The following is a 57,092-nucleotide window of genomic DNA, read 5'->3' as shown; positions in this document are numbered from 1 at the left end:
TCGCCGAGGAGCGTCGCCGGCCGATCGGGATGGACATCTATTCCACCGTCGACCGCAACGCCGTGTACGTCGATCCGGAATCCTGAAGGAGATCGTATGGCCACAGTCGCCGCCGTGATCGCTTCCACGCATCATCCGTTCTACTACCGGGCCAGCACCGCGACCGGTGCGGACCGGCCGCCGTTCGCCGACGAGTGGGTGGCGAAGATCGAGGCGTTCCGCGAGACGCTGACGAAGGCCCGGCCGGACATCCTGGTGATGGTCGGCAGCGATCACTTCCACCAGTTGTGGCTCGACAACATGCCGCAGTTCCTGGTCGGCAAAGCGCCGTACTTCGACGCGAACTGGTACAACGAGGAGCGCGAGTTCGGGTTGCCGCGGATGCGACTGGCCGGCGACGAGCAGCTCGCCGCGCACATCCTGCGCAACGGGCTCGACGCCGGCTTCGATCTTGCCTTCAGCAACGAACTGCGGATCGACCACAGCATCACCTGCCCGATCATCACGCTGCGCCCGGACGCGGACCTGCCGATCGTGCCGATCTACACGAACATCTTCGCGCCGCCGCTGCCGCGTCCGGGCCGGTTCGTCGAGCTGGGACGGACGATCCGGCAGCTGGTCGAGTCGTGGCCGATCGACAAGCGGGTGGCGATCATCGGCACCGGCCACTTGTCGCTGGAGCTCGGCGGGCCGCGGCAGTTCGGCGAGCACGGGCCCGATCCGGAGTTCGACCGCAGGGCGGTGGACTGGATCGCGAGCGGTGACCTCGACGGGTGCCTGTCCGAGGTAACGCTGGACAGCCTGCATCTACCGGGCAACGCGACCCACGGCTTCATGGACTTCATGCTGATGATGGGCGTCGCGGGTGCGGGCGCGAAGGCGGATCATGTGGACTCGCTCGACCTGTTCCACACCATGGAGGCGTACTTCACCTGGTACCCGAACGGAGTGCCGGAATGAGTAAGTACCTGCTCGACAAGTTCCTCTACACCGTCGATCGCGACCCCGCCCTGGTCGAGCGATACCGGGAAGATCCGGCCGGGACGGTGGCCTGGTGGGAGCGGGAGCGGGCCAACGAGATTCTGAACTGCGCGGTGGCGGAGAAGTCGACCTGGCTCTCGTTCACCGACGAAGAGCGGAAGGCCCTGCGGGAGCATGACCACGTCGCGCTGTTCGGGCTCGGCGCGCATCCGTTCCTGACGCTGACGCTGTTCATCGCGATGTTCGAGCGGGACCACGGACCGCTCGAGTACCAGAAGACGTACGGTCGCGTGCTGCAGGAGCACTACTCTCTGCCCTATCCCGACATCGCCACCTGAGGAGGACGCGTGCGAGCCGCAGTACTGCACACTCATGGCGAACCGCCGAAGCATGTCGAGCATCCGGAACCGGTTGCCCGGGAGGGCATGTCGATCGTGCGCGTGACGGCCGCGCCGGTCGTTCCGCTGGACCTGTTGTGCGCTTCCGGTACGTCGTACTTCGGGCCGCCGGCGTTGCCGTATGTGCCGGGTGTGCAAGGTGTCGGCGTGGTCGAGCAGTCCGAGGCGATGACGCCGGGGACGCGGGTGTTCTTCGCGACGTCGGCCGGGATGGCCGCGGGGGACGGCAGTTTCGCGGAGCGGGCCGCCGTACCCGATGCGGACCTGATTGCGTTGGACACACCGGTAGCTGACGCGGCGGTGGCCGCGATCGGGTTGTCCGGGGTGGCCGGCTGGATGACGTTGACCTGGCGGGCCCGGCTACAGCCGGGGGAGCAGGTCCTCGTGCTCGGCGGCGGTGGTGCCGTGGGCCAGGTCGCGATCGGCGCGGCCCGGGTGCTCGGTGCGTCACGAGTCGTCGCCGTCGCCCGGTCGGACGCGTCGAAACAGCGTGCGCTCGCGGCCGGTGCGGACGAGGTGGTTGCCGCGAGCACCGATGTCGACGAGCTGACGAGCCGGCTCGGCGCCCCGTCGTACGACGTGGTGATCGACTCGGTCTTCGGAGCAGCCGCGACCGCCGCGGCGCGGGTGCTCGCTCCGGACGGCCGGCTCGTCAATCTCGGCGGATCGTCGGGGGACGAGGCGGTATTCTCGTCGGCCGTACTGCGGGGCCGGTCGGCGAGTGTGCTCGGCTACACGAACAACGCGCTGACAGCGGACCAGCGGCGAGAGGCGTTGACCGCTGTACTGCACCATGCGGCTTTCGGCGCCATCACGGTGGCTCACGAGACCGTCACGCTCGACGAGGTCGCGGAGGCGTGGAAACGCCAGGCCGCCGGCGAAACCAGCGGCCGCCTCGTGCTGACGATCACACCAGCCGAGTAACCAGACCGTAGTCCTTCGCTTCGTCCGCGCTCAGGACGCGGCCCGGGTCGAGGTCGGTCGCTACCTCGTCGGCGGATCGGCCGGTGGCGTTGGCGATCAGGTCCCGGAGGCGGGCGACCTGGCGCTCATGCTGGTCCGCCAGGGTGGCGAGCTGGTCGGCGGTGCCTTCGGCGGCGAACCGGGGCGACGACAGGACGAACATGGTGTGGCGGTGAGCCTCGCGCCGTCCGGCCGCCGCGAGTACGGCGATGGCCGGACCGCGAAGGGTGCCGCGGGCAACGGCATGGACCGGTGAACCGACCAGGTCGATCGCGGCGGCGAGCGCGAGCGCGGCTTCGAGCTCGGACTCGGCGGAGGTCAGTTGCAGGGTGACCGGGTCGTTGCTGTAGGCATCAAGCAGCAGGAGCTGCGCGGTCACGTGACTCGCGAGTGCGTCGTCCAGCCGGCCACTGACCAGGATGGTCCGTTGTGCGAGCAGCCGGTCGGCAAGCTCGCGCTCGAGACTGATCGACGTCGGCTCGTACCAAGTGGGCAGGATCGGCTGAGGGGCCGGCTGGGGCGGCCCGGGCCTGGGTGGGGTCGCGGGTCGCGGGCTCGGGATCTCCGGGCCCGGCGGCCAGGTCGCGGCGGGCTTCTCCAGGTGCATGATTTTCCTCCCGGTTGCTTCCTTCCCCACCACCCTGCGCCACCCGAACCGCCGCGAGAAGACTCTTCCGCTGTCAGCAGACGAGTCAGCTGAGGGCAGACACGGCGGCGACGATCCGGTCCCAGAAGGCGGCTTGGTCGAGGGTGACGGCGATTCGCGCGTTGGGTGGGCGGCCGGTGTAGCCGTCGAGGTCGACGACGGTTGCGCCAGAGGTCCACTCACCTTGGGTTTCGATGACGAGGTTTGCTTCGACGCAACCGACGATCGCCGGATCGATCACCCGCGCGACCGCGACCGGATCGTGCAGCGGCGGTGACTCGAAGCCGAACAGCTCCCGGTACGTGGACGCGAAGAACGTCATCCACTCGATGCACACCCGCGCCAACGGCGTCCCGAGCTGCTCGAAGCGCGTGAGGACGTCGGCCGTCACCAGCGCCTGATGCGTCACATTCAGCCCGCACATCGTGAACGGCACCCCGGACCGTACGACGAGATCCGCCGCCTCCGGGTCGACGTACGCGTTGGCCTCGGCGAGCGGGGCGATGTTGCCGCGGTCGGTGGATCCACCCATCCAGACGATCTCGGTGATGTTCGCGGCCAGGGCCGGTTCGTCGGCGAGCAGTCGCGCGATGTTCGTCAGCGCCCCGGTCGCCACGATCGTCGCCGGCGTCGTCCGCAGTACGTCGGCCAACAGCTCGTGGGCGGAGTACGGCGACTCCGGCACGGACGGCTCGTCGTCGAAGAGCGGCCCGTCGAGACCGGTCTTTCCGTGGACGTCGTCCGCGATGCGCAACCGCCGGACCAGCGGCCGATCCGCACCACGCGCGACCGGGATGGCGGACCCGCCCGCGAGCGACAGCACCCGGCGCGCGTTCACCGTGCATTTGTCGACGGTCTGGTTGCCGGCCACGGTCGTCACCGCGAGCAGGTCGACGGCGGGATCGGCTACCGCGAGAAGGATCGCCATCGCGTCGTCGTGGCCGGGATCACAGTCGAGGATGAGAGGTACGGGAGTAGGCACAGCCATGCGCCAGGGTACGACGCTGGAGTTGTTGCTGTTTCCGGGACGGTTCAGGTCCTATGTTGGCTTCATGAGCGAGAAGGATCAGCCGCCGCCGCAGGACCAGTCCACGGCCGACCGCGGGCCCGGCTCCGGTCGGGACTCGGGTCCGGGGGATCGCGGCGACGGATCGCAGCGGCCTCCGCACAAGCCGTGGCGGACCGAGGGTCTGCCGCCCGGGCACGGTGACGGCGACAAGCCGCGCCGCCCGAAGTGGTGGAAGTGGGCCGCGTGGATCGTCGGCGGGTACCTCGTGCTGTTCCTGCTGACGACGATGCAGGACCAGATGTCGGGCGCCCAGCAGACCATCGCGTACACCGACTTCACCGCCCAGGTGCAGAAGCACAACGTCGCCGAGATCTTCGCCCGCGGCGACACCATCCAGGGCCGGCTGAAAGCGGCCGCGCCGGTGCCGGGCAAGACCGACCAGACCTACACGAAGTTCACGACCGAGCGGCCGACGTTCGCCAACGACAACCTGTACGGCGACCTGCAGAAGGGCGGCGCCACGGTCCGGGCGACCCCGGTGGTCGCGCAGCGCGGCGTACTGCTGAACCTGCTGATCTCGCTCAGCCCGTTCCTGCTGATCGCGGCGTTCTACTGGTGGTTGTTCCGGCGCCAGCGCGCCTCCGGCGGTCTCGGTGGTATCGGCGGGTTGTTCGGCGGCAGCGGCCAGCAGAAGAAGCCGGTGGATCCGAGCACGGTGCGGGTGACGTTCGCCGACGTCGCGGGGATCGACGAGGTCGAGGCCGAGATCGAGGAGGTCGTCGACTACCTCAAGGATCCGGACAAGTACCGGCGACTCGGTGCCCGGGCACCGAAGGGCGTCCTGCTCGAGGGCGCACCCGGCACCGGCAAGACGCTGCTGGCCCGCGCGACCGCGGGCGAGGCCGGCGTTCCGTTCTTCTCCGCGAGCGCGTCGGAGTTCATCGAGATGATCGTGGGCGTCGGCGCGAGCCGGGTCCGGGAGCTGTTCGGTGAGGCACGCAAGGTGGCGCCGGCGATCATCTTCATCGACGAGATCGACACCATCGGCCGCGCGCGCGGCGGCGCCCGCTCGATCAGCGGGCACGACGAGGGTGAACAGACGCTGAACCAGATCCTCACCGAGATGGACGGCTTCTCCGGTACCGAGGGTGTCGTCACGCTCGCGGCCACGAACCGCGCCGACGTCCTCGATCCGGCGCTGCTGCGGCCCGGACGGTTCGACCGCACGATCACCGTGAACGCGCCCGACCAGCCGGGTCGCGAGGCGATCCTCAAGGTGCACGCGCGCGGCAAGCCGCTCGCGCCGGACGTCGACCTGAACGCGTTGTCCAGATCCACCCCGGGGATGACCGGCGCCGATCTCGCGAACCTGCTGAACGAGGCAGCCCTCGCGGCGGCGCGGCAGGGCAAGTCGCAGATCACCCAGCGCGATCTCACCGACGCGCTCGAGAAGATCCAGCTCGGTGCGGCGCGGAACGTGGTCATGCCGCAGGAGGAGCGCCGGCGGACGGCGTACCACGAAGGCGGGCACGCCCTGCTCGGGATGATCCAGATGGGCGCGGATCCCGTCCGCAAGGTGTCGATCATCCCGCGCGGCCGTGCGCTCGGCGTGACGCTGTCGACGCCGGACACCGACCGGTACGGGTACGACGTGGAGTATCTGCGCGGCCGGATCATCGGCGCACTCGGCGGGATGGCGGCCGAGCAGGAGGTGCTCGGAGTCGTGACCACGGGCGCCGAGAGTGACCTGGAGACGGCGACCCGGATCGCCCGCTCGATGGTCGGACGCTGGGGTATGTCCGACGCGATCGGGCCGGTGTCGATCCTTCCGCCCGAGGGCGACGCGCGGACGGCGGGTGTGTCGGACGAGCTGCTCAACACCGTCGACGCCGAGGTCCGGAGCCTGATCGAACAGTGCTACGCCGAGGCCCGCCGCCTCCTGCGCGACAACCGCCCCCGCCTCGACTCCATCGCCGAACAACTCCTCCTCCACGAAACCCTCGACGAAGCCGACGCCTACGCCGCCGCCGGCATCCCCCACGAGACCCCCGCAGCCACCACCGCCCAACCACAACCAGCCCCCCGAGACGGCGCCTGATCAGCCTCCTGCCGGCGCTGGTTGGGTGCGGCGCCGGGCAGGAGGTCGCCCTGATCTTGGGTGCTTATCCGACAGTTACCGTTTGCTGTAGATCGTTGTAGCCGGTGGTTGGTTGCCAGGTGCCGTTGTTGGCGAGTTGTACTGCGTAGACGGCGTTGTAGGTCTCGGTGGAGCCGGGTAGGTGGGACTGGGACTGGAGCTTCGGGTCGGCGATGTTGAGCAGGACCTTGTACTTGCCCGCGGGCACCTTGACGCTCCAGTTCAGGCTCACGGTTTGGCCGGCGCCCCAGCGGCGCGGGTCGGCCGGAACGTTGATGCGGTAGGTGTGCTTGGAGTTCTGGAACACCAGTTGCACCTGCCGCGGGTTGTACGGCGCTGCCCAGCCGTCGTTCCGGATCTTCACGCCGACGTCGACCTTGCCGTGTGACTGCGAGACCGTGGACTCAGTCAGCGCGAACCGGTAGCCGAGCTTCTGCTTCGCGATGTTGATGTTGTCGCCCCAGCTGGCCAGCACGTCCGGGTGGTACTCGATGTTCAGGAACGAGAAGTGCAGCTGTGCCATCTCGGCCGCGGCGGACGGCCACTCCGAGCGCGGTGCGTCGACACCGCACGTCTCGCCGCCCTCCGGCACATAGTTGGTGTCCTGGGCAACGAAATCCTTGTCCAGCTGGAGCGGGTCGCTCAGGTAGGTCCCGAAGTCGTCCGGGCTGGCCAGGAAGCAGTCGTTGTGCTGCCCGATCCGCGCGACCGCGGTCCCGTTGTAGGCCTGCTGCGCGGTGAGACCGCCGGCGGTCCCGGTCGGCAGGCCGTACGTCCGTTGCTTCATGTACGGCGTACGCACCTGGACCATCTTGTCCTTCGGCAACGCCTGGAGCAGCGCGTCGATGACCGCCTTGCGGTCGGCCCAGTTCTGGTCCGACACCTGGCTCGGGTCAGCCGGGTTCGAGAAGTAGTCCGTGTAGTAGCCCTCACCCCAGAGGCCGACGAAGCCGGACTGGACGACCGCGATCATGTCGGCGTTCTTCCGCAGGATCGGCGTCAGCTGCTTGATCTGCTTGACGACCCGGGCGACCGGCGCGTCGCCGTACGGCGTCGGCGGCGGCCAACCGTCACCCGGCAGCGCGTAGGCGAACCGGACGATCATCTTCACCCCGGCGGCCCGGGCGGTGTTGAAGTCGGCCTGCATCAGGTCGAGGTAGTGCTGGTCGATCACGTCCTGCTTGGCGAACTTCTCCAGATAGAACAAGCGGAGGATCTGAGTGATGTGTTCCTGCGTCCGGAAGTTGCGGAGCTTGGTGACGTCGAGCGGGACGTAGCCGGAGTTGTCGGCGTAGTAGTGCGTCTCGGCGTGGTGGTAGAAGCCGCGTTCCTGATTCGAGATCACTTGGTCGGACGTGCTGTAGGTGACAGTAGTGCTCGGGGGAGCGGGGTGTGCCATTGCGGTCTGGGTCGGTAGCAGCAACCCAACCACCGCGAGGCTTGCGGCAAGCCGTCTCATGCGGATCTCCTCGGACTAGCTGACGGTGAGCGTGTGCAGGAGCGAGTTCATTCCGGTCGTCGCGTCCCAGGTGCCCTGGTTCGCGAGGTGGATGGAGTACTCGGGGCGAGTGGACAGAAGAGGATCCGGCAGGTTCAGCAGCAGGGAGTACGAACCTGCCGGAAGATTCGTGGGCAGCGTGAGGGTCTGCGACACCGTGGTCGACGTACCCGCCGTCCAGCGGCGCGGGTCGGAGTTGATCGCGAGCTTGTACGTCGAGCCGGACGACGTGTTCCGCAGTACGAGCTCGAGGTTGCGGGGGTTGAAGGGCGTCGCGTAGCCGTCGTTGTGGACGGTGAACGAGATCGGCAGGCTGCCGTCGGCGGAGGCTGTCGCGGGATAGGTGCCGGACTCGAGGCGGAAACGGTAGCCGAGGTTCTTGCTGATGTCGGCGAGGCAGCCGCCGGTGTTCCACGAGTTGAGGACGGTCGGCTCGTAGTCGGTGTTGATGAACGACCAGTGGAACTGCGCGAGCTCGCCGGTCGCGGTCGGGCAGCTCGAGCGCGGCGGGTTCGAGCCGCAGGTCTCGCCGCCCATCGGGACGTACGTCGTGTCGGCCTGGAGGTACGGATACTCGACGGACGTGTTCTCATACGTGCCGAAGTCGTCGGGGCTGGCGAGGAAGCAGTCGTTGTGGTGACCGATCCGGGAGACGGCCGAACCGTTGTAGGCCGTCCCCGCTTGTACGGCGGTCGTCGAGTACATGGTGCGCTTGAACTTCGGCGTACGGAGCTGGATCATCCGCGTCGACGGGACGACGCTCAGCAGCTTGTCCGTGACGGCCTTGCGGTTGGCCCAGTCGGTCGACGTGACCGTGCCCGCGTTGCCGAAGTTCTGCGTGTAGTACCACTCGCCCCAGGCGCCGATGAGACCTGCTTGCACGACGGCGATGACGTCCTTGCCGGAGTTGAGGTACGGCGCCAACTGGTCGAGGTGAGCGAGGATCCTGTCCTTCGTGGTGTCGTCGCCGGCGGTCGACGTTGTGTACGCGAAGCGGAGGACCATCTTCAGACCGGCCGCGCGTACGGTGTCGATCTGCTGCTGGAGCTGATCGAGAGCAGCTTGTGCGATCGGGCCGTTCTTGTACTCCGCCAAGTAGAAGACGCACATCACCAGCGAGATGCCCTGACCAGTGCGATAGCTCTGCAGGGTGCTCTGGGAGAAGTCGGCTTTGTCGCAGTCGCCGGTGTGGTGGTAGAACCCGCGCTCGGGATTGGCGACGTTCTCGGACGACGCCGTGTAGGTCGCGGAGGTGCCGCTGATCGTCGCCTGGGCGGGGGAGACCAGCAGGGCAGCAAGTAGTGCACCGGTGAGGAGTGCGCTGAGCAGGCGGAACGGACGCATCATGATGCTTCCTCTCGCTGGGCGGGGCGATGGAATAATCATGGAGTCCAGGAAAATTATGTCAAGGTCTCAGGCCGGTCCTGATCGTCGCCTCGACCTCGTCGAGCGCGAGTCGTACGGCGCCGAGCGCGACCCCTTCGTCGGCGAACGCCGACACCCGGATCTCGGGCGTCCGCAAACACCACCGGTCCAGCTCCCGCCGTAACGGCTCGACCATCACGTCCGCCGACCGCGAGAACCCGCCCCCGATCACCACCAGCTGAGGATCCAGGGTCAGCACCAGAGCCGAGGCGCCCACGGCCAGATCGCGCACGTATCCGCGCACTGCTCGGGTGGCGTCCCGGTCACCTTCCCGCGCGGCGAGGAACACGCTCTCGAATCCGGCGGACGTCGAGGCGTTCTCGAGCCAGCTCTCGAGGTGTTTCGGGGCTTGTAGCCACCCTGCGGCAGGGAGGGCGCCGATCTCGCCGGACCAGTTGGCGAAGCCGCGGTGGAGTTTGCCGTCGATGATCAACCCAGCGCCTGTTCGGAGCCCGGCCAGCAGGAACACGACATCCTTGGCGTAGCGGGCCACCCCACGCCAGGTCTCGGCCAGGGCGGCCAGCTTGCAGTCGTTCTCCACCCGGACGGGTCCGGGGACCAGGCGGCGTACATGAGCGGCCAGGTCGACGCCGCTCCACTCCGGGAGCGAGTCGGACAGCATCACCTTGCCGGAGCCGTCGACGAGCCCGGTGGTCGCCACGCCTGTGGACCAGATCTGACCGGCCTCGACGCCCGCGCCGGCCAGTGCCTTGGCCACGCACCGGTCCATCACCGCGAGTCGCTCCCGCCGGCCCGCCTCGGGATCGACTGTGATGCGCGTCTGGTTCAGCACCTCGCCGTCGAGGTCGGTGACGAGAGCAAGCGCCTTGTGTCCGCCGATGTCCACCCCGAGCAACCGGCCCGCCCCGGCGTTGAACCGGTACCGTCGCGCGGGCCGCCCGACCGACCCCGACGCCGGCGCGACCTCGGCCAGCCACCCGCGTCCGAGCAGGTCGCGTGCAACATCTTCGGTCGACGCGCGCGACAACCCTGTGCGCTTCGACAACTCGGTCAGTGTGAGCGGCTGATCGCCCCGCAACTCCCGCAGTACGGCGGATGCGTTGAGTTGACGCAACCGCGAGAGATCCCCGCCGACAGGCTCCTCACTCATCGCGGCTCCTCTAGTTATCCAGGACTCCCGGATAACTATAAGCACTCCGGCTGCGCACGGATCTCAGCGTGTGAAAGGGCGCGCCGCACCCCTGTCCAGCCCCCTGACAACGTTGTACCGTGATCTGCCGACGGTCGATCCGAAACGTTTTCGCATCAGGAGGACCAGGTGTCCAACCCACTGAAGATCGCCACCCTCAGCTTCTGGCATGTGCATGCCGGCGACTATTCGAGGCAGGCTCAGGCGCACCCCGGGACGGACCTGGTGGCCGTCTGGGACGACGATGCCGAGCGCGGGAAGTCCGCCGCCGAGCAGTTCGGCGTCGAGTTCACCGGCGACCTCGACGCATTGCTGGCGCGCGAGGACCTCGACGGTGTGGTGATCACGACGCCGACCAATGTCCACCGCGACGTGATGGTCAAGGCGGCCCGGGCCGGCAAGCACATCTTCACCGAGAAGGTGCTCGCGCCGACGGTCGCCGAGGCCGAGGAGATCGTTGCCGCGACCGACGAAGCCGGCGTGAAGTTGATCGTGTCGCTGCCGCGGCTCTACCACGGCTACACGCAGGCGATCAGCGAGGTCATCGACGACGGCACGCTGGGCACGATCACGTACGGCCGGGTCCGGCTCTCGCACGACGGCGCCATCCCGCGCGACGGTGTCGAGGGCTGGCTGCCGCAGCGGTTCTTCGAGCCGTCGACCGCGATCGGCGGCGCGCTGACCGACCTCGGCTGCCACCCGGTGTACCTGACGCAGTTGTTCCTCGGCGCGCAGCCCGACACGGTCAGTGCGACGTACCGGTCGATCGCCGAGCGCGGTCTGGAAGACAACGCTGTCGTGGTCGTCGGATACCCGGACCAGAAGATCGGTGTGATCGAGGCCGGGTTCGCGAGCCCCAACCCGTTCACGATCGAGCTGTTCGGCACGGACGGGACACTCACGTACACCGACGCGGGCAATGTGCTGCTGGTGAACGGTGAGCAAGTGGACGTCCCGGAGCACTCGACCGATGCGTTCGCGCAATGGGTCGACCACATCAACAACGGGACCCGCGCGGACGACAACATCGCGCGCGCAGTCGAGTTGACCCGTTTGGTGGTGGCTGCGAACGAATCCGCCAAGACCGGTAACGCCATCGCCTACAAGTGAGGAGACAGTCATGCTCAAGGTCGGACTGATCGGGGCTGGCGGGATCGCCTCGGCGCACATCAAGGGTTACCGGCAGCACGCCGACAAGATCGGCGTGACGGCGGTCGCGGACGCGGTCGAGGAGACGGCGCAGAAGCGCGGCGAGGAGCTCAGGGCAACGCCTCACACGGACTATCGGGAGATGCTTGCCAGCGAGGAACTCGACGCGGTCGACATCTGTCTGCCGCACCACTTGCACCGGGACGCGATCGTCGCGGCCGCCGAGGCCGGCAAGCACATCCTGTGCGAGAAGCCGCTGTGTCTGTCGGCCGAGGAAGCAGCCGATGTGCGCAAGGCGGTTGTGAAGAACGGCGTGACTCTGATGTGCGCGCACAACCAGTTGTTCATGCCGGCGGTGGCGAAGGCCAAGGAGTTGCTCGAGGCCGGGACGATCGGCACGGTCTACGAAGTACGGACGACCGACAGCTTCTACAACGACTTCGACCCGAGTTCGATGGGCTGGCGGGCGAGCAGCAAGACGAGTGGCGGCGGCGAGCTCATTGACACCGGGTACCACCCCACCTATCTGATGCTGCACCTCGCCGGCGGGCTGCCGGTCGAGGCGACCGCCATGCTCTCCACGCACCGGTTGAAGTTCATGGAGGGCGAGGACTCCGCGCAGGTCCTGATCAAGTTCGACAACGGAGTCGTCGGTCAGCTGGTGACCAGCTGGGCATACGAGCCGGCCGCCTCCACCGAGCGGTTCTCCGCCGTCGGCGAGCTCGGCTCACTGACCAGTGACGGTACGACGCTGTCCTACCGCCTGCGGTCCGGCGAGACCGAGACGTTCGACTTCGAACCGGTCGACACGTTCGTCGCCGAGATCGGCCACTTCGCCGACTCCCTGCTCGGCAAGACCCGTCCGCTGCACACCGAGGAGGAAGGGATCGCCGTCCTCGGCATCCTGCTCGCGGCGTACGAAGGCTCCCGGTCGAAGACGATCGCGCCAGTGCTCAAGGTCTGAGCAGTTCTAGGCCTCGAAGTAGAACCCCTCCGCCAGGTCCGCGAGGAGGTCCGGGTGCGTGGGCTGCCAGCCGAGCAGCTCGCGCGTCCGGGCCGAGGACGTCGGTGTGTCCATGGTCGCGAAGTGGGCGAGGAAACCGAGGTACTGCGGTGCGTCCTCCGCCGTCACCGAGCGGGCCGGAAGATCGAGCCCCGTCCCGATGGCCTCCGCAATCGTGCGGAACTCGATGCCCTCGTCCTGGACGGCGTGCAAGCGGCTGCCCGCCGGTGCCGACTCGAGGGCCAGCCGGTAGAGCGTTGCGGCATCGAGCGTGTGCACGGACGGCCAGCGGTTGGCCCCGTCACCGACGTACGCCGAGAAGCCGTTCTGGCGGGCGAACGCGATCAACGAGGGCGCGAAGCCGTGGTGATCGAGCCGGCTGTGGGTGATCTGCGGTAGCCGGACGATCGACGAACGGACGCCCTTGGCCGCGAGCTCGACGACGAAGTTCTCCGCGTCGATCCGGTACCCGCCGGACGGATCGAAGTCGTCCTCGGTCCCGGTCCGGTCCTTGACGATGCCGGCGAGCATGCCGGTGCCCGACGTACTGACCAGGGGCTTGTCGGTGCCGGCGAGAGCGTCGCCGATCGCCTGTAGTGCGGCGAGGTCGGACGCGGCAGCGGCGGCCAGATCGCCCGCCTGCATGGCGTCGTGGCGGAACGCGAGGTGCACGACGCCGTCCGCCGCGGCAGCCGCCGCCTGCAGGCGATCGAGGTCGTCGAGGTCACCGCGAACCACCTCGGCGCCCCAGCTGGTCAGGCGCTTCGCCGACTCGTCGGAGCGGGCGAGACCGAGAACCGAATGGCCGTTGTGCAGGAGTTCCGGGACGACGGCCGAACCGACGTGCCCGGAAGCTCCGGTGATGAACACGCGCATGGGAGATCCCTCCAAGTGATGTCATTGACTGACATCACAATGCTACACGTTCTGATGTCAGTCAATGACATCAGCTAGGATCGACCCATGGGACGGTGGGAACCGGATGCCGCCGGGCGGCTGCGTGAGGCGGCGATGGCGCTGTACGCCGAGCGCGGGTTCGACGGCACGACCGTCGCCGACATCGCCGACCGGGCCGGTGTCACCGCGCGCACGTTCTTCCGGCACTTCACGGACAAGCGCGAGGTGTTGTTCGCCGGATCCGAGCTTCTCGAACAGTCGATGGTAAAGGCGCTGGCCGATGCTCCGGCGGACGCGGGGCCGATGGAGGCGGTCGCGGTCGCCGTCCTGGCGTCGGCCGAGTTCTTCGACGACATCCCCCGGGAGTACTCACGCCGCCGTCAGGACCTCATCAACGCGACCCCCGAGCTGCGCGAGCGTGAGCTGATCAAGATGGCCGCGCTGACGTCCGCGCTCACCAAGGGCCTGCTCGAGCGCGGCGTGGCGGCCGACGTCGCCCCGCTCGCGGCCGAGACCGGGGTCGCGGTGTTCCGGGTGTCGTTCGAGCGATGGATCTCCGACCCGGACGGCGAACCGATCGTCGACGTCATTCGGTCGACGCTGAAGACACTGAAGACCCTCTAGACGCTGTCTGGCCTGACTGTTTGACGCTCTCGTCCCAGGAGGCGACGGCGACCAGCGCGACACAGGTGGCGGCGATGAGGGCGAGGTCGGCCACCGAGCCGACCTGCGGGGTCGCGAGTGGCAGGAGCAGCAGGACCACGACGCCGGCGAACGACGTACCGAGGTGGACACGGGACGGCTCGGAGATGATCCGGTGCACGCCCCACAGGAGCGCGACGAAGCAGGCGGCCGGCACGGCGACGGAGTAGCTCGCTGCGGTCGGGGAGATGTGCAGGTCGTGGCTGGTCTGCTCGACGACGACCTCGAGGCCGGCGCCGAGCGCGGCGAGCGACGCGAAGATGCCGTAGTGGCCGTAGCCCCAGCGGTACGAGCGATCCCGGCGTTCCTCGAGCCGCGGACCAGCCGGGCGCAGGAAGTACAGCCACCACAAGGCGAACAGGATCACCAGACCGCACGCGGCGACCGCGATCAGCTCGGCACTGACCTCGGTTTCCTCGACAGCACGCCGTACTGCGTTCGACGAGGCCAGGACCGCCTCGCCGAGCAGGATGATCGTGAACAACCCGTACCGTTCGGCGATGTGGTGGGGGTGCCAGTGCGTCGCCCGCGGTCGCTCCGCCCAGAGCGGCACCGACAGCTCGAGGATCGCGAGGACGATGAATGCGATGAGCAGCACGGTGTCGGACGCGCCAGTGTCGGCCAGATACAGCCGCCCGAACCAGCCCACCTGCAATGCCCCGATGCCGAACGCGTAGCGGAACGCAGTACGGCGTGAGTCCCGCTCCTCGATGCCCGCCCGAAGCCAGAGCGAGATCAGCCCGAGCCGCATGACCAGGTAGCCGGTCGTGACCATCACGTAGTCGCCGTGGTCCGCGGCCGCCGGGACGCCCGCCGCGAGCAGCAGCACTCCGGCCATCTGCACCATGGTCAGGATCCGGTACGTCACGTCGTCGGTGTCGTACGACGAGGCGAACCAGGTGAAGTTCATCCAGGCCCACCAGATCGCGAAGAACACCTGCAGGAACGGCAGCACGCCGTCGCCGCCGTGACCGGCCGCGATCGTCCGCGCGAACTGCTCGGTGACCGCGGCGACCGCGACCACGAACGTCAGGTCGAACAGCAGTTCCAGCTGGCTGGAGACCCGGTTCGGCTCGTCGATCGGCCGTGCGGTCATCCGCACGCGGATCCGGACCGTGGCATTCGGCACGGTGTGTCCCTTCGTCAGACCTCGGCAGGCATCGTCAACCAGTGAGACAGGACACAAGCCTCAGGTGTGACTGTCACAAGCCCGGTGGGTGCCCTGTCTTACCTGATGACAGCGCAAAGACACGGACAGACAACCGAAGGGGATCTGCGATGAAGATCGTCATCATCGGCGGCACCGGACTGATCGGCACGAAGCTGGTGGCGAAGCTCACCGAGCACGGCCACGAGGCGGTGCCGGCCGCGCCGAGCACCGGTGTCAACACCATCACCGGGGAAGGCCTGGCCGAGGTGCTCAAGGGCACCGACGTCGTGATCGACGTGGCCAACTCTCCGTCGTTCGAGGCCGGGCCGGTGATGGAGTTCTTCAAGACCTCGACCGGCAACGTCCTGCAGGCCGAGGACGCGGCCGGGGTCCGGCACCACGTCGGGATCTCGATCGTCGGCACCGAGCGGATGCCCGAGAACGCGTACTTCGCCGCGAAGATCGCCCAGGAGGAGCTGATCAAGGCCTCCGGTCTGCCGTACTCGCTCGTGCACTCGACGCAGTTCTTCGAGTTCGTCGGGCCGACCGCGGACGAGGGCACCCGCGACGACGGCAAGGTGCACATCGCGCCGGTCGCCTGGGCGCCGATCGCCGGCGAGGACGTGGCGAAGAACCTCGCGCGGGTCGCGGTGGGTGAGCCGCTGAACGCGCGGATCGACATCGCCGGTCCGGACGAGTACCGGATGGACGAGTTCTTCCGGAAGGCGCTCGCGCAGCGCGGCGACAACCGTGAGGTCGTCTCCGACCCACACGCCCGGTACTTCGGCTCCGAGCTGAAGGAGCGCAGCCTGGTCCCGATCGGCCCGGCCACCCTCGGCGAGCTGCACTACGACGAGTGGTACGCCGCTCAGGCGGGTCGATGACGATGAGCCTCGGCGATGCGGATGAGCGCTACCTGCGGTCGCTCGAGGTCGAGGTCGACGCCGACATCGAGCTGAACGCGGCGAACACCCCGGACGAGGACGACCTGGGGTCGCCGGCGGACTGGCTGCTCGACCCGGTCGAGGCGCAGGAGGAGGCTGTCGAGCTGCACAGCCTGCACGACGCCATCGCGGTGCTGGAGGGCGACGAGGAACCCGGCGCCGGCTCGACCCTATCCTCGAGCTGACGAAAGAAAAGAGAGGTACCGATGGCGGATCAGCCGACCGAGCTCGACGACGCGGTAGCGGTCTTCAACGAGGTGCGGCCCCGCCTGATGGGGATCGCGTACCGCATGCTGGGCAGCCACACCGAGGCCGAGGACCTGGTCCAGGAGGTGTGGCTGCGCTGGCAGGCCGCGGACCGCAGTACGGTCCAGAGCCCGGTGGCGTACCTGTCGACGGCGGTGACCAGGCTCGCGATCAACGCGAGCCAGTCGGCGCGCGCCCGGCGGGAGACGTACATCGGGCCGTGGCTGCCGGAGCCGGTCGACACGAGCGCCGATCCGTTCCTGGGTGCCGAGCGCGGGGAGGCCTTGAGCTTCGCGGTCCTCCTCGTGCTCGAGCGGCTGTCACCGACCGAGCGGGCGGCGTACATCCTGCGCGAGGCGTTCGACTATCCGTACGACGAGCTGGCCACGATGCTGCAGTCGACCGAGCCGGCGGTCCGGCAGCTGGTCAGCCGGGCGCGCAAGCGGATCCGCGCGGAACGCCGTACCGAAGTCAGCGGGAGCCAGCAGAAGAAGTTGCTGTCGGCCTTCGTCGAGGCGGCGCGGTCGGGTGATCTCGCGGTGCTTGAGCAGTTGCTGGCCAAGGACGCGATCAGCTACTCCGACGGCGGCGGGGCGGCGCGCGCGTCGAAGTTCCCGGTCGTCGGGCGGGAGCGGGTGGCGAAGTACCACCGGGCGTTCCACTCGCATTTCTGGGTCGGCGTCACCGTGGAGTTCGGCCGGGCGAACGGCCGCGCGGTCGCGATGCTCGAGCGCGACGGCGCGGTGTTCGCGGTGTGCACGGTGATCGCCTCGGACGAGGGCATCGACGAGGTGCTGTGGATGATGAACCCGGCGAAGATCACCGCTGTCGCTTGAGCTGGAGGAGATGTGTTCAAGCGGGGCGATCATGCCGTCGTACACCGGTTCGCCATGGCCTGCCGGGCCGGCAGTGCGGCCGCGATCCGGAGCCTGCTAGCGCCTGAGGTGACCGCGGTCAGCGACGGCGGCGGGCAGGTGTTCACCGCACCGGGACCGGTGCGGGGGATCGCGCAGGTCGCGGAGTGCGTGTCGGCGGTGCTCGGCGTCCATCCGGAGATGGCGCTCACCGTCGAGGCGGTCAACGGCCAGCCGGGCGTCGTACTGCGTGGCGCCGGCCGGGTCATCGCCGTCGTGAGCCTGAAGGTGACCGGCGCGAAGGTGGCCGCGGTCTGGATCGTGCTGAACCCGGACAAGCTCCGGCACTGGGTCTGACTCTTCTGGGAATGAACACCCCCTGGTCTGGTGTTGACGTGTCAACCTAGAATTCTCGGGTGAGCGGACAGGAGAGTGGGCAGATGGCCGAGTTGGCCACGCTGGATTTCGGTTTGGACACGTTCGGGGACATCCCCGTGGACGACACCGGCGCCCCGGTGACGGATGCGGCGGCGATCCGGCAGGTGGTCGAGGAGGCGGTCCTGGCCGACCAGATCGGCGTCAACGCGATCGCACTCGGTGAGCACCACCGGCCGGAGTACTCGATCTCTTCGCCGGAGACGGTGCTGGCCGGTATCGCGACCAAGACCTCGAACCTGAAGCTCGGCTCCGGTGTCACCGTGTTGAGCTCCGACGACCCGGTGCGGGTGTTCCAGCGGTTCTCCACCGTCGACGCGCTGTCGAACGGGCGGGCCGAGGTGATCCTCGGGCGCGGGTCGTTCACGGAGTCGTTCCCGCTGTTCGGCTACGACCTGGCCGACTACGACAAGCTGTTCGAGGAGAAGCTGCAGTTGTTCGTGCAGCTGCTCGACGAGAAGCCGGTCACCTGGGAGGGGACGGTTCGAGCCGCGCTCGACAACGCGGACGTCTATCCGAAGACCGAGTCCGGCCGGCTGCACACCTGGGTCGGGGTCGGCGGATCGCCGCAGTCCGTCGTCCGTACGGCGTACTACGGATTGCCGCTGATGCTCGCGATCATCGGTGGGGCGCCGGACCGGTTCGCGCCGTACCTGGATCTGTACAAGCGGGCGGCGGAGCAGTTCGGGACCGTCGCGCATCCGGTCGGGATGCACTCGCCGGGGTTCGTCGCGGAGACCGACGAGCAGGCGAAGGAGATCTTCTACGCGCCGTACAAGGTGATGCGGGACCGGATCGGCGCGCTGCGCGGCTGGCCGCCGTTGAAGCGCGACGAGTTCGAGTCCGAAGTACTGCACGGATCAATGTACGTCGGGTCGCCGGAGACCGTCGCCCGCCGGATCGCCGATGCTGTCGGGACCCTCGGGGTTTCGCGGTTCGACCTGATCTATTCGGGCGGTCCGTTGCCGGTGAGCGCTCGGTTGAAGGCCGTTGAGCTGTATGGCACGAAGGTGATCCCGCTGGTGCGCGACATGCTCGCGCAGTCCAAGTGATGACGATCGGGATCCTGGGAGCCGGCAAGGTCGGGACCGTCCTTGCCCGGCTCGCGATCGCCGCTGGGTATCGCGTGCTGATCGCGGGATCGGGTGAGGTGTCCAAGATCGCGCTGATCGTGGAGGTCGTCACGCCGGGGGCCGTGGCCACGACCGCTGCCGAGGCGGCGGCGGAGGCCGACGTGGTGATCCTGGCGCTGCCGCTCGGGAAGTATCAGACCATCCCGGTCGACGCGCTGCGCGGAAAGCTCGTCATCGACGCGATGAACTACTGGTGGGAGGTCGACGGCATCCGCGACGACCTGACCGATCCGCGGACGTCGTCGTCGGAGCTCGTCCAGGACTTCCTGCCCGGGTCGCGCGTGGTCAAGGCTTTCAACCACATGGGCTACCACGACCTCGACGAGGGCTCTCGCCCTGCAGGTGCGGCGGACCGCAAGGCGATCGCCATCGCGGGCGAGCCGGCCGACGCGGCTGAGGTCGCACAGCTGGTCGACGCGCTCGGTTTCGATCCCGTCCTCGCCGGGTCGCTTGCCGAGGGCAAGCGCCTCGAGCCCGGCACCGAATCCTTCGGCGCCAACGTCGCCGCAACCGAACTCCGCGAGATGCTCGCCCGCTACCCCGAAACCGTCAAAGGCCAAGAGGTAGCCCAGCTCCGCGCCGCCGCGGAGAACGCCGCGTAACGCACGCCTCGAGCGCACCTTGAGCACCCACCAACCGTTCGTCCGCGGACTTTCTGGTTGGTGGGTGCTCAAGGACGGTTTGTCAGCCGATGGAGATTCGGTCGAGGTCCGGGGCGGAGTCGGTGGGGTTGTAGATGCGGATCGTGTTGGCGCCCGCGGTGAGGTGGATGGGGAGTTGGGTTGTGCGGACCGTGGAGTTGCCTACGTCGGTGACCGAGACCTCGGCGGGGGAGCCGTTGTTGACGGAGACGAAGTACGACTTGGTGCCGTTGACTGTGTAGTCGAGGTAGAGCGTGTAGTCGCCTTCGGTGGGGACTGTCACGTCGGGGAAGATGACGTGGGCGTCGTCGGAGCCGCCCAGGTTGCGGACCTTCTGGGCGCCGGAGCAGCCCGAGCAACTGGTGATGCCGGCCGAGCCGATCTGGTTCAGGGAGCTTTCGGCTTCGCGCGTGAAGACGCGGTCGACGGGACGGATCTGGATCGGGACGGTCTTCGAGATTTTGTGGGGAAGGCCAACGGTGTCGAACGTGACGTCGATCGGGGCCTGCGCCGCTGTTGAGCCGGTCAGGGTCCAGGTGCCGGAGATGACTTGGCCCAGGCGTAGGCGCGAGGCCGTGACCGGTGCGCCGGTGACGGTCCAGCCGGGTGGGGCCGTGGGGGAGAGTTTGACGTTGTCCACCGCGTCTTCGTCCAGGCGGAGGTTTGCCGAGACTGTGACCGATTGCTGACCCGGGCCGACCCACACGATGCCGGAGGGCTGCACTGTCATCGTGGTCTTCGGGACGTACGACGCGGGTGGGAGCGGGCCGACTGTGATGCGGTCGAGGGGCGAATCACCCGTGATCTGTACAACGTTGGCGCCGGCCTTGAGCTGCACCGGAATCGCGATGCTCGTCGGCACCTCCGGGTTGCCGGGGTCGAGGGTCGCTTGCGTCGGGCCGGCACCGTTGACTCGCACTTGGTAGGTGCGGCCTTTGACCGGCGTTCCGTAGAGCTCCAGTTTGTAGGAGCCGTCGGCCGGGGCCTGGACGTTCTGGTACGTCGCTCCGCCCACCACAGCAGCAGATCCGGAACAAGCTGCGCACGGCCGTACGTGCGTTCCTCGCACCGACTCGGCCTCCAGCGGGACCGGGTTGTGAAGAGCCTGCGGGTACGCGTACCCGACGCGGATCTCGTCGATCTTCAGCTTGCCGAAGTACGTCGGAGACTGCGCTCCCGCCCACGTGTTGAGCACATCCAGCTTGATGTAGCGCGTGACTTGGTTGCCGATGTCAATGAACTGGACGCCTCGCCGGCTCGGCATGGCAGCGGCGCTGACCTGCTTCCAGTGCCGTCCGTCGACGCTGACCGACACCTTGTAGTCCTTGATCCGGGCCGAGTCCTCGGGGCGACCGAAGGACTCTCTGGCGTGGGTGGGGGACCACTCGGTCTGGTTGACCGCCAGGTACGTCGCCAACCGCGGACGCTGGAGGTCGAGCGTCATCGAGACAGGCAACTGCCCGTCGGCATCCCAGTACTGGGGATAGGTTCCGTCCACCAAGTTCGAGGCGGGGTGGCCCTCAGCAGCAGACGAGGCGGTTGCCGTGAGCCTCGACTGCGGGTAGATGCCGGACTGGCCTGCCGTGGTCACCTTGAAGACGGTGTCGTACGTGTCCCACGAGGTGACGCCGAGGATGCTCAGATAGCCGCCGGACTGGTTGAAGCGGAACTGCTTGCCCGTCCGGACATCCGACACGGCGGTCACCCGATAACCGTTGTCACGCAGCCTGATCAGGTCCTGCGACACCGGCTTCGTCAGCACGTGGACGTACTGCGTGTCGCCGGCCAGCGTGATCACGCCGTGCGCCCCGTCGTTCCAGAACCCGGGCTGCATCCCGCCGTACATGTACCCGCCGCCTTGCGTCTTCTCGAGCGAGGAGGCGATCGGTGGCAGCCACTCCGCCATGAAGTTGTTGAAGGCGACCTGCTGCGGCGGGAACTTCCCGTTGACCATGGCGGTCTCGGCCATCAGCGACTTGATCGACGAGCCCGCGTTCGCGACGTACCGGCCGACGCTGAGGCCGTAGTCCACCTTGCTGTCGCTCCCGTCGTACCACCATTGGCCGCTCGTCGGCAGTTTGTAGTCGGCCTCGGTCAGCCGCGGCATCGGCGTGAACGTCGCCTGCGGATAGTCGTACGCCGGCGTCATGCCGGTCTTCTGCTCGTTGCTGACCGTGTCCATGATCGGCGTGTCCTCGTTGTTGTTGCTGAGCAACCACGAGGGCCGTTGCTGCCGGATCTGTTCGTACAGTCCGTGCTGTTCCCAGTATTCGTTGTCGTTGTCGATCCAGAACCCGGACAGGTCGGGGTAGTCGTCCATGACCTCGTGGAACAGGTCGTAGCTGTACATCCCGAACCCTTGCCGCGTGGTCAGGTCGACCTGCTGACCCTTGTACGCCGAGTACGCGGCCGAGTCGAGCGTCTCGACGCCGGGCACCTCGTTGTGCCACTGCGGGTCGTCGGTCATGTACAGCAGCACATGAACGCCCTTGGCCTTGCCCGCGGCAACCAGTTCACCGAGGAAGTCTCGTTGCGTGGAGCAACTACCGGGGATCTTCGACGGCCACGGCCGGGCGTACCCCAGCCGGCTGTGGAAGGTCGCGAGCACGATGTACGACGCGTGCAGCTTGAGCGCCTCGTCGACCCAGTAGTCGGCGTTCCAGCCACCGGCGGTGACGTCGCGCTCCCATGCGGCACAGTCGGTGTGGCGCGGCGCGGTGAACATGCCCCAGTGCAGGAACAGGCCGGCGGTGGAGTCGCGCAGCCACTGCTGGCGCGGGTTCTCCACCTCCGCCCGCGCGGTGGGGGTCCCGGAGACGAGGGCGGTCAGGAGGGTGGCGAGGAGGGCGAGGACGAGCAGGATGGTGCGGGAGAGTCGCAGGGCCATCGGTGATCTCTCACTTCCAGCTGGGCGGAAGAATTGCTGAAGGATTAGGGCAATCAGGTTGCCTATTCAGAGATCCGATCTTTCATCGCCCGACCCGGCCCGGTCAAGACCCCGGCACCGCCAACAGCTCCGCGACCACCGTGTCGAGCGCCATCCGGGCCGCTCCGAGGGCGACCGAGTCCGCGCCCATCGTCGAGCTGACGACGTCGATCGGGACCAGGGTCAGCTTGGCCAGCTCGCGCCGGAACGGCTCGGCGATGATCGCCCCGCCGCGCGACATGCCGCCGCCGAGCACGATCACCTCGGGGTCGACCGCCAGCGCGAGCACCGCCGCGCCGCGGGCCAGCACCTCGGCGAACTCGATCAGTACTTCCAGGCTCTCCGGGTCCTGCCGCGCCGCCGACGCGATCACCAGCTCACCCTCGCGCCCCGCGCCGTCCGGTCGCAGGCCCGTCGCTTCCTTGCGCCCCGCGCCGGCCGGCCCCGCTTGGCTGCGGCCGTGCGAGAGTTCGTGACTCGCGGCCTCGGCCGCTGCCAGCGCAGCGCCTCGGGCGTGCAGGCGCTCCATCGCCGGAGCCCAGCCGAGCGCCGGGAAGACACCGATCTCGCCCGCTGCGCCGTGCCGGCCCTGGTGGACCTGACCGTCGATCAGCACGCCGGCACCGGCGCGATGCCCGGCGAACATGTAGACGATGTCGCGGTGCTCCCGCGCCGCACCCTTCCAGTGCTCGGCCAGCGCGGCGAGCTTGACGTCGTTCGCCACCGCGACCGGCTTCCCCAGCCCGGCCGACAACTCCCCGGCCACGTCGATCTCGGTGAATCCCGGCAGCGAGTACGGCGCCAGCGCCGACCCGACCGGCCCTTCGCGAACGTCGTGCACACCCTCGGCGGCGCGCAGCGCACCGGTCACCCCGCACGCGATCCCGCTGATGTCGGCCGCGCCGACCTTCGCCCGCGCCCAGCTGCTCCGGGCGACCTCGATCGCGGCCCGGATCCGTGCGCCCGCCTCGAGGTCCGGATCGAGCTCGATCCGCTCGGTGGCGAGGAGGTTGCCGCGCAGGTCGGTCACCACCGCCAGCGCCTTGTGTGCGCCGATGTCGAGGCCGGCGACGTACCCGGACTCGGCGCGGAAGCGGAAGTGGCGGGCCGGTCGCCCGGCCGCGCGGGTCGACGACGGGGTGCGGGGCGGCGCGGTCTCCTCGACGCGGCCCTCGGCGAGCAGCTCGGCGAGCAGGTCCTCGGCGGTCGGTCTCGAGACGCCGACGACCGCGCGCAGCTCGCGCAACGTCAGCGACTCCGCAGCGAGGAACGCGCCGAGCGCCGCGGACAGGTTGAGCCTGCGCAGCAGCGACGAATCGCCGGTACGCCCGTCGTGGGCTCGATCTTGACTCATCCGATGAATCGTCCTTATGCTCGCGCCGATATTGCAAACTAGATTGCATATTATGCGCCGTCGAGAGGAACCTGATGAGATCACGGTTGGCGGTCACCCTGGCGGCCCTTCTGACGGTAGCGCTTGCCGGCTGCACGCAAGGCGGCAAACCCGCCGACGGCACCAAGAGCGGAGGCGCGGGCGGCACCGTCGAGCTGACCATGCTCACGTTCGAGACCCCGAACCTGCCGGCCGCGCTGTGGGATTCGGCGATCGCCCGGGTCGAGCAGAAGGTCCCGGGTGTCAAGATCAAGAAGCTGGTGACGCCGAACGTCGACCGCACGACGTACGCCAAGCAGCTCGCCAGTTCGGGTCAGCTGCCGGACATCATGATCGCGGTGAACCCGCAGGGGTTCGCCGAGGGCGGTCAGCTGGCCGAGTTCACCCAGGACGACCTGAAGGACTTCGCCGACCCGACCTCGGGCGCGATCAAGGGCAAGATCTACCAGCTGCCGACGAACGCCCAGCCGCAGTCGCTGCTCTACCACAACAAGGACGACTTCGCGAAGGCGAAGATCACCGCCCCGCCGAAGACCTGGGCCGAGTTCCTCGCCGACTGCGCGAAGCTCAAGGCGGCCGGCATCACGCCGATCGCGGTCGGCGGTGGCGGCCAGGACACGTTCGCGAGCATGTACACGTGGGTCGGCACGGTCGGCACCGACGTCTACCTGAGCGACCCGGACTTCTCCAAGCAGATCACCGACGGCTCGAAGACGTTCGACGACCCGGCATTCGTGAAGGCCACCGACAAGGTCGCACAGCTGGCCAAGCTCGGGTACCTCGACAAGCAGGGCACCAGCCGCTCGTACGCCGACCACGAGAAGGCGTTCCGCGCCGGGTCCGCGGCGATGTATCCGATGGGCTCGTGGTTCGCGACGTCGGCGGACAACGACAAGCCGAAGTTCGGGGTCGGCGTGTTCGCGTGGCCGTCCGACGACGGGAAGGCCGTCGTACCGAATCTGACCGGTGGCGGGCTGAGCGTCAGCGCCAAGGCCGAGGACGTCGACCTGGCGAAGAAGTTCGCGCTGGAGTGGACGAAGGACAAGGAGACGTCCGACGCGTTCACCAAGGCGGACGGGACGTTCAACACGATCAAGGGCTACCAGCCGCCGGCCGACATGGGTCCGCTGTTCAAGGCGACGCTGGCGATCTACAACCAGGCCGTGAAGGACGGGACGGTGACGCCCGCGCTGTCGATCGAGCAGGGTGACAACGGACTGCCCGCGGACATGACAGTGCCGGTGCAGCAGATCGCGGTCGAGTTGCTGAACGGGAAGTCCGACGCCAAGGCCGCGGTGACGAAACTGAACAAGGAATATGCGTCGCTCAAGTAGCCGGTCCGTCCGTGAGTTCGCCGGCTTCGCCCTGCCCGGGCTGTTCCTGTACGGATTGCTGGTGCTGGTTCCGATCGGCTGGACCGTGGTACTGGGGTTCACCGATCGGAACCGTTTCGCCGCCGCCACGCACTGGGTCGGGTTCGACCAGTTCCAGCGGTTGTTCGGCGACGACCAGTTCTGGCTGGTGCTGAGGAACACGTTCGTGGTGACGGCGATCGTGGTCGTCGTACCGAATGTCCTCGGGCTCGCGATCGCGTTGCTGCTCAACCGCAACACGTTGCTGTACAGGTTGCTGCGGTCGGTGTTCTTCACGCCGGTGATCCTCAGTGGGATCGTGGTCAGCGTCATCTGGCAAAGCATGCTCCGGCCGGGTGGGGTGCTGGACCAGGTCGGGTGGCTGTCGGATCCGGGGACCGCGCTGTACTCGATCTCCGGGATCATCTGCTGGCAGATGCTCGGCTTCTGCGTCGTCGTCTACCTCGCCGGGCTGAACGGCGTACCGCGCGAGCTGTACGAGGCGGCGATCGTGGACGGGGCCGGCTGGTGGCGGCGGTTCGGGTCGATCACGTGGCCGATGATCGCGTCGGCGGTGACGATCAACACGGTGATGCTGCTGATCAGCGGCTTCAAGGTCTACGAGCACATCCTCGTGCTGACCAACGGCGGACCGGGCCGCAACACCACGGCGTCGATCGCGTTCGACGTCATCGAGAAAGGGGTCCGCGGTGACCGGATCGGGTTCGCCGCGGCGGAGGCGACCGTGATGCTGGCGATCATCGTCGCGTTGAGCGGCGTCGTACTGCGGGTGCTCCGGCGCCGGGAGGTGCACCTGTGAGGACACTGCGACCGATCGCTGCTGTCGCGCTGGCCGCCCTGTTCTTCTTCCCGGTGTACGTCGTCGTGACCGGCATGCTGAAGCCGGTCAAGGACATCCAGTCGTCGCCACTCGGACTGCCGGCACCGCCGACCGCCGCCAACCTGGGTGCGGTCCTCGGCCGAGAGGACGGTCTGTACTGGTCGGCGTTGCTGAACAGCGTCCAGATCACCGTGCTCTCGGTGGTCGCACTGACGTTGCTCTCGGCAATGTTGGCGCACTACCTGGTCCGGTCGACCGCACGATGGACGCGGCCGGCGCTGTTGATGTTGCTGGCCGGACTGATGATTCCGCCGGCGGTGATCCTGCAGCCGATCACGCAGGTGCTCGGCGCGATCGGGCTGATGAACTCGGTCGTCGGCGTGGTCTGCGCGAACGTCGCCTACTATCTGCCGTTCGGCGTGTTCGTGTTCGCCGGGTTCATCGGCGGCGTGCCGGTCGAGATGGAGGAGGCGGCGAGTATCGACGGTGCGAGCCGGTTCCGGCTGTTCTGGCAGGTGGTGTTCCCGACGCTGCGGCCGGCCGCCGCGAGCGTGATGATCTTCCTCGGGGTCTGGGTGTGGAACGACTTCCTCACCCCGCTGATCGTCCTCGGTCCCGAGTCAGGGACCACCGTGACGGTCGGCGTCTACCGCTCGGTCGGGGAGTACTCGACCAACTTCGGCACGTTGTACGCGTTCTCGTTCCTCGCGTCGCTGCCTGTCCTGTTGTTCTTCGTCGCACTGCAGAAGCAGTTCGTCGCCGGTCTCACCGCGGGGGCGGTCAAGTGAGCATCCATTTCGCCGATCGGGTCCTGCTGATCAGCACGCCGGGTACGTCGTACTCGGCGTACCTCGGTGATGACGACATCCCGATCCACACGCACTGGGGTGCGCGGATCACGGTCTCGGATGCGGAGCACCTCGCGCGGTCGACGGCCGCGCGGCTGGAGGCGGAGTGGACGAGCTTCCGGTCAGCTGCGAACGGGCACGAGGAGTATCCGCTCGACGGGGGACTGCAGTTCGGACGGGCCGCCTTGTCGTTGGGGGACCGCGGCGTCGATTGGTCCTTCGTCGGACAGGTGATCGGCGAACGTCAGGTGGAGCTGCAGTTCGCGGTCGGTGAGGTGCGTGTCGGCCTGCATTACCGCGTGTACGACGACAGCGATGTGATCGATCGGTGGGTGACCCTGCGGAACGACTCCGCCTCGACGGTCGATGTCCATCGGCTGGACTCGGCGGCCTGGGTGCTTCCGGAGCAGGCGGCGTACCGGATCTCGACGTTGACCGGGCGGTGGGCCGCGGAGACCCGGCTGAGCCGGCATGCGCTCGGTGAAGGGCGGTTCGTGCTCGAGAGCCGGCGTGGGATCACGAGTCATCACGTGAATCCGTGGTTCGCGATCGACGACGGGGCGGCGACGGAGGAGTACGGCGAGGTCTACAGCGCGGCGCTGCACTGGAGCGGGTCGTGGCGGATGCTCGCGCAGTATGAGATCGACGAGCCGGTGCAGGCCTTGTTCGGCTGGGGCCACGAGGACTTCGGCCCGCGGGCGTTGGAGCCGGGGGAGGAGCTCGAGACGCCGGTGTCGTCCGGGCTGTTCAGTGCGGGCGGCTTCGGTACGACGAGTCGCGCGTGGCACGCGTATGCGTTGAGGCACGTGCTGCCGCGGGCCGGCGACGTACGGCCGGTGTTGTTCAACTCGTGGGAGGCGACGGGCTTCGACGTGGACGAGGCCGGGCAGGTCGAGTTGGCGACGCGAGCCGCGGACCTCGGGTGCGAGTTGTTCGTGCTCGACGACGGGTGGTTCGGCGGTCGCGTCGATGATCGCTCCGGCCTGGGCGACTGGTGGGTCAACCGGGAACGGTTCCCGAACGGGTTACAGCCGCTGATCGCGAAGGTGCAGGCGCTCGGGATGGGCTTCGGGCTGTGGGTCGAGCCGGAGATGGTGAACCCGGACTCCGACCTCTACCGGGCGCATCCGGATTGGGTCTACCACTTCGAGGGCCGGTCGCCGGCGTTGCGACGTAACCAGCTGGTGCTGAACCTCGCGCGGCCGGATGTTGCCGCCTGGGTGTTCGAGCAGCTCGATTCGTTGCTGTCAGCAAACGATTTGCAGTTCGTGAAGTGGGACATGAACCGGCCGTTCGCGGACACCGGCTGGCCGGCCGAGCCGTCGCGGCAGGGGCGGATCTGGTTCGATCACGTGACCGCGGTGTACCAGATCATCGATGCGTTGCGGGTGAAGCATCCCGCGGTTGCGATCGAGGCGTGCTCGGGTGGGGGCGGGCGGGTCGACCTGGGGATGATGGCGCGGACGGATCAGTTCTGGACGTCCGACAACACCGATGCCCTGGATCGGCGCTACATCCAGCACGGGTTCAGTCAGGTGTATCCGGCGCGGACGATGTCGTGCTGGGTGACCGACGTACCGACGTTCATCAACAAGCGGACCGTGCCGCTGCGGTATCGCTTCCATGTCGCGATGGCGGGGGTGTTGGGGATCGGCGGGGATCTGACCGAGTGGTCGGCCGACGAGCTCGCGCTCGCGCGGGGGCTGATCGCGGAGTACAAGTCGGTCCGGCACGTCATCCAGCACGGCACGCAGTACCGCCTGGGTGAACCAGGACGCGGGGTGTCAGCTGTTCAGTATGTGACGGACAATCGGCGGGAGTCGGTCGTGATCGTCTATCAGGAGGCTCAGCAGTTCGACAGCCCGGCCCGGCCGGTCAGGCTCCGTGGCCTCGATCCTGATGCCGTCTACGGCGACCTGTCCGGTGCGGCGTTGATGTCGAGCGGCGTACACCTGTCATTGACCGGCGACTATGCCAGCGAGCTCGTTCACCTGAGGGCGCGCGGCTCGTTCGGCGCCGATGCCGGCGCTGATCACGCAGGCGATGCCGACGGCCTGGAGGAGGCCGGGCGACTGGCTCAGGAAGATCCAGCCGACCAGTAGGGCCAGTGCCGGCTCGAGACTCATCAGCGTGCCGAACACGCCTGCGTCGAGCTTGCGGAGGGCGAGGTACTCGAGGCTGAACGGGATCACCGGGAGCAGGAGCGCCAGCCCGAAACCGATCACGACCAGCTGCCACGTCATGACCGGGATCGTGCTCGGCCCGGCGACCGCGGTGGCAACGACGGCGGCTACGGGCAGCGAGACGCCCATGCCTTGCAGCCCGGTGACGTTTCCGCCGACGTGCTGCGTGAGGACGATGTACGCCGCCCAGCACGCGGCCGCGCCCAGTGCGAACATGACGCCCAGGCCGTCGACCGAGCCGTGCCAGGGCTGGGTCAGCAGCATCACCCCGGCGAACGCCAGCGCGGGCCAGATCAGCCGGCCGCGACTTCGCAGTACTGCGACCGAGAGCGGACCGAGGAACTCGAGGGCGCTCGCCGTACCGAGTGGCAACCGGGCGGCGGCGGCCATGAAGAGGAGCGTCACACCGGCGGTCGCGATGCCGAGCCCGACCGCGGCCAGGAACGAGTTGCGGTCGAACGAGCTGCGGCGCGGGCGGAACAGCACGAGGACGATCAGGCCGGCGCAGGCGAGCCGCAGCCAGGCCGCGCCCTCCGGGCCGACCCGGTCGAAGAGCCCGACGGAGGCAGCCAGTCCGAGCTGGACCATCGTCATCGACAGGACCGCGAACGCTACGCCGGTCTGCCTGTCTCGTGTGCGCATGCCTCCAGTGAAGCCCGCGATTTCATTCGCGTCCACGTGAGAATCGTGGACATATCGTTCATGATGTTCGAATGGACGTACGCCGTCTCGAACTCCTGCTCGCGCTGTCGCGACTCGGCTCCATGCACGCGGTGTCGGACACGCTGGGGGTGACGACGTCGACGGTCTCGCAGCAGATCGCGGCGCTGGCCAAGGAAGTCGGGACACCGCTGATCGAGCCGGACGGTCGCCGCGTGCGGCTCACTCCGGCGGGTCGGCGACTGGCCGGTCACGCGGTCGACATCCTCGCGGCGCACGAGGCCGCGCGCGCCGACCTTGATCCGTCGGCCGAGCCTGCTGGGACCGTGCGCGTGGCGGCCTTTCACACCGTCATCCGGGACACCTTGCTCCCTGTCGTAGCCCAACTGCCTCCGGCCGTGCGGCTGGAGATCCAGGAGCAGGAGCCGCCCGAGGCGCTCGCGCTGTTGGAGCGGGATCAGGTCGACCTTGCGTTGAGCTACGACTACAACCTCGCACCCGCGGCGGTCGACCCGGCGCTCGAATCCATCCCCCTCTGGGAATCCACCTGGAGCCTCGCCGTACCGTCCCGATCCCGCCGCACCACCGGTACGACGGCCGACGTACTGGCCGCGTTCGCCGACAGCGACTGGATCGTCAACTCCCGCCACACCGCCGACGAACACGTCGTCCGCACCCTGGCCGCCCTCGCCGGCTTCGAACCCCGCATCACCCAACGAGCCGACACCCTCCAACTCGTCCAGGAAATGATCACCGCCGGCCTCGGCATAGCCCTCATGCCCGCCACCTACCCCAAAACCACCGGCATCTCCCTCCGCCGCCTCCGCACCCCCGAACCCCGAATGCGCGCCTACGCCCAAACTCGCCGAGGCCGCACCAACTGGTCCCCACTGTCCTTGGTCCTCAGCTTGCTGACCCGCCGCGCCCGTTAGCGCCCAGACGAGGACGGTCACCTCACTCGACCAGCTTGCCGTCGGTGGAGACGTGGCGCATTAGGGGGCGGAGCTCGGCCGGGATGGGTGGGATGGACTCGGGCTGGATGTTGCCCGGGCCGGACCAGACGAAGTTGACCTGTAGGGAGTTGTCGAGGTTGGGGTAGTCGGAGCGGTTGTGGCAACCGCGGGTTTCCCGGCGTACGAGGGCTGCGTCGAGGGTCGCGCGCGCGGCCATTGCCGACGCCTTCAGGTCGAAGGCGTGCGCGAGGTCCTGGAAGCCGGCGATGTCGGGGTGCACGCCGACCTCCTTGATCCGGTCCTCGAGCTCGGCCAGCTCGGACAACCCGGCATTCAGACCGTGCTCATCGCGTACGACGCCGGCGCGCAGCGTCATGGTGTCGCGCAATGAGCGTTGCAGGGCTCGGACGTTCTCCGGGCCGTCGTTCGCCAGCAGGTCGTCGATCTCGGCCCGGGCCTCGGCGACCGCGTCCGCGGAGCGCAGCTGCGCCTGCCGTCCGATCGAGTACTTCGCGGCTTCCTCGGCCACGATGCGGCCGAAGACGAGCAGCTCGATCAGCGAGTTGCCGCCGAGCCGGTTCGCGCCGTGCAGCCCGCTGGCCGCCTCGCCGATCGCCCATAGCCCGTCGACACCGGTGCCGTGGTCCTCGGGCCGGACCCAGACGCCGCCCATCGAGTAGTGCGCGGTCGGGGCGATCTCGATCGGCTGCTTGGTGATGTCGAGCATCTGCAGTTCGAGCAGCGTCTGGTAGACGCGCGGGAGCCGACGCATGATCGTCTCCCGGGGGAGGTGAGACACGTCCAGCCAGACGCCGCCGTTCGGGGTGCCGCGGCCTTCCTTGATCTCGGTGTACTCCGCGAGCGCGACCCGGTCCCGCGTCGACAGCTCCATCCGCTCCGCGTCGTACCGGGCCATGAACCGCTCGCCGAGCGCGTTGCGCAACTGCCCGCCCTCGCCGCGCGCCGCTTCGGAGACGAGGGTGCCGGCGGCGTTCTCGGGCTCGATCAGCCCGGACGGATGGAACTGGACGAGCTCGGGGTCGCGCAGCTTCCCGCCCGCCCGGACCGCGAGCCGGAACGCGTCGCCGGTGTTCTCGTCGCGACGGGACGACGTACGCCGCCAGATCCGGGTGTGACCGCCAGCTGCCAGGATCACCGCATCGGCGTGGATGACGTAGCGCCGCCCGGTCGTCAGGTCGAACCCGTACGCGCCGAACACGGTGTTGTCCTTGACCAGGATCGAGGTCACGTAGACCGTGTCGAGGATCGGTACGCCGAGCTGCACCGCGCGGTTGATCAGCGTCCGCTGGATCTCCAGACCGGTGTAGTCGCCCGCGAACGCGGTCCGGCGGTAGGTGTGCGCGCCGAAGAACCGCTGCGAGATGCGACCGTCCGCCTCGCGTGCGAACGGCATACCCCAGCGCTCGAGGTCCTCGATCCCGCGCGCGGCGCCCCTGGCGACGATCTCGACCGTGATCGGGTTCGCCAGCAGGTAGCTCTCCTGCAGCGTGTCGGCCGCGTGCTGCTGCCAGGTGTCCTCGGGATCCATCGTGGCCAGTGCCGCGTTGATGCCACCGGCCGCCAGCGACGTGTGCGCGTCGGACCGCGGGCGCTTGCCGAGGGCGAGAACCTCGACGCCCTGTTCCGCCAGCTCGATCGCTGCCCGCAGACCGGCACCACCGGTTCCGATCACCAGGACCGATGTGGCGATCTGCTGTTCGGTGATGCTCATGGGGTCTCCCTGTGCTCGGTGCTCTCACTCATCAGGACAGCGCAGCGCGCCCGGTTGTGACTGTCTCGCCCGTCACAACCACCGTGTCTGTTCGGTCTCTACAGTGATCCCGAAGCGGAGCCCGAACTTGAACCCGAACAAGAAGAGGAACCCATGAGCGAGAACCCGGTCGTCGTCCTGGTCCACGGCGCGTTCGCCGAATCGGCCAGCTGGAACGGCGTCATCCAGCGCCTGCAGGCCCAGTCGATCGAGGCCGTCGCGGCGCCGAACGCACTGCGCAGCCTCGAGGGCGACGCGCAGTACGTCCGCGACGTGATCGCCGGCATCGGCAAGCCCGTCGTCCTCGTCGGTCATTCGTACGGCGGCATGGTGATCACCGAGGCCGCCGCGAACAACGACGCCGTGAAGGCCCTGGTCTACGTCTGCGCGTTCGCACCCGAGCAGGGTGAGAGCGCGTTCGCGTTGTCCGCGAAGTTCCCGGGCAGCACCCTCGGCGACGCCCTGAACGCGTACCCGGTCAGCACCGGCGGCAACGACCTCGCGATCCGGCCGGACGTCTTCCGCCAGCAGTTCTGCGCCGACGTACCGGCGGACCAGGCCGCGCTGATGGCCGCGACGCAGCGTCCAGCCACCGAGGCCGCGCTGACCGCCGAGCTGGCGACCGACAGCCCGGCGTGGAAGTCGACGCCGTCGTGGTTCGTGTTCAGCGACCTCGACCTCAACATCCCGGTCGCCCTGCACCGCTTCATGGCCGAGCGGGCCGGCGCGAAGAACACCCGCGAGATCGCGGGCGCCTCGCACGCCCTGAGCGTGTCCCAGCCCGAGGCCGTCACCGCCACGATCCTCGAGGCCATCAACGCCTAGCATCGAGCGCCCGTAGTTCCGATACCCGGGGGTTCTGTACCCGTATCGGTGTTCGCCCGTAGCCTCTGCTGAGGGGGTGCGAGCGATGACCACGAGCAGCAACGAGCCGGAACTGCGCGGGCGCCGGGCGGAATGCGCGCGCCTCGACCAGGTCGTTGCCGGCGTGCGCTCCGGTTCTGGTCAGGTGCTCGTCGTTCGGGGCGAAGCCGGGATGGGCAAGTCCGCCCTGCTCGACTTCCTGGCCAGCCGTGCCGAGGGCTGTCGCGTCGTGCGGGCCTCCGGCGTCGAGTCCGAGATGGAGCTGCCGTTCGCCGGTCTGCATCAACTGTGTCTGCCGATGCTGGAGTTCCGCGACCGCCTCCCGGGTCCGCAACGGGACGCGTTGGGAGTCGCGTTCGGGCTGAGCGTCGGCGGACCACCGGACCGGTTCCTGATCGGCGCGGCGACTCTCACTCTGTTGTCGGCGGCGTCGGACCGGAGTCCGCTGCTGTGTGTGATCGACGATGCGCAATGGCTGGACCAGGCCTCGGTCCAGACCCTGACGTTCGTCGGACGCCGGTTGTTCGCCGACCGGATCGGACTCGTGTTCTCGCTCCGCGAGCCCGTCACCGGCCCGGAGTGGCGCGGCTTCCCGGAGCTGCCGGTCAGAGGCCTCGCCGACGAGCACGCCGGTTCGCTGCTGGACTCCGTCGTACCCGGGCGGCTGGACGCGCATGTCCGCGGCCGGATAGTTGCCGAGACCCGCGGCAACCCGCTCGCCCTGCTGGAGCTGCCCCGCGGCCTGACCGCGGCGCAGCTGGCGGGTGGTTTCGAGCTACCCGATGCCCGTCCGATCGCGAATCAGATCGAGCAGAACTTCGCCCGCCGCGTGCAGGCCCTACCGGCGGACACCCAGCGGCTGCTGCTGACCGCGGCCGCCGAGCCGGTCGGCGACGTACCGCTGCTGGTCCGCGCCCTGGCGATCCTCGACGTGCCGATGAGTACGGCGGCGCCGGCCGAAGCAGCCGGGTTGATCGATATCGGTGCCGGGGTCCGCTTCTGGCACCCGCTGGTTCGTTCGGCGACCTACCGCACCGCCGATCCGGCCGATCGGCGGGCAGTTCATCAGGCGCTGGCCGAGGCGATCGACCCCGACGTCGATCCCGACCGCCGGGCCTGGCACCGGGCCCAGGGTGCGGACGGCCCGGACGAGGGCGTCGCCACCGACCTGATCAGCTCCGCCGACCGGGCTCAGCGCCGCGGTGGGATGGCCGCGGCGGCGGCGTTCCTGCAACGGGCGACCGAGCTGACCCCGGACCCGGCCACTCGGTCGGTCCGCGCCCTCGCCGCGGCCCAGGTCACTTTGGCGGCGGGCGCTTTCGAGACCGCGCTGCGGCTACTCGTGACGGCCGGCAACGGCGAGGCCGATGATCTGCACCTCGCCCGGGTGGAGCTGCTGCGCGCACAGATCACGTTCGCATCCGGCCACGGACTGGAATCCGGTCAGCTGCTGCGCGCCGCCGCCCGCCGCCTCGAACCGCTAGATCTCGAGCTCGCCCGCGACACCCACATCCAGGCGCTGGTCGCGGCGCAGTACGCCGGGCGGTTCGGCGCGACCTCCGGACCGGGCGGGACCAGCGCGCTGACCGCTGCGTCGCAGGCTGCCCGGGCAGCCCCGACCTCCCACCGGCGCCGCAAGCACGACGTGCTGCTCGGCGCCGTCGCGACGACGTTCGCGGACGGGTATCCCGCCATGGTGCCGCTGGCCCGGGAGGCGGTCCGGTTGTACGCCTCCACGGACGGGACGAGCGATAGCGACGACCTGCGGTGGCTCTTCCATGCGGAGTTGATGGCGGTCGACCTCTGGGACGACGAGGGCTGGGACGCGCTGGCCACCCGCCACCTGGGGATCGCCCGCGAACTCGGTGACCTGAACGAACTCCTGCTCGCCCTCCACCACAGGGTGCATCTGAACCTCTTCTCCGGCGAACTCTCCGCGGCCGAGAGCTTGCTCGCGGAGGCCAAGAACATCAAGGACGCCACGGGCACCGACCTCGCGCCGTACGGCGAGATGGGTCTCGCGGCCTGGCGCGGACGCGAGGCGGCGGCCGGGCCGCTGATCGCCGCGGGCATCGAGGATGCGACCAACCGCGGCGAAGGCGGTGGATTGACGACCTGCTATGTCGCGAATGCCGTTCTCTACAACGGCTTGGCAAGGTACGACGACGCGCTGGCGGCAGCGGTGCAGGCGACGGCCTACCCGGCCGAGTACGGCGTGGCGAACTGGGCACTGCCCGAGCTCGTCGAGGCGGCCGTGCGCAGTGGCCACCCCGAGCGGGCAGCCGACGGGTTCGAGCTGCTGGAGCGGATCGCGTTGTCGTCCGGCACGGACTGGGGGCTCGGTCTCCTGGCCACGGCACGTGCCCTGCTCGCCGAGGGCGAGGCGGCGGAACGGGCGTACGGAGAGGCTGTCGAGCGCCTCAGCCGGACACGGATGCGGATGTACCTTGCGCGGGCACAGCTGTTGTACGGCGAATGGCTGCGCCGCGAAGGCCGTCGACAGGATGCGCGTGGACAGCTGCGGACGGCGTACAAACTCTTCTCGGCGGCGGGCGCGAGCGCGTTCGCGGAGCGAGCCGGCCGGGAGCTGTCGGCGACCGGTGAGGTGCTGGACGAGCGCCGGGCGGACCGTAGTGCAGGCCGGGATTCGCTGACGGCTCAGGAGGCTCATATCGCGGAGCTGGCGGGCGCCGGGCTGACCAATGCCGAGATCGGTGCGCAGCTGTTCCTCAGCCAGCACACTGTGGACTGGCATCTGCGCAAGGTCTTCGCCAAGCTGGGGATCACGTCGCGCAAACAGCTCCGCCCCTGAGCCCGTCACAATCGGCAGGCGCGGGTTGTCTTACCTGATAGAGAGACTAGGGACGGAGAAATGGTGCGCAGGATCCTGGTGGTGGGCGGCGGGTATGCCGGGTTCTACACGGCGTGGCGGCTGGAGAAGAAACTGCGGCGGGGCGAGGCCGAAGTGGTCCTGGTCGACCCGCGGCCGTACATGACGTACCAGCCGTTCCTGCCCGAGGTGGTCGCCGGTTCGGTCGAGGCGCGGCATGCGGCGGTGTCACTGCGGCGCAACCTGAAGCGGACGAAGATCGTGTCCGGGATGGTCGTCAACATCGCGCATGCCGACCGCACGGTGACGATCCGGCCCGCGGACGGCCCCGACTACACGATGACGTACGACGTGATCGCGGTCACCGCCGGCGCGGTGACACGGACCTTCGACGTACCGGGTGTGGCCGATCGGGCGATCGGGATGAAGCATGTCGAGGAAGCGGTCGCGATCCGGGACCGGCTGTTCACCGCTTTCGACGAGGCGGCCGGTCTGGAGCCGGGCAAGCAACGGCGCAAACTCCTCACGGTCACCTTCGTCGGCGGCGGGTTCTCCGGGGTCGAAGGGTTCGCGGAGCTGTTCTCGCTGGCGCGGGCGTTGCTGAAGAAATACCCCGAGCTGTCGGAGAGCGACCTCGCGTTCCACCTGGTCGAGGCGACCGGCCGGATCCTGCCCGAGGTGAGCGACAAGCCGGGTGAGTGGGTCGTGAAGATGCTGGAGAAGCGCGGCGCGGTCGTGCACCTCAGCACCACGATGCAGTCGGCCGACGACGGGCACGTGGTGCTGTCGGACGGGTCGGAGTTCGACTCGGAGTTGATCGTCTGGACGGCGGGCAACGCCGCGACCCGCCTGCTGCGCAACCACACCGACCTGCCGCACAACCAGCGCGGGATGGTCCAGGTGCGGGCCGATCTGCGGATCGGGACCGACACCGAGGTGATCGAGGACGCGTGGGCGGCCGGTGACGACGCCGCGGTGCCCGATCTGACGTCGTCGACTCCGGGTGCGTACACGGTGCCGAACGCGCAGAACGCCGTACGGCAGGGGAAGCTGCTCGCCAAGAACCTGCTGCGGTCGCTGCGCGGGCGTGCACCGAAGAACTACGAGCACCACAGCCTCGGCGTGATCGCGACGCTCGGTCTCGGGACCGGCATCTTCCAGTACAAGCGGCTCGTCATCAAGGGCGTGCTCGCCTGGCTGATGCACCGCGGGTACCACGTCCTGGCGGTCCCGACGTGGGACCGCAAGTTCCGGGTGCTGGCGATCTGGCTGGTGGCGTTCTTCTACGGCCGCGACATCGTGTCGCTGGCCTCGGTCCAGAGTCCGCGCGAGGCGTTCGAGACCGAGGCCAAGGCGACGCTCAGCGCGAGCCGGCCGGGATGAGCAGGTCGGTCAGGCCGAAGGTGTCGCCGGCAGCGGGCAGCATCGGCTGCCAGTCCGGCTCGAGGCTGAGGTAGCTGGCCGGGTCCGCACGCAGCAGCCCGATCAGCACCTCGGCCACGATCCGCCCGCCGACCGGACCGAGCCGGTCGCCGTCGGCGAGGTGCTCGGACTCCTTGAGGATGTAGAACCACAGCGGCGTACCGCCGGGCCAGGTGTCCCCGGTGATCGACAAGGGCAGCGGCGGTACGCCGAGGAGCTTGGCGACCTCCTCGCCGCTCGGCAGACCGGTCGTGTCACCGCGCAGCAGATCGCGAACGGCCAGCGACCGGTACGCCGATTCGTCGACCGCGCCGGTGATCCGCTCGGGCAACCCGATCAGGCTCGCGGCCAGCCGGCCGTCGAGTCGCTTCGCCCGCTGCGCTCGCGGCCGGCCCGGTACGTCGAAGATCTGCGCGAGGTCGAGGCGCCGATCGGCGGGCAGCGGGCCGAATCCGACCAGGTCGGGGAACAGCGGCAGCTCGGGCCCGCCCTCGACCAGGTGGTACGCGTGCCGGATCTGACCGTGCCCGTAGCGGTACGCGGCGTCGGCGTACTCGAGCGGGATGAACGCGTTCATCGGCTCCGGGTTGAACCACTTCCCGCCGTCCTCGAGCACCTCGTCGACCAATGCCCGGCCGACCAGCCGCGGCAGGAAGTCGTGGACGACGATCCACTGGTAGTGCCAGGTCAGCGCGATCCGCGCCTTGTCGAACACGTCCGCCTCCGGTACGCCGTTCGTCCGCAGGTGGTCGACGATCCGGTTGTGGGAGTGCAGCAACGCCACGTGCAGGCTCAACGTGAAGATGTGGACGTCGTTGCGCGGATCCCCGATCAGCGCGATCCCTTGCTGGTTCCGCGGTACGTCGTACCCGTCGGGGCTGAGCAGGAACTTGGCCGGATCGTTCGCGTCGAACATGTACGGCGAGCCGATCGGCCCGTCGGCGTACAACATCTCGAGATTGAGCCGGGGCGATCGCGCGTTGCGCAGTGCGTCCGTCTCGACCCCGCCCATCAGCGGCGACCGGTCCGCGGTCGTGTCATGTGCGAGCAACTGCCCGAAGAACGGCCAGCCGGCCGCCTGCTCCGCGTCATCCCCGCCGGCACCGAGCTCCAGCGCGGCCGCGGCATCACAGATCCCGCCGTCACTGCCGGCTCGCATCAAGACGTGCGGGTCCGTCCCCAGCGGCTCGAGTCCCGGAAACATCCGCCCGTACCGCGCCCCGCCAGTCGGCCGATCCACACTGCGCACCAGACTCAGACAGTGGTCCCGCGCCGCCGGATGCATACTCATTCCCAACCTCCTGAAGATTCCGATCCACAGGGAAAGACAGCCCAAGCATGCCTGTTGTGACCGGAGTACTCAGTTGATCCGGGTCAGGCGGCCGTCGGGGAGGACGCGGATGGTGGTTTTGCGGGCGCCGACTGTCAGATCGACGAAGAACATCGTGCCGACCGTGCGGGTCTTGTAGGTGACCGTTTCGGTGGAGTTGGCGGGGACGATCGCGGACAGGATGGTGGCGGTCGTTCCGTTGCGGCCGAACTTCACGACCGGGGCCGGCTCGCGGTGGAAGATGTCGGGGTAGTACCAACCTTGGACCGGGTCCTGCTGGCCTTGCACGACCGTGATGCCGTCCTTGGCCGGCTGCTGCTGGTAGGGGATCTGGAGCAGATAGGTCTTCGACTTGTCGCCCGGCTTGGCGGCGACGGCCGTCGTGGGGGACTGGACCGTGACCTTCTGGTCCGGCGCCAGGTGCCAGAGGGTTTCATAGCGCTGGGGACCCACGGACTGGCCCCGGTCCAGGGTGATGATCAGGTCGGGGTCCTTGAGGACGAGTACGTCGCGTTTGCGGGTCACGCCCGGCGCCGGGGAGTCGGCCAGCGAGTACGACTCCGCGGTCGGCGTGATCGACGCCTGCACCAACTGCGTCTCCACCGATGTCATGTCCGCCGACGGGATCGTCATCACGTTGTGCGCGGCTGCGCTCTTCGACCACGCCTGCCACTTGTCGAGCTGGTACCCCGAGTGTCCCGGGTCGATCAGGACATCGCGGCCGTGCGACGAGTACGTGATCGACATATGGTCGTCATGACCGTGCAGCCGACGCCCCACGCCGTACCGGATGCTGTACGTCGACTCCTGCGCGAACGGGCGCGTCTCGCCCCAGCCGGTCCGGCCGAAGACGTAGCCAGCGTCGTACACCGCGATGCGCTTCGACGGCTTCGTCCCGCGCTTCCCGAGCGTGGCGACATAGTCGAGCGCGGTCCCGGCCGCACCCGTCGGCTTCTGCGCCACGGCGTCACCGACCTGCTGCAGCTCGCCGGTCGACTTGGTCGCCAGCGCCAGCCACTCCGACAGTGCGGCCCGCCGCTGGGAGATCACCGGTCCGGGGTTCGATCCGCATCGCTGCAGGGCCGTGGTCGCCCGGCCCCACAGCAGGTAGTTGAACATCGCGTACCCGACCGACTGCTCGTTCGTCGAGCCTTGCGCGTCGATCGCGGTGGTGATCGCCTCGGTCAGCCGGTTGACGGCGAGCGTCTTCAGCTCCGGCCGCTTCAGCGTGCACCCGACCCCGAAGAGCGCGATGCTCTCGTCGGTCCCGTGGTTCGACGGGCCGCTCCAGTTCACGATCATGAACTGCGCATGATCGATCAACGCCTTGTCGAGCCAGGCGTACTGCGCGGGCAGCGTGCGGACATGCATTCCGGTCAGAACCGCCTGGCGCGCGCACAGCAGCACGTTCGTGCGGTGCATCGTCGCCTCCCACGCGCCGACGTCGCCCTTCCACGAGTACGGGTTGTCCTGCACCCAGTCGTGGATGATCGCCATCGTGTGCGCGAGCACCTTCCGGTCGCCGCGTTGACCCGCCTCGATGCCTTGACCCAGCCAGCGCAGCGAATGCAGCCACATGTACCAGCTCGGCTTCTTGTACGGGTCGGAGCGCCAGTTGATGTCGCCGTTCCCGTTGCCGACCTTGTACGGCGGATCGTCGCCCCAGGAGAACGTGTCGTTCATCAGCATCGACACCGGGACCTTGGACTGGATGCCGCTGTACCCGGAGCACTCGTAGGTGCCGGTGTTGGCGACCGGCGTCGCCGGCGGGGGAGTGGCCGGGGTGTCGACGCCCGGGAGCGGTTCGTCGGCCGAATCCGGGAGGCTTGGCTTCGGGCTCGGCGTACTGGCCTTCGGTCGGCTCGGCGTCGGCGAGCCGCTGGCGACGACCGGCGTACTGCGGTCGCGGGTGCCGGGCATCAGCACGAAGACGGCGCCGGCGAACGCGACCGCGCAGACCAGCACGCAGACAAGCGTCAGCGCGACGGTCGTGCTCAACCGCCTCGTGCGCTGGGGCGCCACTCGCTCCCCCTCCCGGCCCGGCTCTCACCAAGCAAGACGCTCCGACCCACCCGATTAGTTGCGTCCCGCCCCGGGTTGAAGCGTAACTGTGCGTCGGATCAGCAATCGCAGGCTGTCGACGGTACAGGGACCCGCGTACGTCGGCCGACGGCCGCGAGCGCGGTGACGGCCAATCCGGCGATGCTCGCGGCGGCGGCGACGACCGCGCAGGTGATGAAGCCGGTGCTGAGGTTGTGGGCTGTGCCCAGCAGGGGCCCGAAGGTGGCTACGCCGATGGCGCCGCCGATCTGGCGGGAGGTGTTGAAGGCGGCCGAGGCGGCGCCGTGGAGGCCGGGTTCGACGGCGGCGATGGATTGAGCGGTCATGGTGGGGACGAGGAGGCCGGAGCTGAATCCGATGGGAACGAGGGCGATGACCATCGGCCAGACGGCGGACGACGTACTGGCCCAGGCGAGTCCGAGGAGCGCGAGGGTGAGGACGGCTTGGCCGATCGCGAGTACGGCGGGGCGGCCGAGGCGACGGGTGAGTGGGGCGGAGCAGAGGTTGGCGATCGAGATGAGGCCGGTCAGCGGGAGGAACAGGAGGCCGGTGACCAGCGGGCTGAGGCCGCGGCCCTGCTGGAGCAGCAGGCTCATCGTGAACAGCACGCCGTAGAACGCGAAGTTGAGCAGGGTGCCCTGCGCAGCCGCGGCCGCGAAGCCGCGATCGGCGTACAGCTTGAGCGGCAGCAGCGGTGCCCCGACGGAACGCTCAACCATGATGAAGGCGACCAGGCCCGCGACCGTCAGCGCGGCCGCGCTCAGCACGGCCGGATCGAGCCACCCACGGGTCGGCGCTTCGATCAACGCGAACACCAGCCCGCCGATGAACGCGGTCGCCGTGGCCATCCCGGCAAGATCCATCCGACGAGCCCGGCGAACCACCGACGGCATCGAGCGCACCGCCCAGATCGCGGCGGGGATGCCGATCACCACGTTGACGGCGAAGACCGCTCGCCAGTTCGCGAGCGCGACCAAGCCGCCGCCCAGGAGGGGACCGGCCGCCATCCCGGCGCCACCCGCCGCAGCCCACCAGCTGACCAGGCGGTGCCGGCTGTGCTCGTCGGTTGCCGACGCGGTCGCGAGGACGAGCGCGCTCGGCAGCAGCAGGGCCGAGCCCGCCCCCTGGACGAGCCGGGCGAGGTTCAGCATCAGCATCGAGCCGGCCGCCGCGCACACCGCGGACGACACGGTGAACACCACCAGCCCGGTCAGGAACGCCCGCTTCGCGCCTAGCGTGTCCGCGATCGCCCCGGCACCGAGCATCAGCGCCGCGAACGACAGCGTGTAGGCGTTGAGCGACCACTCGAGCTCCGCGCGGGACGCGTTCAGGTGGGTGGCAAGCTGGGCGAGGGTGACGTTCACGATCGTGCTGTCGACGAAGACCATGAACGAGGCGATCAGGGCCAGCGCGACGACGGACCGACGGTGCTCGAAGGGCATGAACCCACCCTACGTCTCTGTTCGATGTACGTCGAACAATATTCCGGCGCGCGGACGCGGTAGCGTTCTCCGCGAAGGGGGTACCGCGGATGGATCTGCAGCTGGGTGGGAAGACGGCGGTCGTGACCGGCGCCGGCCGAGGGATCGGCCTGGCGATCACGCGCTCGCTGGTCGACGAGGGTGTGAAGGTGGTCGCGGGCTCGCGCACCATAGGCGCCGAGCTCGAAGGACTACCGGTCGAGGCGTTCGCCGTCGATCTGGGGACGACGGACGGTCCGGCGCGGCTCGTCGACGAGGCGGTCAGCAGGGCGGGAGCGGTCGACATCCTGGTGAACAACGTGGGCAGCGTGCACCCGCGCCCGGGTGGGTTCGCCTCGGTCACCGACGAGGACTGGCTCCAGACGCTCAACCTCGACCTGATGTCGGCCGTTCGTACGACGCGCGCCGCGTTGCCGATGCTGATCGAGCGGTCCGGCGTCATCGTCACGGTCTGCTCGGTCAACGCGACCCTGCCCGACCCGCTGGTGATCGACTACAGCGCCGCCAAAGCCGCCTGCCTGAGCTTCTTCAAGTCGCTGTCGAAGGAGGTCGGGCCGAAGGGCGTCCGGGTCAACACCGTCAGCCCCGGTCCGGTCGCGACCGACCTGTGGCTGGGCAAGGGTGGCGTCGCGGAGACCGTCGGCGGTGCGGTCGGCGCCGCGCCGAAGGACGTCGCCGCTCAGGCTGCGAAGGACTCGGTGACGGGCCGTTTCACACGTCCGGAGGAGGTCGCCGACCTGGTGGTGTTCCTGGCCAGCGACCGCGCCGGCAACCTCACCGGCGCCGACATCATCCTCGACGGCGGCATGACGCCGACCATCTGACCGACGCCGACGATCTGACCGATCCCGGCGCCGCGGGACCGGCGCCGAGATCGAGCTGTCAGGCGGCGAACCCGGGGTCGGGTTCGGCCACGTGGCAGGCTGCCTCGTGGTTCTCGCCCAGGCGGCGTAGGAGCGGCGTCTCGACGTGGCACCGGTCGATCGCCAGCGGGCAGCGCCAGCGGAAGCGGCAGCCCGGGGTCGGGTCGATGACCTTCGGCGGCTCGCCGGTGTCACCTTCGATCCCTTCGGCGAGCGGCGCCCGCGGATCCGGCACCGCACCGAGCAGCAGGTCCGTGTACGGGTGCTTCGGGTTCGCGAGCACGGATTCCGCCGGACCGGACTCGACGATGTGCCCGGCGTACATGATCATCAGCCGGTCCGCGACGTACCGCGCGCTGGCGATGTCGTGGGTGATGTAGAGGAACGAGACGCCTTCGGACCTGCGGAGCTCGGCCATCAGGTTCAGCAGGCCGATCCGGATCGACACGTCGAGCATCGACACCGGCTCGTCGGCCAGGATCAGCTTCGGTTTGTGCGCGAGCGCCTGCGCGAACCCGATTCGTTGCCGCTGGCCACCACTCAGCTCGTACGGGTACCGGTGCATGATGTCGCCGGCCGGGGTCAGCCCGACCGCCTCGATCACCCGCGCGGCCTCGTCCGCGCGCTGCGACCCGCTGAACTCGGGCCGGTGCAGCTTGAGGCTGCGCAGGATGCCATGGGACACCCGGAACGCCGGGTTCAGCGAGCTGAACGGGTCCTGGAACACCATCGGCACATCGCCGCGGTAGGACAACTGGTCCTTGCGGGACCTGAACGTCGACATCGCCCGGCCCTGGTAGAAGATCTCACCGCCGGTCGGCCTGTAGACACCCGCGAGCAGCCGCGCGATCGTGCTCTTCCCGCTGCCGCTCTCACCGGCGAGCGCGACGATCTCCTGGCGCCCGATCGAGAAGTTCACGTTGTCGACGGCGTGGAGCATCTGCCGCGAGAACCCGCGCCCGACCTTGAAGTGCCGGCTCAGATCCCGCGCCTCGATCACCGGCGCCGCGGCCGACTCGGTCACTCCTGGCTCAACATCCAGCGACGTCATGACACCTCCCGGGCGGATGCGATCGACGGTGCGTGCAGTAGGCAACGGGATTGGACGGCGCCGACCTGGTAGAGCTCGGGCTCGATCTTCGGGCAGTCCTCGAACGCCTTCGGGCAGCGCGGCTGGAACCGGCAGCCGGGCGGCGGATCGGCGAGATTGGGCGGGCTGCCGGGGATACCGGTCAGCGGCACCTTCGGCCCGCGGATCGACGGGAACGCATCCAGCAGACCTTCGCTGTAGGGATGCTCCGGGTGATCGAAGACCGCGCGCGTCGCGCCGAACTCGACCACCTGGCCGGCGTACATCACCACGAGCTTGTCGGAGAAGTGGCTGACCAGCGACATGTCGTGGGTGACGAAGATGACCGCGAAGCCGAGCTTGCGCTGCAGCTGCTTGATCTGCACCATCAGCGACCGCTGAGCGACCACGTCGAGCGCGGACGTCGGCTCGTCCATGATGATCAGGTCCGGCGTGAACAGCAGCGCCATCGCGATCATCGCCCGCTGCCGCATGCCGCCGCTGAGCTGGTGCGGGTAGCTCTTCAGGTGGATCGGGTCGATGCCGACGAGCCGCAGTACCTCGGCCGGCCGGTTGTCGTCGACCACCTCGTCGTGCGCCATGATCGTGTCGTGGAACTGCGCGCCGATGCTCTTCACCGGGTTCAGCGCGTTCATCGCACTCTGCATCACCACGGAGAAGTCACGCCAGCGCAGCGACGCGAGCTTCTTCTCGTTCATCGTGACCAGGTTCTGCCCGAGGAACTTCACGCTGCCGCCGGTGATCGCGGCCGGCGAGCTCAGCAGGTGCGCGATCGCGAACAGCAGCGTCGACTTCCCGCAGCCTGACTCGCCGACGACACCGACGAACTCACCTGCCTGTACGTCGAGATCCACATGGTCGACCGCGACGACCGGGTGTTGACCGGTGTCGTACTCGACGGTGAGATCACGGACCTCAAGAAGCTGATCGGGCACGTCGCCTCCGAACCGGCCGCAGCGCGGGATTGCTGATCTCGTCGAACGCATAGTTGAGCAGGGCAAAGGAAACACCGAGCAGCGCGACCGCCAGACCCGGCGACAGCGCCCACGCGGGCAGGCCGTTGACCAGGGCGCCCTGGTTCTGGGCCCAGTAGAGCATGGTGCCCCAGCTCAGCGAGTTGGGGTCGCCGAGGCCGAGGAACTGCAGGCCGGCGGCGGTCAGCACGGAGTACAGAGCGGCGCCGAGGAAGTTCGCGACGATCAGCGAGATCATCGTCGGCAGGACCTCGACCACGATGATGTACGACGACCGCTCGCCGCGGACCCGGGCCGACTCGAGGAAGTCGCGGTTGCGCAGCGACAACGCCTGCGCCCGCATCTGCCGCGCACCGTACGACCAGCCGGTCAGGATCAGTACGACGATGATCACGGTCAGGTTGCCCTTACCGGCGTACGTCGCCAGCACGATGATCAGCGGGAACGTCGGGAGCACCAGGAAGATGTCGGTGAGCATCGACAGGCCGTCGTCGGCGTAGCCGCCGAGATAGGCGGCCGAGACACCGATGATCACGGACAGGATCGTCGCGCCCAGTCCGGCGATCACCGCGATGATCAGCGACTCGCGGGTGCTGTAGATCAGCTGTGCGTACACGTCCTGGCCGAGGCCGGTCGTACCGAGCCAGTGCTGCCCGGACGGGGACTGTAGCGGCAGGTCGCCGATCGCCTGCGGATCGTGATGCGCACCCGGGACGAACAGTTGCGGGAACGCGGCCAGCAGGACGAACAGCACGAGCAGGCCGGCGCCGATCATGGCCTTGCGGTTGCGCATGATCGCGCGCAACAGCCCACCGCGCGGTCGGCGGGTGGCGGTCGTTGTCGGCGCAGCGGCGCCGGTGACGATTGCACTCATCGGCTATCCCTTCGTCCGGGCTCGTGGGTCGAGGAGGAACACCGCGAAGTCACAGAGCAGGACGCAGATCAGCACGGCCAGCGTCACCAGCAGGAAGAGGGCCTGCAGCAACGGATAGTCGGTGCTCACGGTGGCGTTGTAGAACATGTAGCCGAGGCCGGGGTAGTTGAACACGTACTCGACCAGGATCGTGCCGGAGATGACGAAGCCGAGCGACATCGCGAACCCGGACAGGTTGGGCAGGAACGCGTTCCGGCCCGCGTAGCCGAACATGATCCGCCGGCTCGGGATGCCCTTGGCCCGCGCCATCCGGACGTAGTCCTCGGCCAGCGTGGTGATCATGTTGTTCCGCATGGTCAGGATCCAGCCGCCGACCGCGGTGATCAGGATCGTCGCGGCCGGCAGGATGCCGTGTTTCAGGACACTGAAGATGAACTCACCGTTGAACCCCGGCGTCAGTCCCTGGTCGTAGTTGAAGTCGTTGGGCAGGATCGCGTGGTCGCCGATCGCGAACAGCGAGATGAACAGCAGCGCGACCCAGAAGTACGGCAGCGCCGACGTGACGATGAAGACCGGCGGCACGACGCCGTCGATCAGCCCGCCCCGGCGCCAGCCGGAGATCGTGCCGATCAGCGTGCCGATCGCGAACGCCAGGACGGTCGTGATGCCGACCAGCCCGAGCGTCCACGGCAGGGCGCTGCCGATCAGCGTGGTCACCGGGACGCCGAGGCTGCTGCCGATCGACACTCCCCAGTGCCCGGTGACCATTGCTTTCAGGTACTCCAGGTACTGCAGGACGATGTTCTTGTCCGGCTCGAAGCCGAACTCGGCCAGGACGGTCCGCAACTGCTCCGCCGTGACTACCGAGCCGCCCTTGCTGAGCCGCTCCCGCAGCGCCTCCTCCGGACTGCCCGGCATCATCCGCGGGATGAAGAAGTTCAGCGTCATCGCGGCCCAGAGCGTGAGCACGAAGAACCCGAGACGTCGTAGCAGATATCTCACCGCAAATAGCTCCTCGTGCTCACGCTGGACGGTACTTCTGGTCTACTTCTGGTCTGTTTCTGGGGTATTTACGGACTACTTCTGGGCCGACTTCGAGTACAGGTTGGCCAGCACCTGTCCGGCGTCCGGGATGTTGTACGGCGCCGGCTGGGCGTACGGGTTGTCCTGCGTCGGCCAGCCCTCGATGTCCTTGGTGTTGTACTGGTACCAGTCGACCGACTCGGTCGTCGGGATCAGCGGGACATCCTTGATCATGTACCCAGAGATCTGCTTGATCAGCTTGACCTGGGTGTCGGGATCCGCGCTGGCGTACTGGTCGAACAGCTTGTCCACCGCGGGGTTGCTGTACCGCGAGTAGTTGCTGTTGGCCTGCTTGCCGATCGGCGCGGTGTTCTTCGAGTACAGCAGCTGCCGCAGCTCGTAGTACGGCGTCGGTCCGCCGGACTGGCTGGAGTAGGCCAGGTCGTAGTCACCGGTGTACAGCTTCTGGTTGTACGACTGCTGCTGCAGGTCCTGAATGCTCAGCTGGACGCCGACCTTGGCCAGTTGCTGCTTGACGACCGCCAGCGACGCGTCCCAGTCGGTGTAGCCGGTGACCGTGATGACGTTGAGCTTGAGCGGGTTCGACTCCGAGTACCCGGCGGTCTGCAGGAGCTGCTTGGCCTTGTCGAGGTTCGGCTTGTCGTAGCCGGCCGCGGCCAGGGCGTCCTTGTCGAAGTACTTGTCGAAGGTCGGCGTGACGACACCGGTCTGGTTCGCGGCCGGCTGGTAGCCGCTCTCACCGATCTTCGAGATCTGCTCCCGGTCGAGCGCGTAGGCCAGTGCCTGCCGGACCGCCAGCTTGCTGGTCGCCGGGCGGGACGGGTCGTTGTTCGGCACCAGGGCGACGTTGGCCGTCGGTGGGAACCAGTAGTTGTTCTCCGGCGACTTCGACTTGTAGAACTTGTCGATGTTCGGGATGTACTGACCGCCCCACTGTGCCTTGCCGCTGGCGAGGTCGAGGTTGGCCGGGTTGTTGTCCAGGTACGCCGGGTACTGCACCTTCTGGATGTACGGCTTGCCCGGCTGCCAGTAGTTGGCGTTGGCGGCGTACGAGATGTTGTTCGCGGTGCAGGACTCGACCGTGTACGGGCCGGTGCCGATCGGCTTCGGGTCCGCGAAGGTGGCCGGCTTGGAGGCCGCCTCCCCGGTGGACCAGATGTGCTTCGGGACGATGTCGACCTGGTTGGCGAAGTTGAAGAAGTACGGCTCGGCCGCGCCCTTGAACTTCAGCGTGACCTTGTTGCCGGCCGCGGTGACGCTGGTCAGCCCGGCGCCGGTCCACAGCGCGTAGATGTCCAGGGCCGGCTGCGCCTTCATCAGGTTGAACGTGTAGACGACGTCGTCGGCGCTGAACGGCTGCCCGTCGCTCCACTTCACCCCGTCGCGGATCGTGAAGACGATCGAGTCCTTCTTCGGCGACCAGGCGAAGTCGGTGGCCAGCATCGGCGTGGTGGCGCCGGCCTTCAGCACGTTGACGAACGTCAGCGGCTCGTAGACGAAGCCGCCCGCGACGCCGTTGACCGACGGGTTGAACGGGTTGAACTGACACGGCCAGGTCTGTCCGCCGACGTTGGCGATGGTGACCGTGCCGCCCTTCTTGTACTGCCCGGTGCTGCCGCCGCTGCTCGTCGAGGACGACGGGTTGCTTGACGACGCCCCGCTCCCGATCGGCTTGTCGCCACCGCCGCACCCGGCGGTCAGTGCGCCGACCGCTATCGCGGCGACCGCGATGCGTGTGATGCCCCTCATCGTCTCTGCCTTTCGCTACTGGTAATCCTGCTCATGCGAATGCTTCTGCACCGAGGACAACTCCTGCTGCCTCGACGCCAAGGGCGAGCGCCCCGATCAGCGGAGCGTCCGAAGGAAACCGGGCCACCGACAACTCCGGTGGGAACGGGACGGCCACGTCGAGGGCGCGACGCAGGCCGGCTTCGATCTGGTCCCAGGAACGCACCAGGCCGCCGCCGACGACGATCCGGACCGGATCGACCGCGATGGCCAGGTTGGCGAGATGCATCGCCAGTTCCCGGACGAACTCGTCGGTGAGGACGGCGGCGTCCGGCTGGGTCCGCGCCATCGTGAAGACGTCGGCGGCCGTGACCGGCTGCCCGAGCCGGGCGGACCCGGTGGTCTCGAGTGCCTGGCCGCTGACGACGTGTTCCAGGATCGTGCGCTCGTCCGCGTCAACGTACACGTCGCCGGCCGAGCGCAGGTTGTAGCCGATCTCGCCGGACGCGCCGTGCGCGCCGGTGATCACGGTGCCGCCGGCAACGATCGCGATCGCGAGACCGGTGCCGAGATTGACGTACAGCCCGGGGTCGCAGTCCGCGAGCGCGCCCCAGCGCAGCTCGGCCGCCGCGGCCGCCTTCACATCGGTTGCCAGCCGCACGGGTACGCCGGGAAACCCGTCCCGCACCAGCCGTCCGAACGGCAGGTCGTCCCAGCCCGGGAAGGTGGGAGCCAGCTCGACGCGGTCGTCGTACGGGATGCCGAGGGTGGCGGCGCCGACGCCGGCGAGTTCCTGGCCGGGGGCAACCTCGGCGAGCAGTTCGTGGCCTGCGGACAGGCCGCGGGCCATGGCCTCGATAGCACCGCCGGACGCCCCGTCGAACTCCGGGCGACTGTCGATGGTCCGCGTGCCCAGACGGCGTCCGGACAGGTCGCTGACCGCCAGGGCGATCTTCGTCCCGCCGAAGTCGAGTCCGAGGACGACCGGCGCTGGAACCACGGGGGTGGCACCTCCTCGGGCCAACCAATAGAATCGATAGGAAACTAACTTAACAACCAACGGACCACAAGCCTTAACTACGAGTTGGTGGCCGAGTTGTTAACAGCGAGGGGGTCGACGTGACGGTTGTTGCGCCAGGCGCGTCCGCGGCACGCCCGCAGCTGATCCGGGAGATCAACGAAAAGGTGCTGCTCGATCACATCCGGCGATCCGGACCGATCTCGCGGACCGAGCTGGCCGGGCTGACCGGATTGTCGAAGCCGACCGTGTCGGCGGCGCTGAGCTCCCTCGAGCGGACCGGTCTGGTACACGTGACCGGCCAGCGCACCGGCGTACCAGGACCGGCGGCGAGCCTGTACGAGGTGCGGCCGGACGCGGGATACGTGCTCGGGCTCGATGTCGGGCGGGAATTCCTGCGCGGCGCGATCTCGGATCTCGCCGGCACCGTGCGCGCGCGGCTGAGTGTGCGGACCAAGGCCGGCGACGCGATGGCTCGCATCCAGGAGCTGGCGGACCTGACCGCGACGCTCGCGACGGAGACGGGTATCGACGTCACGCAACTGACTCAGACGGTCCTCGGGAGTCCCGGTGTTTACGACCCGCGACTCGATGCCTTGACACTGACCGGGCGACTGTCCGGCTGGGATTCGCCGGCGACGCTGGCGGCGCTGCGCGACCGGTTCGGTACGTCGCTGATGATCGAGAACGACGTCGATGCCGCCGCGATCGCCGAGCGGGTGCACGGACACGGCCGCAACGTCGACAGCTTCGCCTTCGTTTCGGTCGGTACCGGTATCGGTATGGGACTGGTTCTCGACGGCAAGCTTCGGCACGGATCGCACGGTGTGGCGGGGGAGATCGGGTACCTGCCGTTCACCGAAGGCAGTGGTAGCGATCAGCGGGATGCCCGTAAACGTGGCGGTTTCGATGCGTCGGCGTCAGCGGCGGCTGTCGTGCGAGCGGCGCGGCGGGCCGGCGTACGCGGGGCATCGACCGCGGAGAAGGTGTTCGCGGCCGCCGCCCGCGGTGACGCGGTAGCAGCCGCCGTCGTCGCCGAGGAGGCACTGCTGGTCGCGAAGGCCGTGTGCACGGTGATCACCGTGGTGGATCCCGAGCTGGTCGTGCTCGGCGGCGGTATCGGCCAAGCACCAGGCTTCCTCGAAGCCGTCTCCCAGCAACTTCACAAGCTCGCCCCGGTGATGCCCGACGTAAAGGCCAGCGTCCTCGGCCGCGAGTCAGTGGTCGCCGGTTGTCTTGCCGCCGGTCTGGATCGCTCCTGGCAGACCCTCGTCGGCCGGGTCGGAACCCAGGGCTGATAGCTCCAACCCTGGGTTGATCTCTGGGTTGAGATCTCGCCCGGATCGCTGACGACGCACGGCCGCGTTGCCTATGGTCGATCGGTGACCACAACGCTGACTGCGCTTCGTCATGCGCGGACGCACCACGCCAGGACGTGGTTGTGGCTGCGCCTGGTCGGGCCGGTCATCGTCGTTCTCCAGGTGATCATGGTGTGCCGGACCGCGCCGGGACCCGGGCTGCACGGCGTGGGGCTGGTCGTGCTGCTCGCGATCGTTGCCTTCGTCATCGGTGCCTCCGGAGCGTTCCTGGCCAGGAACCGGTCCAGCCGGGTTCGATGGTTGCCGATCGCGGTCCTCTTCGGTGCGAGCGTCGTACTGCTACGGCTGCAGCCCTCCGGACCGGGGGTGCTCGGACTGTTCGTCGCAGTGGCAGTGATCGGCCGCCGCCTTCCACCGCTGCCGGGAAGTCTGCTGGTCGGCGGGGGACTGGTGGCGCTGATCGTCGCCCGCCGTGACGGCTCACCGTTCTCCGCGTTGCTGACCGGCATCGCGATGGCGAGCTTCTACGCGGTGATGCGGCTGGCGGAGCGGCTGAGCACGACCAACGAGCAGGCCGAGAAGTTGCTGATCGAGCTCGAGCGCACACGCGACGCGCATGCCCGGGCGGCTGCTCTCGCGGAGCGGCAACGGCTGGCGCGCGAGATGCACGACGTACTGGCGCATTCGCTGTCGGCGTTGCTGCTGCAGCTGGAAGGGGCGAGCGTGCTCGCTGCGACCGACGAGCGGCTCGGACCGGTGATCGAACGGGCGCGGCGGCTGGCCGGATCGGGGCTCGACGAGGCGCGAAACGCGATCACGACGCTGCGTGAAGGCGGGACGATGCCCGGGCCGGGGGAGTTGTCCGCGTTGGCGGCACGGTTCGAGCGTGACACCGGCGTCCGGTGTGAACTGAGCGTAGGTGGCGATGCCCATCCGCTTGATGCGGACGCGCAGCTGGCGGTGTACCGCGTGGCCCAGGAGTCGCTGACGAACATCGCCAAGCACGCGGCCGGCCAGGAGCGGGTCAGCGTGCTTTTGAGTTACGAGGCCGGAGTGGCTCGGTTGGTCGTGGAGGACCACGGGGTTCGTGGGCAGGCGGCGGACTCGGGCGGGTACGGCCTGACCGGGATGCGGGAGCGGGCCGAGCTCGTCGGTGGCCGGTTGGTGGCCGGTCCGACACCGACCGGGTTTCGCGTCGAACTGGAGGTGCCGGCATGACGATCCGGGTGTTGAGTGTGGACGACCAGCGGATGGTCCGGGAGGGACTTGCGCTGGTGCTGGGGCTCTTGCCCGGCGTCCAGGTCGTGGGGACCGCCTCGGGTGGTGAAGAAGCGGTGCAGCTGGCGGGTGAGTTGCGGCCGGACGTCGTACTGATGGATCTGCGGATGCCGCGGTGTGACGGTGTCGAGGCGACGCGACGCTTGCGGGAGCTGTACCCGGAGGTGAAGGTCATCGCGCTGACGACGTACGCCGACGACGAGTCGGTGCTGTCCGCGTTGCGGGCCGGAGCACGTGGTTACCTGACGAAGGACGCGCGGTCGGCCGAGATTCACGAGGCCTTGCAGCGGGTGCTGGACGACCGGGCCGCGATCGACCCGGCCGTGCAGCACCACCTCGTCGACGCCATCGCCGCCGCACCCCGTCCAGCGCAACCGACGACCGCTGTGGGCGACCTGCTGACCCGGCGCGAGACCGAAGTGCTGACCTTGATCGCCGTCGGCCTGTCGAACGGTGAGATCGCCGAGCGTCTCGTCGTGAGCGAGGCAACCGTGAAGAGCCACGTCAACCACCTGCTGGCCAAGATCGGCGCCCGCGATCGGGCGCGGGCGGTCAGCTACGCCTATCAGCGCGGGTTGCTGCAGTAGAAGTTGTCGGCGGAGTCCGTACTGCCGTGACCGAGGTAGCGAGCCACCTTCGGATAGGCGCACAACGGTCGCGTCACGTTGTCCTTGGCTGCCTCGATAGCTGCCGGTGCGACACCGTGCTCGACCCAGCCGGTGACGGCGCCGAGCGGGTCGCTCGGCGCCGGGCCGACGGTTCCGGCACCGGCGCAGTGGCCGACTCCAGGTGCGAGGAAGAGCCTCGCGAACGCGTCGGCGCGGTCCTGCCCGCCCATCCGCCGTACGACGTTGTCGTAGAAGCGGATCGTGCCCTGCGGTGGGATCAGCGGGTCGGCGAGGCCGGTCGAGAGCACCAGCTTGCCCCCGGCGTCGCGGAACGCGGTGAGGTCCGGATCGTCGTTCTGCAGCTCGGTGAATTCGCGTTCGCCCTTGCGGTAAAGGAACAGGAACTGGTCGGTGGTCATCGTCTTCCAGTCGAAGCCGGGATCCTGGGCGAGCCAGTACGTGTACCAGCCGACGGCGATCCAGAGCGGATTGGCCGCGAGGTACGCGAGGTTGGCGCCAGGCTCGAGTCCGTACCAGAGGCCCGGGCCGGCGATGATCTCGCGGACGATCTTCACGTCGGCCGCGGTGATCACCCCGCACGGCGTCGACGTACCGAGCAGCCTGCCCGGATCGAAGTCGCACTTGACAACGTTCCCGACCACGCCGTCGGTGACTCCGTCCAATCGGTCGCACGCGGCGACAGTCGCGTTGTAGAAGGCCGCGAACTTGCACGGCTCCAGGTAGTGCCTGGCGCGTTGCTGGACGAACACGGGCCACAACTGCCCCGGCGCCATCTTGCTGAAATCGATCGCGGGCGAGCCGGCCAGGATGCCGTTGTAGTCCGCGGGGTACCGCTGCGCCTCGGTGATCGCCTGGCGGCCGCCCATCGAGCAGCCGTTGAAGTAGGCGTGGTCCGCGCCGCGGCCGTAGTACCTGCCGACCAGGTCCTTGCCGGTGACGGTCATGTCGTGGATCGCGCGGTACGCGAAGTCGTCGATGGCCCGCCGATCGAGCTGCCTCTTGGCATCCAGCGCGAACTCCCCGGAGAACTGCGAGGCGGGGTGGCCGGTGTCGGTCGATATGGCGGCGTTGCCGGACCGGATCGCGTCGCCGAGCTCGCGGTAGGAGAAGCCGGCGACGAACCCGCCACCGCCGACGCCTTCGAACCGGCCGGTCCAGGATTCGAGCGGGAGCCAGGCGGTGAAATGGTCGGCGCCGTCCGAGTCCGGATCGGTGCTGAGTAGTTCGACGCCGCAGTACGGCGGCAAGTCGTCGATCGGCGTTCCCACCTTGCCTTCACCAGGACCGCCCTGGCCGGGTGGAATCCTGAAGGTGCCGCCCGTGTTGACCGACGCGCCGGTGACGGTCGCGCCGAGAACATGCTGTCCTTGCAGGCTTTCGCATTGCTGGGCGGGCGTTGTGGCCTTGGCGCGGGTTGTTGTTGTCAACGGCACCACGCAGACGAGGGCCATCGCCGCCGCGACCGCCACCTGGGGCCGGGCGGGACGGCGCTGGCGGGTGCGGGTGGGCTCCCAACGGAAGACGGCCAGCGAAAGGAGCAGCCCGGCAACGCTCCAGCTGCAGAGCACAAGGATGTCATGGAGCGCAGGCGTCTGGCCGGCGAGCGCTTGGCCCGCCGCGACGACGATCGGACGAACCGGCAGGTACGAGGCGACCACGTCAACCCAATGAGTCTTCAGCGGATCGCCGACCGTGCCGGACAGCAAGAGGACAGGTAGATAGGTCAGGCCGAGGATCGGGAACGCACTGGCGACCGTCGGCACGAAGCCGGTCACCGCGGTCGATGCCGAGGCACACGCCAACGCGCCGAGGACAATGACCCCGAGCATCATCAGCGCGTGCCAGAACTGCAGGTGGGTCCCGAACAACACCACGCCGACCAGTACTGCGAGAGCGCCGGCCAGCACCGCGACGACTACCGATGAGGCGATCTGCGCGGTCAGGTAGCACCAGGCGGGCAAGGGCGTCGCGCGGTAGCGCTTCATCACGCCGGACTCGCGAGCCGCGACCAGACCGATGCCGTGGGTGGTCCAGGCGATCATCGTCGTACCGAGCACTGCGCATCCTGCCAAGCGGGCTGATGCCACGTGACCGTTGGACGAGTTGAGGAACAGCAACAGCACTGGGAGGACCAGTCCGGTGCTCATGGCTCGTGGCGTGCGCAGCAGCAGCCGGACCTGGTGACGGAGCTGTCCGATGAGCAGTTGCAGGTCAGACATGCGCCGGCTCCTTCCGTGTCATGGCCAGGTAGACGTCTTCGAGGCTCGGCGGCCCGACTTCGAGTCCCGTCAGACCGATGCCCGACTCGTCCGCCCAGGCGATCAGCTCCGCCAGCACCGGTACGACCTGATCGGTCTGCAAGGTGAGTTCTTGCCCGGTGACGTGACGAGCAAGCTGCGGCGGCGGTGGTACGCCGGGCGGCAGCGGCAACCGCACGAGACTGATGCCGCTGCTCGCCCGCATCGCAGCCGGTGTCATGTCGGCGACCAGCCGGCCGGCGGACAGGACCAGGACGCGATCGGCCAGCTTGTCGGCCTCGTCGAGGTAGTGCGTGGTGAGCAGGATCGTCGTACCGGAGCCGTTGAGTCGTTCGATGGTCGCCCAGCAGCGGCGCCTGGCCTCCGGGTCGAGTCCGGTGGTCGGCTCGTCGAGGAACAGCAGGTCCGGATTCCCGATCAGCGCGAGCCCGAGGTCGACGCGACGCTGCTGCCCGCCGGACAGTGTGCCGATCCGCACCTTGGCCTCGGCGGTCAGGTCGATCAGTTCCAGGACTTCGTGGATCGGGCGGGGGTCCGGGTAGAGCCGGCCGAACAGGGTCAGCAACTCCGCGACCGTCGGCTCGGTCTCGAGGCTGGTCGACTGCAGCACGAGCCCGATCCGGCTCCGCCAAGCCCGCCCGCCGCGGCGCGGGTTCTCACCGAGCACCTCGACCTCGCCGGTCGTGGCCTCCGCGAACCCCTCCAGGATCTCGAGGGTGGTCGTTTTGCCGGCGCCGTTCGGTCCCAGTACGGCGACCACCTGGCCGTCCGGGACCTCGAAACCGATCCCGTCGACGGCCGCGAAGTCTCCGTAGTACTTGGTCAGACCGTCGACCGCGATCGCGCTCATCGGCGGTCCCGGCTCTTCAGATCGATCAGGATGTTGGTGACGCTCCAGAGCGCGATCGCCGCGCCTACGCCGATCAGCAGCGGCCGGTGGGTACCGATCCCGACGCCGCCCAGGCCGATCCCGACGAGTGCGCGCACATAGGCGTTGAGTCCGAGTAGTCGAAGCATGTCCCCAGCGTCGTCGCCGAGGCGGCCGGACTCATCGGCTCAGTTGTCGATCTTCTGAGCCCGACCCAGCGATGGATTTCTCCACCGTTGGTTGGAGTTCCGGGCGTGGATCGTCCGGAATGGTCAGTAGGGTTCGAGCCATGATCGCTATGTACCCGAGCTTTGTGATGGATTGCCCCGACGCCGGGGCCCTGGCGCGGTTCTACGCCGAGATTCTGGGCTGGAAGGTGGAGGCCCGCGACGACTGGGCCGACATCAAGCCGGAGGACGGGAGCAACTGCATCTCGTTCCAGCAGGTGAAGAACTTCAAGGCGCCGTCGTGGCCGGGTCAGGACGTGCCGCAGCAGATGCATCTCGACGTCATGGTCCGCGACCTGGACGAGGCAGAGGCCGAGGTGCTGAAGCTGGGCGCGACCAAGCCCGAGCACCAGCCCGGGACGACGTTCCGCGTCCTCCTGGACCCGGCGGGGCACCCGTTCTGTCTCTGCGTCGACTGAGGTCGCCTAGGGTTGGGGCGTGACGAGTTGGCGCGAGGAACGGCGGCAGGCGGCGGTCGAGCATGCGGCCGCGCTCGAACGCCGGAAGGCCTCGGAGACCGCTCAGGCTCGTCAGCTCCTCACCGACTTCATCGCGACGCTGAAGGAACGGGGTGTCGAGCCGGAGCCCTTGCGCGCGCAGGTCGTCGGGACGAACACCAGCTACCGGACCAATCTCACCGGGTGGT

At 68.4% G+C, this 57,092-nt stretch carries 50 protein-coding genes and 1 pseudogene (2 of these 51 running past the window's edge); 28 read left to right on the top strand and 23 right to left on the bottom strand.

What is annotated here, in order from left to right:
- The 4 genes in view from AB0J62_RS15255 to AB0J62_RS15240 are tightly spaced (at most 10 nt apart) and all read left to right on the top strand, a layout consistent with a single transcriptional unit that may run on beyond the window.
- Positions 1–86 carry the final stretch of a citryl-CoA lyase gene (locus AB0J62_RS15255; protein WP_363869850.1) on the top strand. It extends 715 nt beyond the left edge of the window, so only the last 86 of its 801 coding nucleotides appear in the window; the start codon falls outside the window, past its left edge; its stop codon occupies positions 84–86.
- A gap of 10 nt (positions 87–96) precedes the next feature.
- Positions 97–960 (top strand): hypothetical protein, encoded by an 864-nt coding sequence (locus tag AB0J62_RS15250; protein WP_363869847.1) that lies wholly within the window; start codon positions 97–99, stop codon positions 958–960.
- Positions 957–1,319, top strand: a complete 363-nt coding sequence (locus AB0J62_RS15245) for a hypothetical protein (protein WP_363869844.1) — start codon at positions 957–959, stop codon at positions 1,317–1,319. The genes AB0J62_RS15250 and AB0J62_RS15245 overlap by 4 nt, the downstream gene beginning before the upstream one ends.
- A 9-nt stretch (positions 1,320–1,328) precedes the next feature.
- Positions 1,329–2,303, top strand: a complete 975-nt coding sequence (locus tag AB0J62_RS15240) for a zinc-binding alcohol dehydrogenase family protein (RefSeq protein WP_363869841.1) — start codon at positions 1,329–1,331, stop codon at positions 2,301–2,303.
- On the opposite strand, the gene AB0J62_RS15235 is transcribed toward AB0J62_RS15240, so the two are convergent.
- A complete protein-coding gene (locus AB0J62_RS15235) occupies positions 2,287–2,949 on the bottom strand; it encodes an ATP-dependent Clp protease proteolytic subunit (protein ID WP_363869838.1) in 663 nt (220 codons plus the stop codon). The two genes, AB0J62_RS15240 and AB0J62_RS15235, sit on opposite strands and share 17 nt — an antisense overlap.
- An 85-nt stretch (positions 2,950–3,034) precedes the next feature.
- Entirely contained in the window at positions 3,035–3,976 is a 942-nt protein-coding gene (locus AB0J62_RS15230) for a nucleoside hydrolase (RefSeq protein ID WP_363869835.1), read from the bottom strand.
- Positions 3,977–4,040: 64 nt separating this feature from the next.
- Between AB0J62_RS15230 and ftsH the strand changes: the two genes are divergently transcribed.
- The gene (gene ftsH / locus AB0J62_RS15225) at positions 4,041–6,095 is read left to right on the top strand and encodes an ATP-dependent zinc metalloprotease FtsH (RefSeq protein WP_363869832.1); all 2,055 of its coding nucleotides are present in this window, start codon (positions 4,041–4,043) and stop codon (positions 6,093–6,095) included.
- 64 nt (positions 6,096–6,159) lie between these two features.
- Here ftsH and AB0J62_RS15220 read toward each other — a convergent pair whose 3' ends face one another.
- From AB0J62_RS15220 to AB0J62_RS15210, 3 genes are read right to left on the bottom strand one after another with little or no spacing between them, the layout of a single operon-like run.
- Complete coding sequence (locus tag AB0J62_RS15220) at positions 6,160–7,593, bottom strand: DUF4832 domain-containing protein (RefSeq protein ID WP_363869829.1); 1,434 nt, start codon at positions 7,591–7,593, stop codon at positions 6,160–6,162.
- A 15-nt stretch (positions 7,594–7,608) separates the two neighbouring features.
- Positions 7,609–8,979 (bottom strand): DUF4832 domain-containing protein, encoded by a 1,371-nt coding sequence (locus tag AB0J62_RS15215; protein ID WP_363869826.1) that lies wholly within the window; start codon positions 8,977–8,979, stop codon positions 7,609–7,611.
- A gap of 58 nt (positions 8,980–9,037) precedes the next feature.
- Positions 9,038–10,168 carry an ROK family protein gene (locus tag AB0J62_RS15210; protein WP_134102107.1) on the bottom strand — a complete coding sequence of 377 codons (1,131 nt, stop codon included), beginning with the start codon at positions 10,166–10,168 and terminating at the stop codon, positions 9,038–9,040.
- Positions 10,169–10,336: 168 nt separating this feature from the next.
- Here AB0J62_RS15210 and AB0J62_RS15205 point away from each other — a divergent pair, with 168 nt between their 5' ends.
- Complete coding sequence (locus tag AB0J62_RS15205) at positions 10,337–11,317, top strand: Gfo/Idh/MocA family oxidoreductase (RefSeq protein WP_363869822.1); 981 nt, start codon at positions 10,337–10,339, stop codon at positions 11,315–11,317.
- 10 nt (positions 11,318–11,327) lie between these two features.
- On the top strand, positions 11,328–12,320 hold the full coding sequence (locus AB0J62_RS15200) for a Gfo/Idh/MocA family oxidoreductase (protein ID WP_363869819.1): 993 nt from the start codon (positions 11,328–11,330) through the stop codon (positions 12,318–12,320).
- Between the two features lie 6 nt (positions 12,321–12,326).
- On the opposite strand, the gene AB0J62_RS15195 is transcribed toward AB0J62_RS15200, so the two are convergent.
- Positions 12,327–13,235, bottom strand: coding sequence for an SDR family oxidoreductase (locus tag AB0J62_RS15195; RefSeq protein ID WP_363869816.1), 909 nt, complete (start codon positions 13,233–13,235; stop codon positions 12,327–12,329).
- Positions 13,236–13,322: 87 nt separating this feature from the next.
- Between AB0J62_RS15195 and AB0J62_RS15190 the strand changes: the two genes are divergently transcribed.
- The gene (locus AB0J62_RS15190) at positions 13,323–13,880 is read left to right on the top strand and encodes a TetR family transcriptional regulator (protein ID WP_363869813.1); all 558 of its coding nucleotides are present in this window, start codon (positions 13,323–13,325) and stop codon (positions 13,878–13,880) included.
- Here AB0J62_RS15190 and AB0J62_RS15185 read toward each other — a convergent pair.
- A complete protein-coding gene (locus tag AB0J62_RS15185) occupies positions 13,843–15,087 on the bottom strand; it encodes a low temperature requirement protein A (protein ID WP_363869810.1) in 1,245 nt (414 codons plus the stop codon). The genes AB0J62_RS15190 and AB0J62_RS15185 overlap by 38 nt on opposite strands.
- Before the next feature lie 149 nt (positions 15,088–15,236).
- Between AB0J62_RS15185 and AB0J62_RS15180 the strand changes: the two genes are divergently transcribed.
- Genes AB0J62_RS15180 through AB0J62_RS15155 form a run of 6 tightly spaced genes read left to right on the top strand, consistent with a single transcriptional unit; the run spans position 15,237 to position 19,322 of the window.
- Positions 15,237–15,992: an SDR family oxidoreductase gene (locus AB0J62_RS15180; protein ID WP_363869807.1), complete on the top strand. Its 756-nt coding sequence runs from the start codon at positions 15,237–15,239 to the stop codon at positions 15,990–15,992.
- The gene (locus AB0J62_RS15175) at positions 15,989–16,237 is read left to right on the top strand and encodes a hypothetical protein (RefSeq protein WP_363869804.1); all 249 of its coding nucleotides are present in this window, start codon (positions 15,989–15,991) and stop codon (positions 16,235–16,237) included. Before AB0J62_RS15180 ends, AB0J62_RS15175 begins: the two co-directional genes overlap by 4 nt.
- Before the next feature lie 21 nt (positions 16,238–16,258).
- Complete coding sequence (locus tag AB0J62_RS15170; protein WP_363869801.1) at positions 16,259–17,134, top strand: RNA polymerase sigma-70 factor; 876 nt, start codon at positions 16,259–16,261, stop codon at positions 17,132–17,134.
- 12 nt (positions 17,135–17,146) lie between these two features.
- The gene (locus AB0J62_RS15165; RefSeq protein WP_363869798.1) at positions 17,147–17,509 is read left to right on the top strand and encodes a hypothetical protein; all 363 of its coding nucleotides are present in this window, start codon (positions 17,147–17,149) and stop codon (positions 17,507–17,509) included.
- A gap of 59 nt (positions 17,510–17,568) precedes the next feature.
- Positions 17,569–18,639, top strand: coding sequence for an LLM class flavin-dependent oxidoreductase (locus tag AB0J62_RS15160; protein ID WP_363869795.1), 1,071 nt, complete (start codon positions 17,569–17,571; stop codon positions 18,637–18,639).
- A complete protein-coding gene (locus AB0J62_RS15155; protein ID WP_363869792.1) occupies positions 18,639–19,322 on the top strand; it encodes an NAD(P)-binding domain-containing protein in 684 nt (227 codons plus the stop codon). Before AB0J62_RS15160 ends, AB0J62_RS15155 begins: the two co-directional genes overlap by 1 nt.
- An 82-nt stretch (positions 19,323–19,404) precedes the next feature.
- Here the strand turns inward: AB0J62_RS15155 and AB0J62_RS15150 are convergent, their stop codons facing one another.
- Together AB0J62_RS15150 and AB0J62_RS15145 are read right to left on the bottom strand one after the other, a co-directional pair.
- A complete protein-coding gene (locus tag AB0J62_RS15150; RefSeq protein WP_363869789.1) occupies positions 19,405–22,248 on the bottom strand; it encodes an alpha-L-fucosidase in 2,844 nt (947 codons plus the stop codon).
- A gap of 103 nt (positions 22,249–22,351) precedes the next feature.
- Complete coding sequence (locus AB0J62_RS15145; protein ID WP_363869786.1) at positions 22,352–23,641, bottom strand: ROK family protein; 1,290 nt, start codon at positions 23,639–23,641, stop codon at positions 22,352–22,354.
- A 74-nt stretch (positions 23,642–23,715) separates the two neighbouring features.
- Between AB0J62_RS15145 and AB0J62_RS15140 the strand changes: the two genes are divergently transcribed.
- The 4 genes and pseudogenes from AB0J62_RS15140 to AB0J62_RS15125 all read left to right on the top strand — a co-directional run.
- Positions 23,716–25,014, top strand: coding sequence for an extracellular solute-binding protein (locus tag AB0J62_RS15140; protein WP_363869783.1), 1,299 nt, complete (start codon positions 23,716–23,718; stop codon positions 25,012–25,014).
- On the top strand, positions 24,998–25,852 hold the full coding sequence (locus AB0J62_RS15135; RefSeq protein WP_363869780.1) for a sugar ABC transporter permease: 855 nt from the start codon (positions 24,998–25,000) through the stop codon (positions 25,850–25,852). Before AB0J62_RS15140 ends, AB0J62_RS15135 begins: the two co-directional genes overlap by 17 nt.
- Positions 25,849–26,661, top strand: coding sequence for a carbohydrate ABC transporter permease (locus tag AB0J62_RS15130; protein ID WP_363869777.1), 813 nt, complete (start codon positions 25,849–25,851; stop codon positions 26,659–26,661). Before AB0J62_RS15135 ends, AB0J62_RS15130 begins: the two co-directional genes overlap by 4 nt.
- A pseudogene (locus tag AB0J62_RS15125) lies at positions 26,658–28,655 on the top strand (alpha-galactosidase); the annotation flags it as partial. The gene AB0J62_RS15130 and the pseudogene AB0J62_RS15125, both read left to right, overlap by 4 nt.
- A gap of 21 nt (positions 28,656–28,676) precedes the next feature.
- On the opposite strand, the gene AB0J62_RS15120 reads toward AB0J62_RS15125, so the two are convergent.
- Positions 28,677–29,546: an EamA family transporter gene (locus AB0J62_RS15120; RefSeq protein ID WP_363869774.1), complete on the bottom strand. Its 870-nt coding sequence runs from the start codon at positions 29,544–29,546 to the stop codon at positions 28,677–28,679.
- Positions 29,547–29,617: 71 nt separating this feature from the next.
- Here AB0J62_RS15120 and AB0J62_RS15115 point away from each other — a divergent pair, with 71 nt between their 5' ends.
- A complete protein-coding gene (locus AB0J62_RS15115; RefSeq protein ID WP_363869771.1) occupies positions 29,618–30,496 on the top strand; it encodes a LysR family transcriptional regulator in 879 nt (292 codons plus the stop codon).
- Positions 30,497–30,518: 22 nt separating this feature from the next.
- Here AB0J62_RS15115 and AB0J62_RS15110 read toward each other — a convergent pair whose 3' ends face one another.
- Positions 30,519–32,249 carry an FAD-dependent oxidoreductase gene (locus AB0J62_RS15110; protein WP_363869768.1) on the bottom strand — a complete coding sequence of 577 codons (1,731 nt, stop codon included), beginning with the start codon at positions 32,247–32,249 and terminating at the stop codon, positions 30,519–30,521.
- A 153-nt stretch (positions 32,250–32,402) separates the two neighbouring features.
- Here AB0J62_RS15110 and AB0J62_RS15105 point away from each other — a divergent pair, with 153 nt between their 5' ends.
- The 3 genes from AB0J62_RS15105 (at position 32,403) to AB0J62_RS15095 (ending at position 37,365) form a co-directional block, all read left to right on the top strand.
- Positions 32,403–33,113, top strand: coding sequence for an alpha/beta hydrolase (locus tag AB0J62_RS15105; protein WP_363869765.1), 711 nt, complete (start codon positions 32,403–32,405; stop codon positions 33,111–33,113).
- An 85-nt stretch (positions 33,114–33,198) separates the two neighbouring features.
- Positions 33,199–35,964 (top strand): AAA family ATPase, encoded by a 2,766-nt coding sequence (locus AB0J62_RS15100; RefSeq protein ID WP_363869762.1) that lies wholly within the window; start codon positions 33,199–33,201, stop codon positions 35,962–35,964.
- A gap of 60 nt (positions 35,965–36,024) precedes the next feature.
- Entirely contained in the window at positions 36,025–37,365 is a 1,341-nt protein-coding gene (locus tag AB0J62_RS15095; RefSeq protein ID WP_363869759.1) for an FAD-dependent oxidoreductase, read from the top strand.
- Here the strand turns inward: AB0J62_RS15095 and AB0J62_RS15090 are convergent.
- The 3 genes from AB0J62_RS15090 to AB0J62_RS15080 form a co-directional block, all read right to left on the bottom strand.
- Complete coding sequence (locus tag AB0J62_RS15090; protein ID WP_363869756.1) at positions 37,343–38,695, bottom strand: peroxidase family protein; 1,353 nt, start codon at positions 38,693–38,695, stop codon at positions 37,343–37,345. The genes AB0J62_RS15095 and AB0J62_RS15090 overlap by 23 nt on opposite strands.
- 69 nt (positions 38,696–38,764) lie before the next feature.
- On the bottom strand, positions 38,765–40,732 hold the full coding sequence (locus AB0J62_RS15085) for a heparinase II/III family protein (RefSeq protein ID WP_363869753.1): 1,968 nt from the start codon (positions 40,730–40,732) through the stop codon (positions 38,765–38,767).
- 122 nt (positions 40,733–40,854) lie between these two features.
- Positions 40,855–42,237: an MFS transporter gene (locus AB0J62_RS15080; protein WP_363869750.1), complete on the bottom strand. Its 1,383-nt coding sequence runs from the start codon at positions 42,235–42,237 to the stop codon at positions 40,855–40,857.
- Between the two features lie 89 nt (positions 42,238–42,326).
- Here AB0J62_RS15080 and AB0J62_RS15075 point away from each other — a divergent pair, with 89 nt between their 5' ends.
- Positions 42,327–43,100, top strand: coding sequence for an SDR family oxidoreductase (locus AB0J62_RS15075; protein ID WP_363869747.1), 774 nt, complete (start codon positions 42,327–42,329; stop codon positions 43,098–43,100).
- 58 nt (positions 43,101–43,158) lie between these two features.
- On the opposite strand, the gene AB0J62_RS15070 is transcribed toward AB0J62_RS15075, so the two are convergent.
- The 6 genes from AB0J62_RS15070 to AB0J62_RS15045 form a co-directional block, all read right to left on the bottom strand.
- On the bottom strand, positions 43,159–44,190 hold the full coding sequence (locus tag AB0J62_RS15070) for an ABC transporter ATP-binding protein (protein ID WP_363869744.1): 1,032 nt from the start codon (positions 44,188–44,190) through the stop codon (positions 43,159–43,161).
- Positions 44,187–45,164: an ABC transporter ATP-binding protein gene (locus AB0J62_RS15065; protein WP_363869741.1), complete on the bottom strand. Its 978-nt coding sequence runs from the start codon at positions 45,162–45,164 to the stop codon at positions 44,187–44,189. Before AB0J62_RS15065 ends, AB0J62_RS15070 begins: the two co-directional genes overlap by 4 nt.
- Positions 45,145–46,077 carry an ABC transporter permease gene (locus tag AB0J62_RS15060; RefSeq protein WP_363869738.1) on the bottom strand — a complete coding sequence of 311 codons (933 nt, stop codon included), beginning with the start codon at positions 46,075–46,077 and terminating at the stop codon, positions 45,145–45,147. Before AB0J62_RS15060 ends, AB0J62_RS15065 begins: the two co-directional genes overlap by 20 nt.
- A gap of 3 nt (positions 46,078–46,080) precedes the next feature.
- Positions 46,081–47,079 (bottom strand): ABC transporter permease, encoded by a 999-nt coding sequence (locus AB0J62_RS15055; RefSeq protein WP_363869735.1) that lies wholly within the window; start codon positions 47,077–47,079, stop codon positions 46,081–46,083.
- A gap of 75 nt (positions 47,080–47,154) precedes the next feature.
- Positions 47,155–48,870 (bottom strand): ABC transporter substrate-binding protein, encoded by a 1,716-nt coding sequence (locus AB0J62_RS15050; RefSeq protein ID WP_363869732.1) that lies wholly within the window; start codon positions 48,868–48,870, stop codon positions 47,155–47,157.
- Positions 48,871–48,901: 31 nt separating this feature from the next.
- On the bottom strand, positions 48,902–49,849 hold the full coding sequence (locus AB0J62_RS15045) for an ROK family protein (protein ID WP_363869729.1): 948 nt from the start codon (positions 49,847–49,849) through the stop codon (positions 48,902–48,904).
- Between the two features lie 119 nt (positions 49,850–49,968).
- Here AB0J62_RS15045 and AB0J62_RS15040 point away from each other — a divergent pair, with 119 nt between their 5' ends.
- The 3 genes from AB0J62_RS15040 to AB0J62_RS15030 all read left to right on the top strand — a co-directional run bounded on the left by AB0J62_RS15040 (position 49,969) and on the right by AB0J62_RS15030 (position 53,051).
- Positions 49,969–51,165, top strand: a complete 1,197-nt coding sequence (locus AB0J62_RS15040) for an ROK family transcriptional regulator (protein WP_363869726.1) — start codon at positions 49,969–49,971, stop codon at positions 51,163–51,165.
- Between the two features lie 84 nt (positions 51,166–51,249).
- Positions 51,250–52,404 carry a histidine kinase gene (locus AB0J62_RS15035; protein ID WP_363869723.1) on the top strand — a complete coding sequence of 385 codons (1,155 nt, stop codon included), beginning with the start codon at positions 51,250–51,252 and terminating at the stop codon, positions 52,402–52,404.
- Positions 52,401–53,051 carry a response regulator transcription factor gene (locus tag AB0J62_RS15030; RefSeq protein WP_363869720.1) on the top strand — a complete coding sequence of 217 codons (651 nt, stop codon included), beginning with the start codon at positions 52,401–52,403 and terminating at the stop codon, positions 53,049–53,051. Before AB0J62_RS15035 ends, AB0J62_RS15030 begins: the two co-directional genes overlap by 4 nt.
- On the opposite strand, the gene AB0J62_RS15025 is transcribed toward AB0J62_RS15030, so the two are convergent.
- From AB0J62_RS15025 to AB0J62_RS15015, 3 genes are read right to left on the bottom strand one after another with little or no spacing between them, the layout of a single operon-like run.
- Positions 53,030–55,312 (bottom strand): tannase/feruloyl esterase family alpha/beta hydrolase, encoded by a 2,283-nt coding sequence (locus tag AB0J62_RS15025; RefSeq protein ID WP_363869717.1) that lies wholly within the window; start codon positions 55,310–55,312, stop codon positions 53,030–53,032. The two genes, AB0J62_RS15030 and AB0J62_RS15025, sit on opposite strands and share 22 nt — an antisense overlap.
- On the bottom strand, positions 55,305–56,201 hold the full coding sequence (locus AB0J62_RS15020) for an ABC transporter ATP-binding protein (RefSeq protein ID WP_363869714.1): 897 nt from the start codon (positions 56,199–56,201) through the stop codon (positions 55,305–55,307). Before AB0J62_RS15020 ends, AB0J62_RS15025 begins: the two co-directional genes overlap by 8 nt.
- Entirely contained in the window at positions 56,198–56,368 is a 171-nt protein-coding gene (locus AB0J62_RS15015) for a hypothetical protein (protein WP_363869711.1), read from the bottom strand. The genes AB0J62_RS15020 and AB0J62_RS15015 overlap by 4 nt, the downstream gene beginning before the upstream one ends.
- Positions 56,369–56,508: 140 nt before the next feature.
- Here AB0J62_RS15015 and AB0J62_RS15010 point away from each other — a divergent pair, with 140 nt between their 5' ends.
- Positions 56,509–56,865, top strand: coding sequence for a VOC family protein (locus tag AB0J62_RS15010; RefSeq protein ID WP_363869708.1), 357 nt, complete (start codon positions 56,509–56,511; stop codon positions 56,863–56,865).
- Positions 56,866–56,884: 19 nt separating this feature from the next.
- Positions 56,885–57,092, top strand: partial view of a hypothetical protein gene (locus AB0J62_RS15005; RefSeq protein ID WP_363869705.1) — the 5' portion only. The gene runs 197 nt beyond the window's last position; 208 of the gene's 405 nt are visible here — the first part of the coding sequence; its start codon is at positions 56,885–56,887; the stop codon falls past the right edge of the window.

The organism is Kribbella sp. NPDC049584 (assembly GCF_040675555.1).
Classification (GTDB): domain Bacteria; phylum Actinomycetota; class Actinomycetes; order Propionibacteriales; family Kribbellaceae; genus Kribbella.
Note: the sequence above shows the minus strand (reverse complement) of the source record. Positions and strands in the feature narration are given on the sequence as shown.

Bases quoted from the DNA above. Each gene is read 5' to 3' on its own strand.
- AB0J62_RS15200 (WP_363869819.1), top strand. From the start codon at position 11,328: ATGCTCAAGGTCGGACTGATCGGGGCTGGCGGGATCGCCTCGGCGCAC.
- AB0J62_RS15230 (WP_363869835.1), bottom strand. From the start codon at position 3,976: ATGGCTGTGCCTACTCCCGTACCTCTCATCCTCGACTGTGATCCCGGC.
- AB0J62_RS15075 (WP_363869747.1), top strand. From the start codon at position 42,327: ATGGATCTGCAGCTGGGTGGGAAGACGGCGGTCGTGACCGGCGCCGGC.
- AB0J62_RS15025 (WP_363869717.1), bottom strand. From the start codon at position 55,312: ATGTCTGACCTGCAACTGCTCATCGGACAGCTCCGTCACCAGGTCCGG.
- AB0J62_RS15015 (WP_363869711.1), bottom strand. From the start codon at position 56,368: ATGCTTCGACTACTCGGACTCAACGCCTATGTGCGCGCACTCGTCGGG.
- AB0J62_RS15070 (WP_363869744.1), bottom strand. From the start codon at position 44,190: ATGACGTCGCTGGATGTTGAGCCAGGAGTGACCGAGTCGGCCGCGGCG.
- AB0J62_RS15245 (WP_363869844.1), top strand. From the start codon at position 957: ATGAGTAAGTACCTGCTCGACAAGTTCCTCTACACCGTCGATCGCGAC.
- AB0J62_RS15195 (WP_363869816.1), bottom strand. From the start codon at position 13,235: ATGCGCGTGTTCATCACCGGAGCTTCCGGGCACGTCGGTTCGGCCGTC.
- AB0J62_RS15105 (WP_363869765.1), top strand. From the start codon at position 32,403: ATGAGCGAGAACCCGGTCGTCGTCCTGGTCCACGGCGCGTTCGCCGAA.
- AB0J62_RS15180 (WP_363869807.1), top strand. From the start codon at position 15,237: ATGAAGATCGTCATCATCGGCGGCACCGGACTGATCGGCACGAAGCTG.
- AB0J62_RS15215 (WP_363869826.1), bottom strand. From the start codon at position 8,979: ATGATGCGTCCGTTCCGCCTGCTCAGCGCACTCCTCACCGGTGCACTA.
- AB0J62_RS15140 (WP_363869783.1), top strand. From the start codon at position 23,716: ATGAGATCACGGTTGGCGGTCACCCTGGCGGCCCTTCTGACGGTAGCG.
- AB0J62_RS15110 (WP_363869768.1), bottom strand. From the start codon at position 32,249: ATGAGCATCACCGAACAGCAGATCGCCACATCGGTCCTGGTGATCGGA.
- AB0J62_RS15010 (WP_363869708.1), top strand. From the start codon at position 56,509: ATGATCGCTATGTACCCGAGCTTTGTGATGGATTGCCCCGACGCCGGG.
- ftsH (WP_363869832.1), top strand. From the start codon at position 4,041: ATGAGCGAGAAGGATCAGCCGCCGCCGCAGGACCAGTCCACGGCCGAC.
- AB0J62_RS15100 (WP_363869762.1), top strand. From the start codon at position 33,199: ATGACCACGAGCAGCAACGAGCCGGAACTGCGCGGGCGCCGGGCGGAA.
- AB0J62_RS15145 (WP_363869786.1), bottom strand. From the start codon at position 23,641: ATGAGTCAAGATCGAGCCCACGACGGGCGTACCGGCGATTCGTCGCTG.
- AB0J62_RS15050 (WP_363869732.1), bottom strand. From the start codon at position 48,870: ATGAGGGGCATCACACGCATCGCGGTCGCCGCGATAGCGGTCGGCGCA.
- AB0J62_RS15170 (WP_363869801.1), top strand. From the start codon at position 16,259: ATGGCGGATCAGCCGACCGAGCTCGACGACGCGGTAGCGGTCTTCAAC.
- AB0J62_RS15220 (WP_363869829.1), bottom strand. From the start codon at position 7,593: ATGAGACGGCTTGCCGCAAGCCTCGCGGTGGTTGGGTTGCTGCTACCG.
- AB0J62_RS15235 (WP_363869838.1), bottom strand. From the start codon at position 2,949: ATGCACCTGGAGAAGCCCGCCGCGACCTGGCCGCCGGGCCCGGAGATC.
- AB0J62_RS15095 (WP_363869759.1), top strand. From the start codon at position 36,025: ATGGTGCGCAGGATCCTGGTGGTGGGCGGCGGGTATGCCGGGTTCTAC.
- AB0J62_RS15210 (WP_134102107.1), bottom strand. From the start codon at position 10,168: ATGAGTGAGGAGCCTGTCGGCGGGGATCTCTCGCGGTTGCGTCAACTC.
- AB0J62_RS15120 (WP_363869774.1), bottom strand. From the start codon at position 29,546: ATGCGCACACGAGACAGGCAGACCGGCGTAGCGTTCGCGGTCCTGTCG.
- AB0J62_RS15150 (WP_363869789.1), bottom strand. From the start codon at position 22,248: ATGGCCCTGCGACTCTCCCGCACCATCCTGCTCGTCCTCGCCCTCCTC.
- AB0J62_RS15030 (WP_363869720.1), top strand. From the start codon at position 52,401: ATGACGATCCGGGTGTTGAGTGTGGACGACCAGCGGATGGTCCGGGAG.
- AB0J62_RS15020 (WP_363869714.1), bottom strand. From the start codon at position 56,201: ATGAGCGCGATCGCGGTCGACGGTCTGACCAAGTACTACGGAGACTTC.
- AB0J62_RS15135 (WP_363869780.1), top strand. From the start codon at position 24,998: ATGCGTCGCTCAAGTAGCCGGTCCGTCCGTGAGTTCGCCGGCTTCGCC.
- AB0J62_RS15115 (WP_363869771.1), top strand. From the start codon at position 29,618: ATGGACGTACGCCGTCTCGAACTCCTGCTCGCGCTGTCGCGACTCGGC.
- AB0J62_RS15090 (WP_363869756.1), bottom strand. From the start codon at position 38,695: ATGAGTATGCATCCGGCGGCGCGGGACCACTGTCTGAGTCTGGTGCGC.
- AB0J62_RS15250 (WP_363869847.1), top strand. From the start codon at position 97: ATGGCCACAGTCGCCGCCGTGATCGCTTCCACGCATCATCCGTTCTAC.
- AB0J62_RS15155 (WP_363869792.1), top strand. From the start codon at position 18,639: ATGACGATCGGGATCCTGGGAGCCGGCAAGGTCGGGACCGTCCTTGCC.
- AB0J62_RS15175 (WP_363869804.1), top strand. From the start codon at position 15,989: ATGACGATGAGCCTCGGCGATGCGGATGAGCGCTACCTGCGGTCGCTC.
- AB0J62_RS15190 (WP_363869813.1), top strand. From the start codon at position 13,323: ATGGGACGGTGGGAACCGGATGCCGCCGGGCGGCTGCGTGAGGCGGCG.
- AB0J62_RS15060 (WP_363869738.1), bottom strand. From the start codon at position 46,077: ATGAGTGCAATCGTCACCGGCGCCGCTGCGCCGACAACGACCGCCACC.
- AB0J62_RS15080 (WP_363869750.1), bottom strand. From the start codon at position 42,237: ATGCCCTTCGAGCACCGTCGGTCCGTCGTCGCGCTGGCCCTGATCGCC.